General features: G+C 63.7%; 51 protein-coding genes and 1 tRNA gene (2 of these 52 only partly in view). 27 read left to right on the top strand and 25 right to left on the bottom strand.

The window, feature by feature from the left end; translation table 11 throughout:
* On the bottom strand, positions 1-131 hold the 5' end (the start) of the coding sequence (locus DY201_RS23275; RefSeq protein ID WP_115733274.1) for a sulfite exporter TauE/SafE family protein. It extends 721 nt beyond the left edge of the window; the window shows 131 of its 852 coding nt (coding positions 1-131); the start codon lies at positions 129-131; its stop codon lies beyond the left edge, outside the window.
* A 284-nt stretch (positions 132-415) separates the two neighbouring features.
* Here DY201_RS23275 and modA point away from each other — a divergent pair, with 284 nt between their 5' ends.
* From modA to DY201_RS23255, 4 genes are all read left to right on the top strand, one after another.
* On the top strand, positions 416-1,216 hold the full coding sequence (gene modA, locus DY201_RS23270; RefSeq protein ID WP_165915801.1) for a molybdate ABC transporter substrate-binding protein: 801 nt from the start codon (positions 416-418) through the stop codon (positions 1,214-1,216).
* A gap of 103 nt (positions 1,217-1,319) precedes the next feature.
* Positions 1,320-2,012, top strand: a complete 693-nt coding sequence (modB, locus tag DY201_RS23265; RefSeq protein WP_172582963.1) for a molybdate ABC transporter permease subunit — start codon at positions 1,320-1,322, stop codon at positions 2,010-2,012.
* Positions 2,009-3,124: a molybdenum ABC transporter ATP-binding protein gene (modC, locus tag DY201_RS23260; RefSeq protein WP_115733272.1), complete on the top strand. Its 1,116-nt coding sequence runs from the start codon at positions 2,009-2,011 to the stop codon at positions 3,122-3,124. The genes modB and modC overlap by 4 nt, the downstream gene beginning before the upstream one ends.
* Positions 3,125-3,137: 13 nt before the next feature.
* Positions 3,138-3,479, top strand: a complete 342-nt coding sequence (locus DY201_RS23255; RefSeq protein ID WP_067965287.1) for a winged helix-turn-helix domain-containing protein — start codon at positions 3,138-3,140, stop codon at positions 3,477-3,479.
* Here the strand turns inward: DY201_RS23255 and proC are convergent, their stop codons facing one another.
* The 4 genes from proC to DY201_RS23235 form a co-directional block, all read right to left on the bottom strand.
* A complete protein-coding gene (gene proC / locus DY201_RS23250) occupies positions 3,480-4,295 on the bottom strand; it encodes a pyrroline-5-carboxylate reductase (protein ID WP_115733271.1) in 816 nt (271 codons plus the stop codon). It abuts the gene before it with no gap.
* A gap of 65 nt (positions 4,296-4,360) precedes the next feature.
* On the bottom strand, positions 4,361-5,449 hold the full coding sequence (locus tag DY201_RS23245; RefSeq protein ID WP_245432075.1) for a metallophosphoesterase: 1,089 nt from the start codon (positions 5,447-5,449) through the stop codon (positions 4,361-4,363).
* Between the two features lie 72 nt (positions 5,450-5,521).
* Positions 5,522-6,835: an O-antigen ligase family protein gene (locus tag DY201_RS23240; RefSeq protein ID WP_115733269.1), complete on the bottom strand. Its 1,314-nt coding sequence runs from the start codon at positions 6,833-6,835 to the stop codon at positions 5,522-5,524.
* Positions 6,804-7,802 (bottom strand): glycosyltransferase family 2 protein, encoded by a 999-nt coding sequence (locus tag DY201_RS23235; protein WP_115733268.1) that lies wholly within the window; start codon positions 7,800-7,802, stop codon positions 6,804-6,806. The genes DY201_RS23240 and DY201_RS23235 overlap by 32 nt, the downstream gene beginning before the upstream one ends.
* Positions 7,803-7,970: 168 nt before the next feature.
* Here DY201_RS23235 and DY201_RS23230 point away from each other — a divergent pair, with 168 nt between their 5' ends.
* From DY201_RS23230 to DY201_RS23220, 3 genes are read left to right on the top strand one after another with little or no spacing between them, the layout of a single operon-like run.
* The gene (locus DY201_RS23230; RefSeq protein WP_115733267.1) at positions 7,971-9,146 is read left to right on the top strand and encodes a glycosyltransferase; all 1,176 of its coding nucleotides are present in this window, start codon (positions 7,971-7,973) and stop codon (positions 9,144-9,146) included.
* Between the two features lie 2 nt (positions 9,147-9,148).
* Complete coding sequence (locus DY201_RS23225) at positions 9,149-9,913, top strand: WecB/TagA/CpsF family glycosyltransferase (protein ID WP_115733266.1); 765 nt, start codon at positions 9,149-9,151, stop codon at positions 9,911-9,913.
* An 11-nt stretch (positions 9,914-9,924) separates the two neighbouring features.
* The gene (locus tag DY201_RS23220) at positions 9,925-10,800 is read left to right on the top strand and encodes a DUF6492 family protein (protein WP_165915817.1); all 876 of its coding nucleotides are present in this window, start codon (positions 9,925-9,927) and stop codon (positions 10,798-10,800) included.
* A gap of 3 nt (positions 10,801-10,803) precedes the next feature.
* On the opposite strand, the gene DY201_RS23215 is transcribed toward DY201_RS23220, so the two are convergent.
* Positions 10,804-12,099, bottom strand: coding sequence for a lipopolysaccharide biosynthesis protein (locus DY201_RS23215; RefSeq protein WP_115733265.1), 1,296 nt, complete (start codon positions 12,097-12,099; stop codon positions 10,804-10,806).
* Between the two features lie 163 nt (positions 12,100-12,262).
* Between DY201_RS23215 and DY201_RS23210 the strand changes: the two genes are divergently transcribed.
* The 6 genes from DY201_RS23210 (at position 12,263) to DY201_RS23185 (ending at position 20,870) form a co-directional block, all read left to right on the top strand.
* Positions 12,263-14,569 (top strand): GumC family protein, encoded by a 2,307-nt coding sequence (locus DY201_RS23210; protein ID WP_115733264.1) that lies wholly within the window; start codon positions 12,263-12,265, stop codon positions 14,567-14,569.
* A 111-nt stretch (positions 14,570-14,680) separates the two neighbouring features.
* Positions 14,681-15,577, top strand: a complete 897-nt coding sequence (folD, locus tag DY201_RS23205) for a bifunctional methylenetetrahydrofolate dehydrogenase/methenyltetrahydrofolate cyclohydrolase FolD (protein WP_115733263.1) — start codon at positions 14,681-14,683, stop codon at positions 15,575-15,577.
* Positions 15,578-15,648: 71 nt separating this feature from the next.
* Positions 15,649-16,611: a GlxA family transcriptional regulator gene (locus tag DY201_RS23200; RefSeq protein ID WP_115733262.1), complete on the top strand. Its 963-nt coding sequence runs from the start codon at positions 15,649-15,651 to the stop codon at positions 16,609-16,611.
* Positions 16,612-16,684: 73 nt separating this feature from the next.
* Positions 16,685-18,340: a vWA domain-containing protein gene (locus DY201_RS23195; RefSeq protein WP_115733261.1), complete on the top strand. Its 1,656-nt coding sequence runs from the start codon at positions 16,685-16,687 to the stop codon at positions 18,338-18,340.
* A gap of 455 nt (positions 18,341-18,795) precedes the next feature.
* A complete protein-coding gene (locus DY201_RS23190; protein WP_115733260.1) occupies positions 18,796-20,325 on the top strand; it encodes an ABC-F family ATP-binding cassette domain-containing protein in 1,530 nt (509 codons plus the stop codon).
* A gap of 194 nt (positions 20,326-20,519) precedes the next feature.
* The gene (locus DY201_RS23185) at positions 20,520-20,870 is read left to right on the top strand and encodes an MliC family protein (protein ID WP_115733259.1); all 351 of its coding nucleotides are present in this window, start codon (positions 20,520-20,522) and stop codon (positions 20,868-20,870) included.
* 41 nt (positions 20,871-20,911) lie between these two features.
* Here DY201_RS23185 and edd read toward each other — a convergent pair whose 3' ends face one another.
* From edd to DY201_RS23165, 4 genes are all read right to left on the bottom strand, one after another.
* On the bottom strand, positions 20,912-22,735 hold the full coding sequence (edd, locus tag DY201_RS23180) for a phosphogluconate dehydratase (RefSeq protein WP_115733258.1): 1,824 nt from the start codon (positions 22,733-22,735) through the stop codon (positions 20,912-20,914).
* 149 nt (positions 22,736-22,884) lie between these two features.
* The gene (gene pgl, locus DY201_RS23175; RefSeq protein WP_115733257.1) at positions 22,885-23,580 is read right to left on the bottom strand and encodes a 6-phosphogluconolactonase; all 696 of its coding nucleotides are present in this window, start codon (positions 23,578-23,580) and stop codon (positions 22,885-22,887) included.
* Positions 23,581-23,585: 5 nt separating this feature from the next.
* Positions 23,586-25,055, bottom strand: coding sequence for a glucose-6-phosphate dehydrogenase (gene zwf / locus DY201_RS23170; RefSeq protein WP_115733256.1), 1,470 nt, complete (start codon positions 25,053-25,055; stop codon positions 23,586-23,588).
* Between the two features lie 234 nt (positions 25,056-25,289).
* Positions 25,290-26,636 (bottom strand): hypothetical protein, encoded by a 1,347-nt coding sequence (locus DY201_RS23165; RefSeq protein ID WP_131922223.1) that lies wholly within the window; start codon positions 26,634-26,636, stop codon positions 25,290-25,292.
* Between the two features lie 158 nt (positions 26,637-26,794).
* On the opposite strand from DY201_RS23165, the gene DY201_RS23160 reads away from it, so the two are divergent.
* Both DY201_RS23160 and DY201_RS23155 read left to right on the top strand, forming a co-directional pair.
* Positions 26,795-27,547 carry an SDR family oxidoreductase gene (locus DY201_RS23160; RefSeq protein WP_115733952.1) on the top strand — a complete coding sequence of 251 codons (753 nt, stop codon included), beginning with the start codon at positions 26,795-26,797 and terminating at the stop codon, positions 27,545-27,547.
* 109 nt (positions 27,548-27,656) lie between these two features.
* Entirely contained in the window at positions 27,657-28,781 is a 1,125-nt protein-coding gene (locus tag DY201_RS23155; RefSeq protein ID WP_115733254.1) for a beta-ketoacyl-ACP synthase III, read from the top strand.
* A gap of 39 nt (positions 28,782-28,820) precedes the next feature.
* Here DY201_RS23155 and DY201_RS23150 read toward each other — a convergent pair whose 3' ends face one another.
* The 3 genes from DY201_RS23150 to DY201_RS23140 form a co-directional block, all read right to left on the bottom strand.
* Positions 28,821-31,493, bottom strand: a complete 2,673-nt coding sequence (locus DY201_RS23150; RefSeq protein WP_245432074.1) for a TonB-dependent receptor — start codon at positions 31,491-31,493, stop codon at positions 28,821-28,823.
* Between the two features lie 99 nt (positions 31,494-31,592).
* On the bottom strand, positions 31,593-32,570 hold the full coding sequence (locus DY201_RS23145) for a FecR family protein (protein ID WP_115733253.1): 978 nt from the start codon (positions 32,568-32,570) through the stop codon (positions 31,593-31,595).
* A gap of 70 nt (positions 32,571-32,640) precedes the next feature.
* Positions 32,641-33,144 (bottom strand): RNA polymerase sigma factor, encoded by a 504-nt coding sequence (locus DY201_RS23140; protein ID WP_115733252.1) that lies wholly within the window; start codon positions 33,142-33,144, stop codon positions 32,641-32,643.
* A 184-nt stretch (positions 33,145-33,328) separates the two neighbouring features.
* Between DY201_RS23140 and DY201_RS23135 the strand changes: the two genes are divergently transcribed.
* From DY201_RS23135 to DY201_RS23125, 3 genes are all read left to right on the top strand, one after another.
* Positions 33,329-33,712, top strand: coding sequence for a hypothetical protein (locus tag DY201_RS23135; protein ID WP_115733251.1), 384 nt, complete (start codon positions 33,329-33,331; stop codon positions 33,710-33,712).
* Between the two features lie 81 nt (positions 33,713-33,793).
* Positions 33,794-34,468: a response regulator gene (locus DY201_RS23130; RefSeq protein WP_115733250.1), complete on the top strand. Its 675-nt coding sequence runs from the start codon at positions 33,794-33,796 to the stop codon at positions 34,466-34,468.
* Positions 34,465-35,940, top strand: a complete 1,476-nt coding sequence (locus DY201_RS23125) for a sensor histidine kinase (RefSeq protein WP_115733249.1) — start codon at positions 34,465-34,467, stop codon at positions 35,938-35,940. Before DY201_RS23130 ends, DY201_RS23125 begins: the two co-directional genes overlap by 4 nt.
* Before the next feature lie 54 nt (positions 35,941-35,994).
* Here the strand turns inward: DY201_RS23125 and DY201_RS29170 are convergent, their stop codons facing one another.
* The 3 genes from DY201_RS29170 to DY201_RS23115 form a co-directional block, all read right to left on the bottom strand.
* Complete coding sequence (locus DY201_RS29170) at positions 35,995-36,153, bottom strand: hypothetical protein (RefSeq protein ID WP_165915800.1); 159 nt, start codon at positions 36,151-36,153, stop codon at positions 35,995-35,997.
* Positions 36,154-36,156: 3 nt separating this feature from the next.
* Complete coding sequence (locus DY201_RS23120) at positions 36,157-37,443, bottom strand: NAD(P)/FAD-dependent oxidoreductase (protein ID WP_115733248.1); 1,287 nt, start codon at positions 37,441-37,443, stop codon at positions 36,157-36,159.
* A gap of 117 nt (positions 37,444-37,560) precedes the next feature.
* Positions 37,561-38,997, bottom strand: coding sequence for a glutamine synthetase family protein (locus DY201_RS23115; RefSeq protein ID WP_165915799.1), 1,437 nt, complete (start codon positions 38,995-38,997; stop codon positions 37,561-37,563).
* A 137-nt stretch (positions 38,998-39,134) separates the two neighbouring features.
* Here DY201_RS23115 and DY201_RS23110 point away from each other — a divergent pair, with 137 nt between their 5' ends.
* Complete coding sequence (locus DY201_RS23110; RefSeq protein ID WP_115733247.1) at positions 39,135-39,845, top strand: HAD family hydrolase; 711 nt, start codon at positions 39,135-39,137, stop codon at positions 39,843-39,845.
* Between the two features lie 3 nt (positions 39,846-39,848).
* On the opposite strand, the gene DY201_RS23105 is transcribed toward DY201_RS23110, so the two are convergent.
* From DY201_RS23105 to aceA, 3 genes are all read right to left on the bottom strand, one after another.
* Complete coding sequence (locus tag DY201_RS23105) at positions 39,849-40,295, bottom strand: ANTAR domain-containing protein (protein ID WP_115733246.1); 447 nt, start codon at positions 40,293-40,295, stop codon at positions 39,849-39,851.
* Positions 40,296-40,528: 233 nt separating this feature from the next.
* Positions 40,529-40,771 carry an SMc00767 family acetate metabolism repressor gene (locus DY201_RS23100; RefSeq protein WP_067965227.1) on the bottom strand — a complete coding sequence of 81 codons (243 nt, stop codon included), beginning with the start codon at positions 40,769-40,771 and terminating at the stop codon, positions 40,529-40,531.
* 94 nt (positions 40,772-40,865) lie between these two features.
* Positions 40,866-42,155, bottom strand: coding sequence for an isocitrate lyase (gene aceA, locus DY201_RS23095; protein ID WP_067965225.1), 1,290 nt, complete (start codon positions 42,153-42,155; stop codon positions 40,866-40,868).
* Positions 42,156-42,399: 244 nt separating this feature from the next.
* Between aceA and DY201_RS23090 the strand changes: the two genes are divergently transcribed.
* Positions 42,400-43,842 (top strand): helix-turn-helix domain-containing protein, encoded by a 1,443-nt coding sequence (locus DY201_RS23090; protein ID WP_115733245.1) that lies wholly within the window; start codon positions 42,400-42,402, stop codon positions 43,840-43,842.
* Positions 43,843-43,850: 8 nt separating this feature from the next.
* Here DY201_RS23090 and DY201_RS23085 read toward each other — a convergent pair whose 3' ends face one another.
* Positions 43,851-45,908, bottom strand: a complete 2,058-nt coding sequence (locus DY201_RS23085) for a putative bifunctional diguanylate cyclase/phosphodiesterase (RefSeq protein WP_115733244.1) — start codon at positions 45,906-45,908, stop codon at positions 43,851-43,853.
* Positions 45,909-46,414: 506 nt separating this feature from the next.
* On the opposite strand from DY201_RS23085, the gene DY201_RS23080 reads away from it, so the two are divergent.
* A complete protein-coding gene (locus DY201_RS23080) occupies positions 46,415-46,864 on the top strand; it encodes a S41 family peptidase (protein ID WP_115733243.1) in 450 nt (149 codons plus the stop codon).
* A 165-nt stretch (positions 46,865-47,029) separates the two neighbouring features.
* Here DY201_RS23080 and DY201_RS23075 read toward each other — a convergent pair whose 3' ends face one another.
* A complete protein-coding gene (locus DY201_RS23075) occupies positions 47,030-48,271 on the bottom strand; it encodes an MFS transporter (protein WP_115733242.1) in 1,242 nt (413 codons plus the stop codon).
* The gene (locus DY201_RS23070) at positions 48,268-48,816 is read right to left on the bottom strand and encodes an NADPH-dependent FMN reductase (RefSeq protein ID WP_115733241.1); all 549 of its coding nucleotides are present in this window, start codon (positions 48,814-48,816) and stop codon (positions 48,268-48,270) included. The genes DY201_RS23075 and DY201_RS23070 overlap by 4 nt, the downstream gene beginning before the upstream one ends.
* A 260-nt stretch (positions 48,817-49,076) precedes the next feature.
* Here DY201_RS23070 and DY201_RS23065 point away from each other — a divergent pair, with 260 nt between their 5' ends.
* The 6 genes from DY201_RS23065 to DY201_RS23040 all read left to right on the top strand — a co-directional run bounded on the left by DY201_RS23065 (position 49,077) and on the right by DY201_RS23040 (position 54,796).
* Positions 49,077-50,033, top strand: a complete 957-nt coding sequence (locus DY201_RS23065; protein ID WP_115733240.1) for a DMT family transporter — start codon at positions 49,077-49,079, stop codon at positions 50,031-50,033.
* Between the two features lie 240 nt (positions 50,034-50,273).
* Positions 50,274-51,374, top strand: a complete 1,101-nt coding sequence (locus DY201_RS23060) for a polyamine ABC transporter substrate-binding protein (RefSeq protein ID WP_115733949.1) — start codon at positions 50,274-50,276, stop codon at positions 51,372-51,374.
* A gap of 65 nt (positions 51,375-51,439) precedes the next feature.
* The gene (locus tag DY201_RS23055) at positions 51,440-52,579 is read left to right on the top strand and encodes an ABC transporter ATP-binding protein (protein WP_115733239.1); all 1,140 of its coding nucleotides are present in this window, start codon (positions 51,440-51,442) and stop codon (positions 52,577-52,579) included.
* An 8-nt stretch (positions 52,580-52,587) separates the two neighbouring features.
* Positions 52,588-53,499, top strand: coding sequence for an ABC transporter permease subunit (locus tag DY201_RS23050; protein WP_115733238.1), 912 nt, complete (start codon positions 52,588-52,590; stop codon positions 53,497-53,499).
* A gap of 1 nt (position 53,500) precedes the next feature.
* Positions 53,501-54,319 carry an ABC transporter permease gene (locus DY201_RS23045; RefSeq protein ID WP_115733237.1) on the top strand — a complete coding sequence of 273 codons (819 nt, stop codon included), beginning with the start codon at positions 53,501-53,503 and terminating at the stop codon, positions 54,317-54,319.
* Between the two features lie 165 nt (positions 54,320-54,484).
* Positions 54,485-54,796 carry a hypothetical protein gene (locus DY201_RS23040; RefSeq protein WP_067965203.1) on the top strand — a complete coding sequence of 104 codons (312 nt, stop codon included), beginning with the start codon at positions 54,485-54,487 and terminating at the stop codon, positions 54,794-54,796.
* Positions 54,797-55,234: 438 nt separating this feature from the next.
* Here the strand turns inward: DY201_RS23040 and DY201_RS23035 are convergent, their stop codons facing one another.
* The 3 genes from DY201_RS23035 to DY201_RS23025 all read right to left on the bottom strand — a co-directional run.
* Positions 55,235-55,528 carry an I78 family peptidase inhibitor gene (locus DY201_RS23035; RefSeq protein ID WP_115733236.1) on the bottom strand — a complete coding sequence of 98 codons (294 nt, stop codon included), beginning with the start codon at positions 55,526-55,528 and terminating at the stop codon, positions 55,235-55,237.
* A gap of 115 nt (positions 55,529-55,643) precedes the next feature.
* Positions 55,644-55,720 (bottom strand) — tRNA-His (locus tag DY201_RS23030).
* Between the two features lie 362 nt (positions 55,721-56,082).
* Positions 56,083-56,328 carry the 3' portion of a phasin gene (locus tag DY201_RS23025; protein WP_115733235.1) on the bottom strand. The gene runs 213 nt beyond the window's last position, so the window shows 246 of its 459 coding nt (coding positions 214-459); its start codon lies off the right edge, out of view; its stop codon occupies positions 56,083-56,085.

Here is a 56,328-nt window from a genome sequence, read left to right as displayed (position 1 = left end):
TCGTAAAGCACCGGCACGATGACGGTGCCGCCGCCGACGCCGAAGACGCCCGCGAGCAGGCCGGTGATGGCGCCGGCGCCGAGCAGCGCAACAGCAAGCCAGATGATTTCAAACGTCGATATGCCGGCCATGTAGGGGATCTCTTGGCAAGTGCGGATGGAGCGAGGCGAACCAGGCGGGCATGGACGTGCCCTGAAGATCTCTCGCGATTGACGCGGGGACATATGACATGAAGAGCCGGCCCAGTCTTCCCCTGAAAACAGGGCAAGAGGCCGGGCCGATCTCAGGCGAAACGACGGAACTGTTTCGCGCAAAACCACCTGGATGGGTAGTTGCCTGCCAAGTGTTGTATCCGTATGAATATAACGAATCCGTGGCCCGCGACGGGCTGGACCAAATGGTGGAAGGAATTCTGATGGTCACGCGTAGGAGTTTTGGGGTGCGGCTTGCCGCGATGGCTGGTGGTCTTGCCGCTGTGCTGGCGCTCGGCCTGCCTGCCGCGCGGGCTGATGGCGACGTCGTGGTGTTTGCGGCAGCCAGCCTCAAGAACGCGCTCGATGCCGTCGATACGGCCTGGAAGGCCGAGGGCGGCAAGTCTGCCACTGCCTCCTATGCCGCGAGCTCGGCGCTGGCCAAGCAGATCGAAGAGGGCGCGCCGGCCGACGTGTTCATCTCGGCCGACCTCGACTGGATGAAGTATCTCGCCGACAAGAAGCTCATCAAGGACGGCTCCGAGGTGAAGCTGCTCGGCAACCGCATCGTGCTGGTGGCCCCGAAGGATTCGGCTGCCAAGGCCGATATCGCGGCGAATTTCGACCTCGCCGGACTGCTCGGCGAAGGTCGCCTCGCCATGGGCGACGTCAAGGCCGTGCCCGCCGGCAAATATGGCAAGGCCGCGCTCGAGAAGCTCGGCGTCTGGGCCTCGGTCGAAGGCAACATCGCCCAGGCAGAAAACGTGCGCGCCGCCCTCAAGCTGGTGTCGACGGGCGAAGCTCCGCTCGGCATCGTCTACCAGACCGACGCCACGGCCGAGCCGGGCGTCAAGATCGTCGGCATTTTCCCGGAAGAGACGCATCCTCCCATCGTCTATCCGGTTGGCGTGACGGCGGGCTCGAAGAACGCAGACGCGGAAGCGTATGTGAAATATCTTCAGTCCGCCAAGGCCAAGGAGCTTTTCGTGGCCCAGGGCTTCACCGTGCTGGCGCCGGTCCAATAGCGACTGGTTTACCCCTATCGGCTAGGCTCTGTTTTTGTGAATGTCGTCCCATCTCGCATCGCGGGGTGGGACGGACTTTTTGAGGGAATGCGAGCGGGGAATGATGGACCTCACTCCTGACGAATGGAATGCGGTCCACCTGTCGATCAAGGTCGGGCTGTGGGCGATGGCTGCCAGCCTGCCATTCGGCATTGCCATTGCCATGTTGCTGGCGCGTGGCAATTTCTGGGGCAAGTCGCTGCTCAACGGCGTCGTCCATCTGCCGCTGGTGCTGCCCCCTGTCGTCACGGGTTATTTGCTGTTGTTGAGCTTCGGACGCCGCGGACCGATCGGCTCTTTGCTCGATCAGTATTTCGGCATCGTCTTCTCGTTCCGCTGGACCGGTGCGGCCCTTGCCTGCGCGATCATGGGTTTTCCTTTGATGGTGCGGGCCATCCGCCTGTCGATCGAAGCCGTCGACCGGCGTCTCGAATCGGCGGCCGGCACGCTCGGCGCCGGCCCGCTCTGGGTGTTTGCGACGGTGACCCTGCCGCTGATACTGCCCGGGGTCGTTGCCGGCATGATCCTGTCGTTTGCCAAGGCGATGGGCGAATTCGGCGCCACCATCACCTTCGTCTCCAACATTCCCGGCGAGACCCAGACGTTGCCGTCCGCGATCTACACCTTCACCCAGGTGCCCGGCGGCGATGCGGGCGCCATGCGTCTGACGCTGATCTCGATCGCCATTTCGATGATCGCGCTGGTCGTCTCCGAAATCTTCGCCCGCCGCATCGGCCAGCGCCTGGATGCCGGATGATGCTGCTCGTCGACATCCACCATCGCCTCGGCGCGTTCGACCTCGAGGCTGGCTTTGAAAGTGCCGGCCGCCTGACCGCCTTGTTCGGTCCGTCGGGGTCGGGCAAGACCTCGCTCATCAACATCATCGCCGGACTGATACGGCCCGACAGCGGGCGCATCGTCATCGACGGGCGGACGCTGGTCGACACCGCACAGCGCAGCTTCGTGCCCGTCCATAGGCGCCGCGTCGGTTTTGTCTTCCAGGATGCACGGCTGTTTCCGCATCTCAGCGTGCGCTCGAACCTGCTCTACGGTCGCTGGTTCACGCCACAGGGGGAGCGTTATGCGGAGTTGGAGCGGGTCGTCGAGATGCTCGGTATAGGCCATTTGCTGGCGCGGCGTCCGGCGCTGCTGTCGGGCGGCGAAAAGCAGCGGGTTGCCATCGGCCGGGCACTGCTGGCCAGTCCGAAGCTGCTGCTCATGGACGAGCCGCTGGCCTCGCTCGACGACGCGCGCAAGTCTGAGATCATGCCCTATCTCGAACGTTTGCGTGACGAGACGAAGATCCCGATCGTCTATGTCAGCCATTCCATTGCAGAGGTGGCGCGGCTTGCCACCGACATCGTCGTGATGGCCAATGGCAAGTTGGCCGCCTCTGGCCCGACCGGCGAGATCATGCGCCGGCTCGACCTGTTGCCGCCGGAAGAGGTGGGCGAGGGCGGTGCCGTGCTCGACATGAAGGTGCTCGGCCATGACGCAGCCTTCGGCATGACAGTGCTTGGCGCTGGTGCGGGTGAAATGCGCGTTCCCCGCATCGACCGGCCGATTGGTGCCGCGGTGCGCGTCCGCATCCGCGCCCGCGACGTGATGATCGCGACCGAGCGGCCGAAGGGGCTGAGTGCACTCAACATCCTTGCCGGCCATATTGCCGATATCAGCCAGGTCGACGGTACCCAGGTCGATCTCAGGCTCGACTGCCATGGCGACATGCTGATGTCGCGCATCACCCGCCAGTCATTCGAGACGCTGCAGCTTGCTGTCGGGCGCGAGGTGTTCGCCGTCATCAAGACAGTTGCTTTCGACCGCGCCAATCTTTCTCCAGGGGTACCGCTTGTGATAACCAGCGACTGACTGGAGCGAGCCGATGCCATCTCTGACCTTGCGACTTTATCTCGACCCGACGGGACGTCTCGGTCCAGGCAAGGTCGAACTTCTCGAGCAGATCGCCGCCACAGGCTCGATCTCGGCTGCGGCCCGCGCGATGGAGATGTCCTACAAGCGCGCCTGGGACCTTGTCGAAGAGATGAAGGACATGTTCGGCAAGCCGCTGGTGGCCGCCAAGACCGGTGGCAAGCATGGCGGCGGCGCAGAGCTTACACCTGTCGGCGAAGATGTCGTGCGCCGGTTCCGCGACATGGAGCGCGCGGTCCACGCGGCGGCAGCGCCGTATGTCGAGGCGCTGCAGGCCGAGGCTGACGCGAAGTGATTATTTGCCGAGTTCGATCGAGCGCAGCCGGGCCGCTTCGACAGCTTCGGTGAGCAGGTTCTTGAGGCGATCCTCGCCCATCAGCACGCCCAGCGCCGCTGCCGTCGTGCCGTTCGGGCTGGTTACCTGGCGGCGCAGAACGGCCGGGTCTTCGCGGCTTTCGGCGGCGAGGCTCGCCGCGCCATAGACGGTCTGCATGGCAAGAAGGGCCGCCGTCTTCGGCGGCAGGCCGGCGTTCTCAGCCGCTGCCGTCAGGCATTCGATGAAATGGAAGATGTAGGCCGGGCCCGAACCGGACACCGCGGTGACGGCGTCCATCAAGCCTTCGTCGGCGATGGTGGCGACTTCGCCGCTGGCCGACAAAAGGTCGCCGACAACCTCCTTGGCCGCTTCGGTAACGTGCTCGTTGGAATAGACCACCATCATGCCTTTGCCGATCGCCGCCGGCGTATTGGGCATGCAGCGCGTGATCGGCGTGTGGCTACCGAGGATGTCGGCGAAGGTCGCGACGGGCGTGCCTGCGGCGACCGAGACGAAGGTCGCCTTGCCGTTGCCGAAGCGCCGATAGCCAGAGGTGACCTCGCGGATGACCTGCGGCTTGACGGCGATGACCACGATCCCGGGATCCGCATCGGCGGGAATGCCACCGACTTCCGAAGCGACGCGGCTGCCGAGATCGGCAGCGCGGGCGCGAAGCTCCGCATTGGGTTCGACAACTAATGTTTCCTCGGGCGCGAGCTTGCCCGAGTTGAGCCAGCCCGTGAGCATGGCGTAGCCCATGTTGCCGCAGCCGGCGAGGATCAGTCTGATGGTCATGCAAAGCCTCCGAACAGAACTGACATAGACCGTCTTTGAGCCAGGCGGAAGGGTGCAACGCCACTTCAGCGTGTGTGGTCCAGCACCTTGCTGAAGGCATTGGTGAAGGTGACGCCGCCATGCGGGCCGGCCTCGGCAAGCACCACGTCCATGAAGGCGTCGGTGACGCGTACAAGGGCGAAGCCACCCATGAAGGCCGCCTTCGGCTTGAACAGGTCGAGCCCGTCGCGGCTGTAGATCATCGTCGTCTCGTGCTGGTGGCCGTGGAAGACGCCGATCACGTTGTGGCCGGCGATGGCCGAAAGGAGCGCGCGCCGGTCGTCGTCGCTCCACCAGTGCGGCTTGCCGCTGCCGGCTTCGTCGAATGTGTGGGCGTCCGGGTCCCAGCGTTCGGTCGAAAACGCATCCCAGCCATAGTGCTGGAACAGGATCACCGGCCGTCCGTCGCCGGCATTGTCGTCGAGGTCCCGCTTCAGCCAGTCGAGCGCGCTCACCGCTCCCTTTGATGTGTCGCCTGCAAAGCGATGCGTCTGCACCAGGTGCAGCCCGCCCCAGTCCCAGGAATAGCAGTCGGACAGCGCATCGTAGATGGCCGCCGGCACCGGCGGTTTGAAGAACACGCTTGGGCGGTGGTTGACCTCGACATAGTCGCGCATCTCGCGCCGGTACCAGTCGACATGCGGTGGCGGGCCGTCCTGGTCGAGGTCATGGTTGCCGAGCCCGACATAGACAGGCACATGCACACGGTCCGGACCGGCACCTTCCTGGTAGCGCTGGCTGAACTGGAGGAGCTGGGTGCCTTCATGCGGCTGGGTCACCTGGCCGCCGCCATCGTCGGTCATGTCTCCGCCGACGACGAGGCCGAGCGGGCGGCCGATCCTCTGGCCGGCACTCGCCAGGCCGCTTGCTGCGCCGCCGATTTCGCGCGGCCATGCAAATTCACCGACCTCGTTCAGCGCCGCGATATGCCGACGCAGGTTCTGGTCGGTCTTGCCTTCGGCCTGGCAATTCGGGCTCAGACCGCTCGCCATGCGGCAGGCGTGGATATCGGCGGCAAACAGGAACGTCGCGTCGGTTTTCGGGCGATTGGCGCCGCGCGCCGCGGGAGTTGCAAGCAGCGAGGCGATGCCGAGGCCCAGCGTCTGGGCGAGCATCCGGCGTCGTGAAACCAGGGGGGCCATGGCATGAGAATGGCTTGGCCACCGGGGCGGATCAAGCGGGTTTTGTCAGCCGGTGCTCTTGCGGATGACCATGCGCGAGACCATCCGCAGCCCCAGGACACCGAAGACGAAGAACATCCAGACCGGGTCGATGCGGCGGAAGAAGAAGCTTTCGAGGAAGGCATTGAGCGCGGTGAACAGCACCACCATCATGAAGAAATCGCCGAGGAAGACGTTTTCCTTGTAGAGCGGGATACGCATGTAGTCGCGCAGCGGCGCGATCAGGAAGACATAGACGGCGACGGCAAGCGCGGGCAGACCCATGGTCACCGCGATGTCGATGTAGCCGTTATGGCCGTGCACGATGAAGCGGATGTCCCAGCCCTGGTCGTAGGCGTGGCCGATGCCAGTCACCAGCGGTGTGCGCCAGAAGCTTTCATAGCCGTATCCGAACCACGGCTTCTTGGCGATCATCTCGCCGGCAAAGGCCCAGACTGTGGTGCGCCCGGTATACGTGAGCTCGGGGAAATGGTGCGTGGCCAGCTGTTTCAGCGGCTCGATGAAAACGATGCCGAGCGTGGCCAGCGCTGTGCCGACGACGGTTAGCGCAAACAGCATCGGCGTGCCAAGCCGCATGCCGACCGTTCCGGGCAAAAGCACCAGCATGATCGACAGCGGGACCAGCCCGGCCGTGGTCTTCGAGCCGGTGTGGATCATGAAGAACATTGACATGGCAAGCAGGATGTAGCCCGACCAGCGCCAGTGTCGGCGGATCAGATAGATGCCTGCGAAGCTGAAGCAGGCCATGACGGGCGCGGCGATGTTCTTGTGGCTGAAGGCGCCGCGCCACAAGCCGGCATGCTCGGGCTCGAAGCCGTCGGCACCATGGATCGCTACACTGGGATAGAGGATGACGCCGGCGTAACTCAGCCCGACGACGACGAAGCCGGCGAAAACCAGCACAGTCGAAAAGGAGTCGCCATCGCGCGGCAAGGCGAGCACGGTCGCCATGGCGAGGATGCCGATGATGGTGAAACTTGCCGCCCGGAACGCTCCGGCTGGGTCGGCGGCTTCGCCGACCGATATCAGGAAGAAGCACAGCAAGACGAACCAGGGCAGTCCGGCAATGGCGCGAAGCCGGGCCGGGTTGGCCATGGTGGCGAGCGCGAAGATGGCGAAGGCGCCGACCGAGCCGAAGCCGAGCTGGTTGACGATGTCGCCGCCTTCGACGGCGCCGGCACCCGCCGGCTGGAACGGCCTGAACGAGACGATGACGATGGTCAGCACCAACGCCGCGACCGCGGTGGCGACGCCCGATGCCGTGAACGCCGCCGTCAGCGGCGCCGTGTCAGTTCTTCTCGGGCTGACGATACTGCTCATTGGCATAACCAAACTCGGCCATCACACGGCCAAGTGCCACATGGATCGGGTACAGGGCGACCGATGGCGAGCCGGTCTCGACAAGGCGCTTCATCGCACGCAATGGCGAGGCGCCAAGCAGCGCCAGGCTTTTCAGGAAGACGCGGGTGTTGGCAAACGGCGTGCCGGCATGTTTCTTCTTGGCGACGAGCGTCGAGATGACCCCGTTGCGCAGGCCGCGCGCCCGGATCCAGTCGGCCTCGGTGCGCCGTGCCGGAACGGTCTCGAACAGTTTCGCTTCCGCACACCAGCCGAGCTTGAAGCCTCTCTGTGCCGAGCGGCTCAGGAAATCCGAATCGCCGCCGCCCATGAAATTGAAACGCAGGTCGAGATGGGGCGGGCCCATGGCCAGGAGAACGTTGCGGCTGACCAGCAGGTTGCCCGAGGAATAGAGAGCGCCGACTTGGCCGGTAACGGCGTAGGGCGGAGCAAAGACCGGATGCGTCGCCCAGGCCTGATGCGCCGGATCGGCGAAGACAGGCACCTGTGGCCCGCCGACGATGTCGACGCCGAGGCGTTCGGCAGCCAGGCACATGGTTTCGAGCCACAAGGGATCGGCCAGTTCGTCGTCGTCGATGACCAGCAGCCGGGTGAAATTCGGAAAGCGCAGCAGGGCGGTGTGCCACCCGGCATTGTAGGCGCTGCAATTGCCGCGTTCATGCGCGACGATGACCAGCCCGGTCATCGCTCCACTTTCAAACAGCGGCAAGGCAGCGCGCATGCCTTCATTGCCTTCGTCGTCATTCTCCATGACGATGACGGCGAACCTGCGCGTGGTCTTTTGTTTGGCAAGCGAATCGAGCGTTGCCAGCACTTGCTGCGGCCGGCGAAAGGTTGGCAGCGTGACAACCACCTCGACGTCGTCCACAGCCAATGCAGGCGAAGTGCCGGCAATGGTCACGGACTTGAGCGGAGGTATAGCATTCATGAGAAGCCGCCGGTTATTGATGCCTCTTGGCTATCACGGGCGCCATAACGGTCAGTTAAACACGCCGGGAACGAACTGCGGATTGTCAGGCAGGTTCCACAAGCAGCTGAAATTGCTTAATGAAGACTTCACCGCGCTTTGTTAGGGCATAGGCAGGAACTTGTCGTGATGCATCTGCTGTTTGCCACATCCATCGTGCCTGACGGAGCACTCTCGTCGGGCTACGAGATCGCCAACCAGGCGATCATCGATGCGCTGCGCCGGGCCGGCGTGCGCGTGACGGTGCTTGGCTTCGGCTGGCCGGGCAAGCCGCCCTCCGACCCTGAAAACACCGTCCTGCTCGGTTCGCTCGACGTGCGCACCGATGCCGCGCCCTTGCCGCGCAAGCTTGGCTGGCTAGCGGGCGCGGTCGCGTCCGGGCTGACATTCGCCTCGGCCAAGCTGCGCGTCGTCTCCGATGAGACGGTGCGTCAAGCGATCGAAGCGGCGGGGCCGTTCGACGGCTACATCCTCAATTCGGTCCAGATGGCTGCTGCGTTCGAGCGCATGTTTCAGGACCGGCCCTCGATCTTCGTCGCGCATAATGTCGAGTTCCGCTCAGCAGCCGAGAATTCCCGCGCCGCAAACGGCGCCTTTCAGCGCCTGCTGTTTCGCCGCGAGGCAAGACTGCTCGAAGTCATTGAAAAGCGTCTGTGCCGCAATGCCCGTTTCGTCTTCACGCTCGCCGAAGAGGATCGCGCCGAACTCGGCGTTGCCTCCGACACGCGTTCGGTGGCGCTGCCTTTGGTCACCCGGTCACAGCCTCCGGCACGCCAGGGCAAGCGCGACATCGACTGCGATGCAGCACTCATCGGCACCTGGACCTGGGAGCCGAACCGCATCGGCCTCGACTGGTTCCTCGGCAAGGTCGTGCCGCATCTGCGCACCGATTTCCGCATCCACATCGCCGGCAGTGTTCCGGCTGGCGTGTCCTCGCCCCATCCGGGCGTCAAATTTGTCGGGCGCGTGCCCGATGCCCAGGACTTCGTGCGCAGTGCTGCCGTCATCCCGCTCGTCAGCACGTCGGGCAGCGGCGTCCAGCTCAAGACGATCGAGACGTTCGAGCTCGGCCTGCCGTCGGTGGCAACAGCGCATTCGCTGCGCGGCATCGCCTACAAGCCGGCCAATTGCACCATGACCGACGATCCCATAGCGTTCGCCAGGGCGCTTGAACGAACCGTCGAGCAGAAGATCGCGGATGTCGACGGTTCGGATTTCCATCGCCGGCAGATCGCCGCTCTCGACCTGGCCGTGGCAGGTGGCCTCGCCAGGCTCGGCGCAGGCGCACACGAGGTGGCGGCGTGAGCATGACGATTTCAGAAGTGGCCGCACCCTACCGCAGCATCCTCGGCATCCGGGTCGCCAGCTTGCGGCGCGACGAGGCGATCTCGTTGCTGGCGCAGATGATCAGGGACAGGATCTTCACCAAGGTCAGCTTCCTCAACGCCCACAACGCCAACATCGCTTGTTCCGACAAGGATTTTGCCGCGGTGCTGAACGATTTCCTGGTGCTCGCCGACGGCATCGGCGTCGACATTGCCGCGCGTTGGCTCTATGGCGCGCCGTTTCCCGACAATCTCAACGGCACGGATTTCGTGCCGGACCTTTTGAAGGCGAGTGACGAGCCGCTGACCGTGGCTCTGCTCGGCGCCAAGCGCGCCAATGCCGAACGGGCGGCCGCGCGCCTCAGCCAGATTGCCCCGCAGCACAAGATCGTCGTGGTTCACGACGGCTTCTTCACGGCTGAGCAAGAGCCCGGGATCGTCGCCGCCATCGGCAGCCTGCGCCCCGATATCCTGCTTGTCGCCATGGGCGTGCCGCGCCAGGAAATGTGGATCGCGCGGCATATGCGTCCTGAACATTGCACATTGCCGATCGCCGTCGGCGCGCTGCTCGACTTCCTTAGCGGCTCGGTCCCGCGCGCGCCGGCATGGATGCGCCGGCTTCGCCTCGAATGGCTGTTCCGCCTGCTTATCGAGCCGGGCCGGCTGTGGCGGCGCTATGTCGTCGGCAATCCGCTGTTCCTGTTTCGCGTGCTGCGCCAGAAGCTTGGCGGAGGAGAACGCTCTTGAACGCCAAGGCGATGTCTCCGGTCCCGGACGCGGCACTGATCACGGCGAGCTACGCCGCCGATTTCGAACGCTGCCGCCTGCTGTGCGAGACCGTCGACCGCCATGTCACCGGCGCCTCGCACCACTATTTGCTGGTCGAGCACCGCGACGTCGCCTTGTTCCGGCAGCTTGCAGGCAGGCGCCGTACGGTCATCGACGAGCGAGAACTTTTGCCGTCCTGGCTGCGCGACATTCCCGACCCGACGAGCCTGTTCAAGCGGCGTATCTGGCTGAGCCTCAAGGCGCCGCCGTTGCGCGGCTGGCATGTGCAGCAATTGCGGCGCATGGCGATCGCCGAAAGAATCGAGCAGGAAACGCTTGTCTATGTCGATTCCGACGTCGCCTTCCTCAGGTCGTTCGATTGCGCCCGGTTCTGGCGGGACGGCAAGCTCAGACTGTTCCGGCGCGACGGCGCCTTGCTGAAAACAGGCCACGACAACCAGCGCATCTGGTCGACCAACGCTGCTGTCGTGCTCGGTATCGCCGCGCCTGAGATTTCGCCGCACGATTACATCTCGACACTGATCGCCTGGCGCCGATCATCGGTGCGCGACATGATCGCCCGTATCGAGCAGGTCAGTCGTCGGCACTGGGTCGAGGCGGTGTGCGCCCGGCGCAAATTCTCCGAATGCATGATTTACGGTCGCTTCGTCGACGAGGTCGCTGGTGGCGCCGGACATTATGTCGGCTCGGAAGAGTTTTGCCGGGTCCACTGGACCGGCACGCCGCTGACCGACGCGCAGTTCGAGGCCTTTGTAGCCGACATGTCGCCTGAGCAGGTGGCGATTGGCATGCAGTCCTTCATCGGCACCGATCTCGGCCGCATCCGCAGGCTTGTCGCCGCCTGAGGTTTAGATTGCCTTGGCCGGCCGCCGCAACGCCGAGTAGGTGACGGTGGCCGACGCCAGATAGAGCAATGCGAACATGCCGTTCAGCATCCACACCAGCGTTTCGGTGTCGGCGAGACGCATCAGCAAAAGTGACAGCAAGGCTGCCTTGAGGCCCGCCAGCATGGCGAGGTTGGCGGCGCGGATCAGCGTCTGTCCGCGCGCAAACAAAAGCTCGGCGTGATACTCGACGAGATTGCGCAAAGCCGGCACGAACAGGGCCAGCCCGACCAGCGGGGCTGCCTCGGCAACATTGCGGCCGAGGAAGTTGGGGTAAAAATACAGCACCACGGCGAGAAACAGCAGTGCCGAGGTCGAGACGACAAGGATGCCGGCCTCGATGCCGATCTTGACCTTCAGCCTGGCGAGCATCTCGGGCATGCGCATCATGCGCTGGACCAGCATCATCGAGAAGGTGCGGATCGGGATGGCGGTCAGATCGACCAGCCGCATGACGATGGCATAGATGCCGGCGAGATGCGGACCGCCCATGGCCAGCACCAGCAGCTTGTCGAACTCCATCTGCAGATAGAACAGCACCTCGGCGCCGGCGACATAGATCGAGTCCGACAGCCGCCGCCAGTAGAGATCGGGCGTCAGCCTGAGCCTTTGGCGGGGGTAGAAGAAGCCAAAGGCCAGGACCAGCGATACGATGTTCGAGGCGATGTAGAACCCAGACCAGGCTTCGACCGTGTGACTTGGCCAGAAGACGAACAGGGTGGCGGCGGCGGCCTTGATCGCGGCTGTCAGGATCGCCAGCACCGCCGCGCGGCCGAAACGGCCGAGGCCATTGTTGACGATCATCGCCACTTCGACCGGACGCCACAACAGCGCCTCGGCAAAGATGACCGCGCCAAAGATGGCGGCCGGCATGGATGTCGAAAAGAACAGGAACCATGTCAGCGTCGAAGCGGCGACGAGCACGGGCAACGACAGCGCGGCGAGCATCAGGAAGCCCGCGGTATAGCTGCCGATCAGCCGCGGCCGGATCGTTGCCGTGCGGTAGAGCGCCGAGATGAAACCAAAGGCCAGCGTTCGCGACAGCATGACGCCGGCGGCCGACGCTGTAGCGAACAGGCCGAAATCGGCGATCGAGAGCGTGTTGGCGAGGGCGATGAAATATATCAGCGAAAAGACCAGCCGGCCCATCGAGCCGCTGACCGCCGAGAAGTAGTCGCGCAGGACTGCTTGCCGCTGCACGACGAAACTGCCGATCCGCTGGCGCAACGTCGTGCGCGATATGTCGTTCGCCTTGGTCATGATCCAGTTGAACGATAAGAGCCAAAGCTTAATGTGCGGTTCTGCGATGAACCTCTATATACTGCCGCAAAGCAGGAATTAACGTTTTGTTACCCATGTCTCTTTAGCGTGGGTTAACGACCGGACAGGTGATCCGGACTAGACCTTTGGAAGTTGCCGAACCATGGCCGAATCTGGAAACCGCGAGGACTGGAGGCGCAAGCGCTCGTTGCTTGCGCTGGACCGGGACGACGCCCTTCCGAAGCCGCGCGGCTCGTCTGTGCTGTCGATGTCTTCGGAAGACGACGGCCACAAGGAGGATTTCCAGGACCCCGCGACCCGCCACCGCATGGCGCGCTACAGGCGCGAGGCCGAACGCGCTGCCCGCGAGCAGTTGGCCGAAAAGCCGTCGGCACCAGAAGCGCAGCCGGTTGGCCAGCAGCCGGCGCCGGCCGCGCCCGAATTCCCAAGCGACACGCGGACACCGGCTCAGTTGTCGATGATTGGCAACTGGCGCGACAGGGCACTCGGCTCGTTCGCGCCGGAGCCGCTTGCGGCCATGCCGGAGGCGCTGGCCGCGGCATCCGACCAGCATGGTGGCCACGACGATGTCCGCTGGCAGCCGCTGATCGACCCGATGGCGGTCATCGGCGGCATCACCCGTTCGAAACTGCTGATCGCCTCGACGACACTCGCCGGCGCGCTGCTCGGTGTGGCGCTCGCTCTGTCGACGCCCAAGAAATACGAAGCGTGGACCGAGATGATCGTCGATCCGCGCAACCTCAGGCTTTCCGACAAGGAACTGACCGTCGGCGACCTGCCCTCGGATGCGACGCTGGCGGTGGTCGAAACCCAGGTGCGCAGACTGACCTCCGGTTCGGTGCTGACCAAGGTCGTCGACAAGCTCAATCTGGCCGAGGATCCGGAGTTCAACGGCAAGGCGGGTGGCGGTTTCAGCATTGGCGGCTTCGTGCGTTCGCTGATCTCCTCCAACCAGCCGACAGGCGACGATCCCGGGCGCCGGCATTCGCTTGCTGCGGAACACCTTTATGAGGCGTTGACCATCCAGCGGGACGTCAACACGTTCGTCATTTCGGTCGGGGCGAAGACGGAGGATCCCGAAAAATCGGCGCTCATCGCCAACACGATGACTCAGGTGTTCATCCAGACCTTCGGCGAGTTGCAGGCCGGCACTGCCGGGCGCGCGACCGACGAGCTGACCCGCCGCCTCGACGAGCTGCGCAAGTCGGTTGAGACGGCCGAGCGCAAGGTCGAGGCGTTCAAGGCCGAGAACGAGCTTATCAATCCGCAAGGGCGCCTGATCACCGACGACGAGATCCAGCGCGTCAACGACCAACTGACCGCGGCACGGGCGCGCACGCTCGAACTCAACGCGCGCGCTGCCTCGACCCGCGACCTTGGTGTCGATTCCGTGCTGGCGGGCGCCTTGCCCGAAGCGATCGGCTCGCCGGCGATCACCGAATTGCGCGCGCAATATGCGGCGCTGACCCAGGATGCCGACCGGGCCGCAGTCAGGCTTGGCCCGCGCCATCCGGAGCGTCTCGCCGTCGAGGCCCAGCTCAGCGGAGCACGCGAGCGGATCGCCAACGAACTGCGCCGGGTCGCCGGCTCCATTCAGGTCGAACTCAAGCGCGCGGTCCAGACGGAACAGGAACTCGCAGCGCGCCTTGCCCAGCTCAAGGTGCGCCAGAGCGATGTCGGCAGCGAGATGGTCACGCTGCGCGAGCTTGACCGCGACGTTGCCGCCAAGCGTGCCGTCTACGAAGCGACCCTGCTTCGGGCGCGTGAGACCGGCGAGCAGAGGGACATCAATTCGGGCAATGTGACCATCATTTCGGACGCATCGCCGCCGCTGCAGTCGACAGGACCGTCGCGCATGACGATCGCGTTGGGCGGCATGCTGCTCGGCTTCGCCTCGGGCGTCGGCTTGGGCGCCATGCGTGGGGCCCTGCAGAGCCTGCGCAACACGGCGAGGCGGCGCAGCCGCGTGAAACCCGATGCGCTTCGCGAACAGGCAACCGCGAACAACCAGCCGGACAATCGCGGTGAGCCACATGCTCCAGGAGCCGACACGGCGCCGGTCATGCCATCGGTGACGAGCCCTGTTTCCTCCACTGGCGCCGATCCGGTCATGAATGCCTCGCAGCTGCCGCTGTCATCGCAGACACAGCCCATGCAGCAGCAGCCTGGGTACCAGGCGCCGCAAGAAGGCTTCGCACCGTCCTATGCGCCACAACCGCAGCCCCGCTATGCCGAGCCGCCGCTGCAACAACCGGACTACGCAGCGCCGCCGCAGTTTCGTCCGTCCTATCGGCAGCGGCCGCCGGAATATTACTCCGCGCCACAGCCAACTCCCCAGGCCGAGGCGCCCGCTCCGCAGAGCCAGATCGACGAGATCAGCGCAAGCCTGCGCGAGGTTCGCAAGGAGTTGAACCTGCTCAGGGAGCGGCGCTCACGCCGATACTTCTGAAATTCTTCCCGGCGGTTTCGAGTTTACGGCACCGGACGCCGCAATGGCGAGGTTGCAGGTCGAAAATTTGATGACAATGCCGGCCGAAGCATGCTGCAGACGGAGTGAGCCATGGCTGAGATCATTGACGGAAAGAGTGTCGCAGCCGAGGTCGTCGAAGGCGTCAAGAAATCGGCAGCCAGGCTTGCCGAGCATGGCGTGACGCCGGGACTGGCGGTGGTCATCGTCGGCGAAGATCCGGCAAGCAAGGTCTATGTCGCCAACAAGTCGCGCACTGCCAAGGAATGCGGCTTCCATTCGCTCCAGCACACGCTTGCGGCTGATACCTCCGAAGCCGATCTTGTCGCGCTTGTGGAAACGCTCAACGTCGATCCGGCCATCCACGGCATTCTCGTCCAGCTGCCGCTACCCGGCCATATCGACGCCGGCAAGATCATCCAGACGATCGCGCCCGACAAGGATGTCGACGGCTTCCACTTCATCAATGTCGGCAAGCTTGCCACCGGCGAGCTCGACACGGCACTGGTGCCATGCACGCCGTTTGGCTCGATGCTGCTGATCGAACGCAAGCACGGAAAGGACCTGTCCGGCCTCAATGCCGTCGTCGTCGGTCGCTCCAACATCGTCGGCAAGCCGATGGCCAATCTGCTGCTCGCCGCCAATGCCACCGTAACCATCGCGCACAGCCGCACCAAGGACCTGCCGGCTCTGTGCCGCACCGCCGACATTCTGGTCGCAGCCGTCGGCCGGCCGGAGATGGTGAAGGGCGATTGGGTCAAGCCAGGCGCCACCGTCATCGACGTCGGCATCAATCGCATCCCGGCGCCCGACAAGGGCGAAGGCAAGTCCAGGCTGGTCGGCGATGTCGAATTCCCCTCGGCCGAAAAGAGCGCCGGTGCCATCACGCCGGTTCCCGGCGGCGTCGGGCCGATGACCATCGCCATGTTGATGGCCAACACGCTGGTGTCGGCTTACCGCCACGCCGGCCTCGAACAGCCGGGCTTTTGAATGATCGCGGCGTTGTTGAAACCGGCGCCGCTTCCTTGCTCAACTCGGTGCGTTCTGTAGATTTGGTCGCGATGTCAGAGCCCCACCCCGAAGGTCGCCAGTTCGCTTTCCTGCTGGTCGACAAGTTCTCAATGTTCTCGCTGGTCGCCGCTATCGACACCTGTCGGTCGGCCAACCGCCTGCTTGGCCGCGATGTCTATGGCTGGACCACGGTGTCGGCCGACGGCGAGGCGGTGATTGCCTCCAATGGCCTGCCGCTCAAGGTCGACTATTCGGTCACCGACGTGCCGGCGGTCGACATCATGTTCGTCTGTGTCGGCGTCGCCACCGAATTTGCCGGCAAGAGCAAGGTGCTCGGCGCGCTTCGCTCCTGGGGCCGGCGCGGTGCGGCCTTGGGCGCGCTTTCGGTCGGCTCCTACCTGCTGGCTGAAGCCGGCCAGCTCGACGGCTACCGCTGCACCATCCACTGGGAAAACCGTGCCGGCTTCATGGAGAAGTTCCCTGAGATCGAGTGCACCAACAACGTCTTCGAGATCGACCGCAAGCGCTACACCTGTGCCGGCGTCACCACCTCGATCGACCTGATGCTCGAGATCATCAAGCGCGACTTCGGCGCCAACCTCGCCAATGAGGTCGCCAACCAGTTCCAGCACGAGCGCATCCGTTCGGCCGGCGATCGCCAGCGGGTCGGCCCCGAACGCGACCTGACCGGCAAGTCGGACAAGCTGAAGCGTATCGTCGAATTGATGGCCGACCATCTCGACGAACCGCTGTCGGCGGTGCAACTGGCAAAGACGGCAGGCCTGTCGGTCCGCCAGGTCGAGCGCCTTTTCCTGCGCCATCTCAACGTGACGCCGGGCCGTTACTACATGCGGCTGAGACTCGAGCGCGCCCGCGAATTGCTGCGCCAGACCAATTTGCCGATCCTCGACGTTGCGATCGCCACCGGCTTCACCTCGCATTCTTATTTCGCTCAGAGCTACCGGCTGCAGTTCGGCCGTCCGCCGAGCGAAGAGCGCCGCACCACCTATTGATCGGCCTCAGGGTTGTCAGCCCAATGGCCCTTGTTTAGCTTCGCTGCATTCAAACAGAATCGGTGAGGGCAGCATGAAGGCGTTTACACGAGGCATCCTGGCGTCCGTCTTCATGCTGTCGGGATTGGCAACCGCTGACGCCGCCGACCGAACCATCATCGTGCTCGATGCCTCCGGCTCGATGTGGGGCCAGATCGACGGCAAGCCCAAGCTGGAAATCGCCCGCGAGGCACTGCGTTCGGTGCTGACCACAATTCCCGCCGACACCGAACTTGGGCTGATGGCCTATGGCCACCGCGAAAAGGGCAGCTGCTCCGACATCGAATTGATCGTGCCGCCGGCGTCGGGCTCGGCATCGGCCATCACCGCCGCTGCCGACAGCATGAAATTCCTCGGCAAGACGCCGTTGTCAGCCGCCGTCAAGCAGGCGGCCGAGGACCTGAAACATACCGAGGAAAAGGCAACCGTCATTCTCATCACCGACGGGCTGGAGACCTGCAACGCCGATCCTTGCGCGCTGGGCAAGGAGCTCGAGAAGTCGGGTGTCGATTTCACCGCCCATGTCGTCGGCTTCGGCCTGACGGCGGAGGAGGGCAGGCAGGTCGCTTGCCTCGCCGAAAACACCGGCGGCAAGTACATTCAGGCGACCGACGCCAAGGGGCTGGAAGACGCACTGGTGCAGACGGTTGCCGCGCCGGCACCCACACCGGCCCCGGAACCGGCGCCTGCGCCGGAGCCGGCCAAGCCGGAGTTCAACTTCATTCCTGAGCTGACGCTGGCCGAGGGCGGAGCGCCGCTGAAGGACGCCGGCAATGCCTGGGAGATCTACAAGGCCAATGCCGACGGCTCCAAGGGCGAACGCCTGACCACCGAATACAACAATTACAAGGGATCGCTTGAAGCCGGCGCCTATGTCATCCGCGCGACGCTCGGAGAAGCAGCCGTCGAGCAGCCGCTGAAGGTGGAGGCAGGCCAGGCCTACAAGCCGCTTTTCGTTCTCAATGCCGGTACGCTTGTTGTCCGGCCGCGCCCGAGCGAAGGCGCCGACATCGTCGATGGTGCCGCCGTCGTGCTCGACTTCCCCGGCGGCGACCACCCGGCGACCTATTACGGCCAGACCAAGGTGGTGCTGCCCGCCGGCGAAACCAAGCTGAAGGTCACCATCGGCCAGGGTGAGGCCAATGAGACGATCCAGCTCGCCGCCGGCCAGACCGTCGAAAAGGACATCATAGTCGGCGTCGGCCATGTCGTGGCCAATGCGCTCTACGCCGAGGGCGGCGACAAGGTCGATGCCGGGGGGCTCGACGTCCGGGTCTACAAGGCCAGGAAGAAGATCGACGGCACGCGCGATCAGGTCACCTATGGCTATGGGCCGGGCAACAAGTTCGATCTGCCTGCCGGCGACTATGTCCTGGTGGCGCGCATGGACCAGGCCGAGGCCGAGCAGCCTTTCAATGTCCGGGTCGGTGAGAGTGGTGAGGTGACCGCCGTGCTCGGTGCCGGCGTGCTAGCGATCGATGCGCCCGGCGCCAAGGAAATCCGCGTCTTCGCGGCCAAGAAGGACATCCAGGGCAATCGCCAGGGCTTCGGCTACGCCTATGACCAGAAGCACCAGACGACCTTGCCGGCAGGTGACTATGTCGTCGAGGTCGATCGCGGCGACGCAGGCAAGAAAGAAGGCTCGGCAACCGTCAAGGCCGGCGAGCGCAGCGAGCTGACGATCCAATAGGCCGGAGCGCAGCGAACTGACGATCCAATAGGCTGGAGCGCAGCGAACTGACGATGCAGTAGGCTGGAGCGCAGCGAACTGACGATGCAGTAGGCTTGCAACGGAACGAGGTCGCGGCTATCTAGAGCGCGCAACTCGAACAACAAAGGAGGGCTGCGTGTACACGTTTTTTCGTCACCACCGTCAGCGCGGCCCTGTCCACGCCCTGCAGATGCGTTTGCAGGGCTGACCCCGGACGACGCGCCAACCGCATCGACCCCAACGATCAGTTTTGATTTTTGGACTGTACGATGTGGTATCCAATGTTGCGTATCTCTCTCCCGGTCTGCCCTTCGTGGTGATGCGGCGTCGAGCTTCATGCTCTGCCGCATCTGGATAAACACCGGACCCGGTGCCCCAAATGCATCCCGCAAGATCGGATGCGGGCCAAGGTCCGGCCAGACCAGAGAACTGATATGGCTTTGATCAATCTGAGGTCGCTCGGCGTAACGCTCGGTGCTCCGCTCTTCTCCAATCTCAACCTTTCCATCGAGCCGGGCGACCGCCTCGGCATCGTCGCCGCCAATGGCCGCGGCAAGTCCACCTTGCTGCGCTCGATTACAGGCGCTTTCGAGCCGACGTCAGGCGACATCACCCGGGCACGCGGCCTGCGGGTCGGCCATGTCGAGCAAGACGTGCCGGCAAGCCTGATCGACATGGCATTCCATGACGCCGTCCTCAGAGCACTTCCCGCTGACCAGGCAGAAAGCGAGAGCTGGCGCGTCGACATCGTGCTCGACGATCTCGATGTGCCTGAGGAGATGCGGCAGCGGCCACTGTCGAAACTGAGCGGTGGCTGGCAGCGGCTGGCAATGCTCGCCCGTGTCTGGGTGACCGAGCCGGACATGCTGCTGCTCGACGAGCCGACCAACCATCTCGATCTCGTACGCATCGCCCAGCTTGAGAACTGGCTGAATGCGCTGCCGCGCGACGTGCCGGTGGTGATCTGCAGCCATGATCGCGCTTTCCTCGATGCGGTAACCAACCGGACGCTTTTCCTCAGGCCTGATAACTCGCAGGTCTTCTCGCTGCCCTATTCCAGGGCGCGGGAAGCGCTTGACGAGATCGATGCATCGGAAGCGCGCCGCTTCGAAAAGGACATGAAGACCGCGCAGCAATTGCGCCGCCAGGCGGCCAAGCTCAACAACATCGGCATCAACTCGGGCAGTGACCTGCTGGTGGTGAAGACCAAGCAGTTGAAGGAGAGGGCCGAGCGGCTGGAGGATGCGGCGAGGCCGGCCCATCTGGAGCGTTCGGCCGGCGCCATCAGGCTCGCCAACCGTGGCACGCACGCCAAGGTGCTGGTCACCTTCGACGATGCGCCGGTCACCACGCCTGATGGAACGCTGCTGTTTCGTACCGGCAAGCTATGGCTTCGCCAGGGCGATCGCGTCGTCCTGCTGGGCCGCAACGGCACCGGCAAGACGCGGCTGGTCAACATGGTCAGGCAAGCCATCGGCGCGCCGGAAAATGCCAGGGACGTGGTCAAGGCCACGCCCTCGCTGGTGCTGGGCTATGGCGACCAGGGGCTGTCCGATCTCAGGGACAGCGATGCGCCGCTGTCGATGCTGACGCGCAGATTCGAGCTTGGCGAGCAGCGGGCCCGCACCTTGCTCGCCGGCGCCGGCCTGACCGTCGAGATGCAGGCCAATCCGATCGGCCGCTTGTCCGGCGGCCAGAAGGCGCGGCTGGGAATGCTGGTTCTGCGGCTGACCAACCCGAACTTCTACCTGCTCGACGAGCCGACCAACCACCTCGACATTGACGGGCAGGAGGCCCTGGAGGACGAACTGCTGAAGCACGAGGCGAGCTGCCTGCTCGTCTCGCACGACCGCAGCTTCGTCCGCGCCGTTGGCAACCGCTTCTGGCTGATCGAAAAGAAGCGGCTGGTCGAAGTGGAGAGCCCGGAAGGCTTCTTTGCCGATGTGGCGCAGAACGGCGCTTAGAGCAATTCCAGGAAAAGTGTACAGCAGTTTTCCGTCCGGAATTGCGCAAAAACAAAAGATGGAGAGGTTCCGCAATTCGAAGAAAAGCGGAAGGCTCTAGCCTCTGATGCGCAAAAAGACCTGCCGAGGCCTCGGCTTCGGCAGGTCTGTCCGCCATGCTATCGTTCACAAGACGAGCGATTCAGGAGTCCATCATGCGCTTGAGCCTCACCGCGATCATCCTTGCTGCCGCGACCAGAGCGGCAATGGCTTCGACCGTGACGCTGGAACTGCCGGGCGATGCAAAGGTCGAGCACAACGCGGTCGATTACAAATGCGGCGACCAGACGGTGAAGGCCGAATACGTCAACGCCGGCGACAATTCGCTTGTTGTGCTCACGCTCGGCGATCAGACGGTCGTGGCCGTTACCGTTCTTAGCGCCAGCGGCGCCAGATATGCCGGTCAGCAGTTTATTTGGTGGACCAAGGGCGACAACGCCGATCTCTACGACCTGACCAAGGGCGAGGACGCGCCGGCGACGCTGTCATGCGAGGCGGTGAAGTAGCGAGAGGCTCGACCCGGGGTAGAGCCTCAGCTTCAAGCGGACTAGGCCGTGCCGAATGCGCTTGCCCCGTGGTCGGCGCGGCCGGCCATCTGGCGGAAGCCGGCGAACAGTTCGCGGCCCATGCCGTGCTCGTTGCCCGAGAGGTCGCAGACCGGCTCAGGACGCAGCGCCAGGTCGCCGGCAGGAACCACAACCTCCAGCGTGCCGGCCTCGGCGTCGAGCCTGACGATATCGCCGTCATGGACCCGGCCGATCGGCCCGCCTTCGAGCGCTTCCGGGGTGACATGGATCGCCGCCGGCACCTTGCCCGAGGCGCCCGACATGCGGCCGTCAGTGACAAGCGCCACCTTGTGGCCGCGGTCCTGCAGGATGCCGAGCACTGTGGTCAGCTTGTGCAGTTCCGGCATGCCGTTGGCCTTGGGGCCCTGGAAGCGGATAACCGCGATGAAATCGCGGTCGAGCAGGCCGGCCTTGAAGGCGTCGTTGAGGCCCTGCTGGCTGTCGAACACCAGCGCCGGCGCTTCGATGATGCGGCGCTCGGGCTTCACGGCCGAGGTCTTGATGATGGCGTGGCCGAGATTGCCTCCCAGCACCTTGAGACCGCCGCTCGGCTGGAATGCCTTGCTGGCGGGGGCCAGCACCTTCTCGTCGCCGCTGACCTTGGGCGCTGCCTCGCGTACCACCGAGCCGTCGGCGCCGAGCTTGGCTTCGACGGCGTAGGGGCGCAGGCCTTCGCCCCATACGGTCTGCACGTCTTCATGCAGCAGGCCGGCGTCGAGCAGTTCGCGGATCAGGAAGCCCATGCCGCCCGCGGCCTGGAAGTGGTTCACATCGGAAAGCCCGTTCGGATAGACGCGGGCGAGCAGCGGCACGGCGTCCGAGAGGTCGGAGATATCCTGCCAGGTCAGGCGGATGCCGGCAGCCGCCGCCATGGCGATCAGGTGGATCGTGTGGTTGGTCGACCCGCCTGTCGCGTGCAGGCCGACGACACCGTTGACCACCGAGCGCTCGTCTATCATGCGACCGACCGGCGTATAGGCGTTGCCGAGATGGGTGATCGCCAGCGCCCGCCTGGTCGCTTCCCGGGTCAGTGCGTCGCGCAGCGGCGTGCCTGGATTGACGAAGGAAGCGCCCGGCGTGTGCAGGCCCATGATCTCCATCAGCATCTGGTTGGAGTTGGCGGTGCCGTAGAATGTGCAGGTGCCCGGGCCATGGTAGGACTTGGACTCGGCCTCCAGCAGTTCGGCGCGACCGACCTTGCCCTCGGCATAGAGCTGGCGGATCTTTGCCTTCTCGTCATTGGGCAGGCCCGAGGTCATCGGCCCGGCCGGAACGAACACCGCCGGCAGATGGCCGAAGGTCAGCGCTGCGATCACCAGGCCAGGCACGATCTTGTCGCAGACGCCGAGATAGACGGCGGCGTCGAACATGTTGTGACTGAGGCCGATGGCGGCCGACATGGCGATCACGTCGCGCGAAAACAGCGACAGTTCCATGCCCGGTTGTCCTTGCGTGACGCCGTCGCACATCGCAGGCACGCCACCTGCAACCTGGGCGATACCGCCGGCCTCGCGCGCCGCATCCTTGATCAGCTGCGGGTAGGTCTCGAACGGCTGATGCGCCGACAGCATGTCGTTGTAGGAGGTGATGATGCCGAGATTGGCGACCTTGTCGCCGCCGAGCGCCACCTTTTCCGACGGACTGCACACGGCAAAGCCGTGCGCAAGGTTGCCGCAGGACAGCACGCCGCGGTTGGCGGTCTTGCCGGCTGCCGCATTGACGCGATTGAGATAAATCTCGCGGCTGACCTTGGAGCGTTCGCGGATGCGCTCGGTGATGGCTTGGATGTCGTTCCTGGCTGTCATGGCCTCAGTCCTTTCAACGCGGTGCCCGAACCGGGAGGAGCTTCGGGCTGGCATGGACCGGCAGACGGCGCTATTGCGCCGGACCATGCTCGATTTCGGCATTCGCGGCGCCGCGGCCCCTGGAGGAGCTCGGCGCGGCCGGGCGCCGATCAGGGTGCCCAGTAGATCTCGGTGGCGCGCGGCGCTCGGTCGATCACGGTGCGGATCGGCAAGGCCTTGTCGGAAGCCAGTGCCGCCTCGATGACGCGGCGCTTCTCAGCACCTTCGATATGGACGACGACCAGCGCGGCGCTTACCAATGCAGGCAGCGTCAATGTCAGCCGCGGTTCGCCGGCACTGTCGGCATGAACCGGCATCGCCAGCCGGGACGAAGCCGGGTCGAGCAGCGCGTCCAGCCCGGCTGCGTCGGGAAAGAACGAGGCCGTGTGGCCGTCGCCACCCATGCCGAGAATTGACACGTCCAGCGGCCAGGGCAGGGCCCTCAGCGCGGAGTCCGCGAGATCGGCGCCCTTCTCGACCGTCGCTGCCTCATGAAACAGCGGCGCGAAACGGGCGGCGGATGCCGCGTTCTGCAACAGGTTGGCCTTGGCCAGTGCGGCGTTCGAGCGTGGCGAACTCTCCGGCACGAAACGCTCGTCGACAAGCGTCACCGTGACCTTGCTCCAGTCGAGCGCTTCCTTCGACAGAGCGGCGAAGAAGCGGCCAGGCGTGGTGCCGCCTGAGACGGCGAGGAAAGCCACGCCGCGGCGGGCGATCGCCGCTTTCAGCGTATCAGCCACCCTGGCGGCGAGGGCTGACGCCAGTTCGTCCCGCGTCTCGAATGCGTTCCAGCGAGGTGCTGCCATGGCGCTCAATTGCTCTCGTGCCAGGTACGGCCGTCGCGCTCGATCAGCGCGATCGACGCGGACGGACCCCAGGTGCCGGCGGTATAACCCTGGGCTTCCTGGCGGCTGCCTTCCCAGGCATGCTGGATCGGATCGATCCACTTCCATGCCGCCTCGACCTCGTCGCGGCGCATAAACAGCGTCTGGTTGCCACGTACGACATCCATGATCAGCCGCTCATAGGCATCCGGGGCGCGTCCGTCGAAGGACTGGGCGAAGCTCATGTCGAGCGGGATCTGGCGCAGGCGCATGCCGCCGGGACCCGGATCCTTGATCATGATGAACTGCTTGACGCCCTCGTCAGGCTGCAGGCGGATGACCAGCTGGTTGTTGAAGATCGGTCCGGCGCTCTCGCCGAAGATCGAGTGCGGGATCGGCTTGAATTCGATGACGATCTCGGAGACACGCGAGGCCAGCCGCTTGCCGGTGCGCAGATAGAACGGCACGCCGGCCCAACGCCAGTTGGCGATCTCGGCCTTGATGGCGACGAAGGTCTCGGTGTTGCTCTCGGCGCCGAGTTCCTCGACGTAGCCTTTGACCGGACCACCGGCCGATGCGCCGGCGCGATACTGGCCGCGCACAGTCTGCTTGGGCGCCTCGTTGCCGTTGACACGCTTCAGCGCATTGAGAACCTTGAGCTTTTCGTCACGCACCGCATTGGCCTCCATAGAGGCCGGGGCCTCCATGGCAACCAGGCAGAGCAGCTGCAGCATGTGATTCTGCACCATGTCGCGCAGCGCGCCCGCCTTGTCGTAATAGGTGACGCGATCTTCCAGGCCGACTGTCTCGGCCACAGTGATCTGCACGTGGTCTATGTGCGCGGAGTTCCACAGCGGCTCGTAGAGCGCGTTGGCGAAGCGCAGCGCCATCAGGTTCTGCACCGTCTCCTTGCCGAGATAGTGGTCGATGCGGAAAATCTGGTGCTCGCCGAAGTCGTCGCCGATGATGTCGTTCAGCGCCTTGGCCGACTCGAGGTCGCGGCCGATCGGTTTTTCCACGACGATGCGCGAATCCGGGGTGACCAGCTTGTTCGCCTTGAGGTGGTCGGAGATGTCGCCGAACAGGCTGGGCGCTACCGCGAGATAGAAGACGCGGATGCGCTTACTGTCGGCAAGCGACTTCTTGAGTTCGGCAAAACCGTCGCCCGATTTGGCGTCGATGGTGACGTAGCTCAGCCTGTCGAGGAAGGTCGCGAGTTCCTTTTCCTCGATGTATTCAGGCTTCACATGATCCGAAATCGCCTTCCTGGCGAAGGCGCGGAATTCCTTGTCGTCCATCTTGGTGCGCGACGCGCCGATGATGCGGGTCGGCTCGGAAAACTGGTGGTCGCGCTGGCGATGATAGAGCGCCGGCAAGAGCTTGCGTTCCGACAGGTCGCCGGTGCCCCCGAAAATGATGAAGTCGAAAGGATCGACGGGGATGATCTGGCTGGTCATGTTCTATCCGTTTTCAAGACGGTCGTGATGTCGACGCCTGATATATGCTAATCGATTTAAAAGCACTAGCCCCAAAGCCACTGCCACGGTGTCACACGCGAAGATTTGATAGTGGTCCAGACGAGGCCGGAGCGCCAGCCGGATATCTGTCGTTTGATGGCGTGAGACGCGGACCGGCCGCCGGATGCTGATGCGCATTCTTGGCAATGGCTGGGAAGTGGCTCAGCTCTGGCTCTACCTGATCGGCTCCAGCAGCGCGTCGATCGTGTCGTCGCGGTCGGCAAGCGCCGGCCCGGCCGACATGCTTTCCGGGCCACCAGCCACGATAGCAGGGGGTGCGGGGCAAACCGGCGGGGTGGGGACCGTGTCGTCGTTGAACGGTGCTTCGCGCGCGGTAACTGTTGCGCACATGCGCTCGATGCCGGCCTGCAGCTGCAGCGAATAATCGAGCGGCCGTGCCAAGACAGCCGTCTGCGTGCCGAAGTAGCGCGCCTCGCCGTCGAACGCACCGCCGGCGAAGACGTCGCGAAAATACTCCAGCAGTCGGCGCTGGTAATCGATCGGCATTGCCGGTTGCCGTGGCAGGTTGCCGAAATCGTCGCTGCGCGGATATTGCGCCGAACCGTGGCAGGACACGCACGAGCTGATCTGGTTGTCGGCCGGCCCGTTGACGCGCCCGCCCCAGCCAAGCTCCTTGCGCGCGGCCCAGCCGTAGATCTTGCCTTCGAGCGTTTCGTTGAGCACGTTCTGGCGCAATTGCCCTGGCGGCGGCACGAAGCGGTCGTTGCCCCAGCTCAAGCCGACCGGCACCAGCTTTTTCCATGGGTCGGTGCCGGGTTCGCTGCCCTGATAGACGAAGGTGCCGAACACCCATCCGGTCTGCAGCGAGCGCGGATCGCGCACGGCAATGTCGATCTGGTAGAGGCGCAGCTTGCCGATGCGGTTGGGCGCACGGCCGATGTCGCCGTCCCATTCGGGCGCGCCGGCGAGATAGGGGATGTCCGCTGCCGTGGCGGTGGTGAACAGCAGTTTGAACGACGTCGTGCCGATGGGAAAGTAGATGTCGTCGATCCTGGGGCTGCACAAATCGCTCCACACTTTGGCGAAGGTCGTTGCCCCTAGCGCGTTGTAGAAGCCTACCGCCCAGGTGTCGAAAGACTTGGTCACACCTTCGGCCAGCTGTTCCGGATCGGTCGCGCGCTCCTTGGTCAGGCCGTGCAGGAACTCCCGTCCCGAATTGCCCGGATGCATCCACAGCGCATGGTACCAGTTGCGCACATTGTTGTTGGCGACGTCGAAGTCGACGGCGATATTGCCTTCGAGCGAATAGTCGAGCACCGCCTGGATGTAGGCGCGCCAATCCTGGGTGAAGTCGATCGACAGGAAGGTCGGCAGCGGTTCACTGGTGCTTGCGGGGAAGTCGAAACGGCCCTTGAAGCCTTGCGCTTCGGTGAAGCCAGGCGGTATGCCGCGCTTCTGGTTATAGCTCGGCACGACGCAGGCGGCATTTGCTGCTTGCTGGAAACCGATGAACAGACCTGCGCTTGCTGAAAACAATGCAAATAAGAAACGAAGTTTCATGTTTGCGTCCCCCACTCAGAGGCTGATCTTTACTTTAGAATTATTTGAACAGAGCCGCAAGCGGGGTGTCTGGCGGCAGTCGTTTGTCAGTTGCTGATGGCAGCGTTTTCGTTTTCGATGAGAGACTGGTGACGGTGTTCGATTCGAAGGGACGTAACGTGGCGGACAGGCTGAAGGACAAGGTCGCGATCATCACCGGCGGTGCTGCCGGTTTCGGCGAGGGCATGGCCAGGCGTTTTGCCGAAGAGGGCGCCAAGATCGTCGTCGCCGATCTGAATGCCAGGGAAGCCGAGCGGGTTGCATCCGAGATCGGCGACGGCGCAATCGCAGTCACCACCGACGTGTCGCAACGCGCCGAATTCGACGAACTGGTCTATGCCGCCAAGAGCGCTTTTGGCCGCATCGACATCATGGTCAACAATGCCGGCTACACCCATCGCAACGGCGACCTTGTCGATGTCGAGGAAGATGTCTTCGACCTGATCACCGCCGTCAACATGAAGGCGATCTACCACGCCGCCCGCGCCGTGGTGCCGATCATGGAGCGCCAGGGCGGCGGTTCGATCCTGACCACCGCTTCCACCGCTGGCCTCAGGCCGCGTCCTGGGCTGACCTGGTACAACGCCTCCAAGGGCTGGGCGATCACCGCCACCAAGTCGATGGCGGTGGAACTGGCGCCGAAGAACATCCGCGTCAACTGCCTGTGCCCGGTCGCCGGTGAGACCGGGATGCTGGAAAAGTTCATGGGCAAGGACACGCCGGAAATCCGCGAGAAGTTCAAGGCTTCGATCCCGCTCGGCCGCTTCTCAACACCCCTCGACATCGCCAACGCCGCTCTGTTCCTCGTCTCTGACGAAGCCTCGCTGATCACCGGCGTTGCCATGGAAGTCGACGGCGGGCGCTGCATTTGAGCGCTTCTGCCGCGAGGTAACCGCGCGTTCGACCTGAAATTGTGGTCGCAAAGCTTGACCGACGCTGCCTGAACCCTATTCCAATGGCTCAAAACCAACGGGAAACGCCATGCACAGGGTTGCGATCAGCGGTACCGGCATCTTCACGCCGGAGGAAGTCATCACCAACGCCGAGTTGGTGGCCTCCTACAACGAGTATGCCCACCGCCAGAACAAGCTGCACGCCGACGCCATCGAAGCCGGCGAGCGCGCGTCGATGGCGATGTCGTCGGAAGAGTTCATCGTCAAGGCATCCGGCATCGAGCGCCGCCATGTCGTCTCCAAGTTCGGCATTCTCGATCCAGGCATCATGCACCCTGTGCTGCCCGAGCGCACTGAGGACGAACTGTCGCTGATGGCAGAGATCTCGGTCAAGGCGGCCGATGAGGCGCTGAAGAAGGCAGGCCTGACTGCCGCCGACATCGACGCCGTCATCTGTGCTGCCTCCAACCACGAGCGCGCCTATCCGGCGGTTGCCATCGAGGTGCAGCAGGCGCTCGGCATCAAGGGTTTTGCCTTCGACATGAACGTCGCCTGTTCCTCGGCGACCTTCGGCATCCAGCTTGCCGCTGACATGATCCGCACCGGCTCGGCCCGCGCCATCCTGATGGTCAATCCCGAGATCACCTCCGGCCACCAGGAATGGCGCGACCGCGACTGCCACTTCATCTTTGGTGATGTCTGCACCGCCGTCGTGCTGCAGCGCGCCGACGAGGTGAAGGCGGACAACGCCTATGAGGTGCTGGCGACGCGTTGCCTGACCGAGTTCTCCAACAACATCCGCAACAACAACGGCTTCCTGCGCCGCACCCGCGAGGGCCACATGGCTGATCGGCGCGATATGCAGTTCCACCAGGAGGGTCGCAAGGTCTTCAAGCAGGTGGTGCCGATGGTCGCAGAACTGATGCTCTCCCATCTCGCCGAACAAGGCATCGCGCCTGCCGATCTGTCGCGGCTGTGGCTGCACCAGGCCAACAAGGGCATGAACGACCTGATCGGCTCGCGCGTGCTTGGCCGCGAGCCGACCCGCGAAGAGCAGCCCAACGTGCTGCAGGACTACGCCAACACCTCGTCGGCCGGCTCGATCATCGCGTTTTCGAAATTCTCCAACGACCTGCCATCAGGCAGCCTCGGCGTCATCTGCTCTTTCGGTGCCGGTTACTCCGCCGGCAGCGTCATCGTCAGGAAGGTGTAGCCCGCCTGCCTAGCCCCCGCTTGGCAAGCGGGCCCCCGCCTAGAAGCTGGCGGTCAGCGAGCCGTAGAACGTGCGGCCGGGTCCCGGCTGCACCACGAGGCTCAGCGGATCGACGTAATAGGTGTCGGTCAGGTTCTGGATGCGGACGGTGCCGGTCAGGTTTTCGTTGAACTTGTATTCGGCGAACACGTCGACCAGCGTGTAGGGCTTCCAGTTGACCAGCGCGATGAACTGCGACGCACCCTGGGCGGTGACGTCGCCGTGGCCGACGGCGCGCCGCCCGACATGCGAAACTCTGCCGCCAATGGTCAGCGCGTCATCCATCAGCTTCTGCGTCAGCGTCAGGTCGACCGAATAGCGCGGCGGCACCTGGTTGGTGGCGTAGTCTGCATAGAGCGACTTGTTCCCGCAGGTGGACGCCGTTCGGCAGAACTGCACGTCGGTGTAGTAGTTAGCAGCGAGCTCCGCCGTGAAGGCGCCGATCTCGTAGCGGCCAGAGAGTTCCAGGCCGGCGAAATGCGCGCTGTCGATGTTGTGGATGCGCATGCCGGACGAACCCGAGGTGGTGTGCCATTCTCGCGCGATGTAGTCCTTCACCGACCAGTCGAAGTATCCGAACTTGAGCATGGCACTATCGTCACCGGTAAACACATTGTCCCGGCGCAGGTTTGTGCCGATCTCCCAGTTGCTCGAACGCTCCGGCCTCACATTGGAGTTGATGTTCATGGTGAAGGCGGTCGTCGTCTCGATGATGCTCGGGGAACGCATCGCGTTGGAATAGTTGACGTAGAACTGGCTGCCCTCGATCGGCTCCAGCGTGACGCCGATGGACGGGCTGAAGCCGCCTTTGCTGCTGCTGCTGCCGTAGACAAAACCTATGCCTTGGTGTGGACCGGTGCTGCGGTCCTGCGCCCAATAATGCTGGTAGCGCAGGCCGCCATTGAGGGTCAGCCAGTCGGTCGCTTCCCACGATCCCTTGACGAAGACCGCAGCCTCCTGCCTACGTCCGTCGCGCAGGTTGAGCCAGCCCTTCAGGGAACGTGTGTAGTCGGTGGGTTGGGTATCCTCACCGAGATAGGACAGCCCATAAGTCAGGTCGACGGCACCGTATCCGGTGGAGAGTTTGGATGCATTGGTGGCGTCGGCCCCCCACAACAAAGAGTCAGAACCGACGCGGGGATCACCTGGACGCGGAGCAGGCCAACCATCGCGCCTGGAGTTGCGCAAGTCGAGGCGGGTCAGCCAGAGATTGGCCTTGAGGTCGACGAGCTCGTTCTCCTCCGGCTTCCATTTGTAGCGTACGGTTCCAGTGTCGAGTGTCGTGCCGGTGGTTTGCGCCGCTTGCGTCGGCTGACCGCGCTTGCTTGTCAGTCGCGAGGCCAGCAAGTCGCCGGCCTCGCTGCGGAAGCCGGTGTAGCCGAGTTCGACGCTCTGTCCGTCGCCAAAGCGAAAGGTCCCTTTGCCGATCCAGGATTTGGTTTCGAGCTGGGTGTTCAGCACCTCCTCGCCGGCGCGATAACCGGTAATGCCTTCATTGTCGTAGTAGTTTGTCCATGGGCTCGAGGGCAGGCAGATGCCGTTGTCGAAGCAGAATGGTGTTGGTCCCTTTGCCACCGGCTGCGCCGCAGGACCATTGGTCCCGGCATGGTAGTTGCCCTGCTTGCGATAGGCATAACCTGCTATCAGGTCGACGTCTCCCTCGCTGTACGCGACCACCGCGCTGCCGGAGCCGCTGGTCGGCTTGAGCAAGCTCGGGCGCTCCATGCCTGCAGTACTGGCGACAGGGATCTGGGGGGCTGCCCACGGTATGCTCGGCCATTCGTAACCGCCTATCGTATCCACCGGAGGCGGGTTCGACGTGTTGGTGCCGAAACCGCCCTTCAGGCGCACGCCGAAATTCTTGCCGTCCTTGATGATGTCGCGCGCTTCCAACGTCCGCATCGCCACCGATCCGGCGATGCCGTTGGAGGCTGCGTCCGATCCCTTGGCGATGCTGATGCCGCCGAGCAGGTCCGGGTCGACGAAGGTGCGGTTGGAGACGCCCTGGTAGCCCTGATAGATGGTTACTGCGTTGCTGGCGCCGTCGACGGTGACGGCGACGCGGCCCATGCCCTGCATGCCGCGAATGTTGACGTCGATGGCACCAGCACCGTTGCGGGCTTCGCCCGACATCACGCCCGGCGTCCCGCGCAGCATGTCGGCCGGGCTGCTGCCGCGGAAGCGATCGATGGTTTCCTGCGGGATGTAGGCGGTCGGGGCAGCCGTCTCGTATGGCTCGTAGACCGGGGCGCCGCCGCCGCCATCAACCCTTATGACATCGAGCACGAGCGAGCCGTTGGTGACGGGCAGCGCCGCCTCGTTGCCTGTCTTCGCACGGATGCTGACCGTCCTGGCATCGACGAACTGGAACTCCAGGCCGCTCGGGCCGAGCAGCCGCGCCAGCGCACTTGCCGGAGAGAGCCGGCCCACTACCGCGCCGGACCGCCCGGAGATCGGGGCACCGCTCGGCCTGACGACCTGAATGCCGGTGGCCGCCGTATAGTCGGCAAGCGCTGCGAGCAAGGATTTTGCCGGGATGTTGAAGTCATGGCTGCCGGCACGCGCCTCGGTTTGGGTTGTTTGCGCGATTGCCATGATCGGAAACGCGGAACTCGCCACAATCGCCAGCATCGATGCGCTGCCAAAGGCCAGCGCGGTCCTCATTCCAGACATTCTCGGATCGTCCCCGGTTATTCGTCGGAGCCGTCCGGCCCCACATCAAGGGAACGACTGACGGTCGGCGAAACCGTAAAAGAATCTCGAGGCTGGACTCTAGCGATAGATGACGGTGGCGATGCCAGGCACACGAAACGTCCGGAGGCCGAGCGTCGAGTGAAGGGCCGCGAGGATGGTCTCAGGCTCGTCCGCCTTGAAGACGCCAGACAGGCGCAGGTCGCGCAGGCTCTCGTCGCGAACGATGATGCGTCCGGCCGATATGCGGCCAAGTTCGTCGATGACCTTTGCCAGCGGCGTGTGGTTCATCACGATCAGGCCGCGTCGCCAGGCCAGCTCCGTATCGGCGTCGACCGTGATCCTCGACGCGCCTTGACCGGGGGCAACCGATAGTGCCTCTCCGGCAGTCAGCTGTTCGCCGGCGAGACCGGGCGCTGCAATCGCGACAAGCCCGCGTTCCACCGTGACCTTGACCTCGCTGGCCTCGTCCTCGACCGCGAAGGCGGTGCCGAGAACCCTGACTTCCACCTCGTTCACCGTGACGCGGAAAGGCTTGGATTCATCTCTTACGACGTCGAACCAGACGCGCCCGCGCAGGATGGCGACCGACCGATCCTGGCCCTTGAAGTCGGTGTCGAGGGCGCTGTCGCCGTCGAGATAGGCGGTCGAACCGTCCGGCAGCACCACTTGCATGTGCTCGCCAGGGGACGTCGCGTGTTCGGCAAAAGCCCGGTCGACCAAGCCGGCATCACGCCACAGGGCAACCGAGCCCAACATGAGGAAGGCGAACGAAAGTGCTGCCCCTGTCTTGACCGCGCGCTGCGCGAGCGTCGGGCGATAAAGCCCCCGGCGATGCCAGCTGTCCCGGCCGGCGATCCGCGCCGGCACGGCGAGTTCGTGCCACAGCTTCTTGGTCTTACTGAAGGCGTCGTGATTGGCGCGGTCCATGGCCAGCCAGGCCCGGAACGCCGACCGGTCCGCATCGGTGACCCCAGTGCTTTGCAGGCGAGCGAACCACTCCGCCGCTTCGCGGATGGCCTGGTCGCTGATCTCGGCTGACCTTGAGTTCTCGGACATACGAAGCTCGACGTTCCCTCGATGGGCAATCGTGCCCTTATACAGAGAACGATTCAGCTGCGCATATCCCTCACGAGATTTCGCGTTTGCGCTGCCACTGGTGACAGAAGGCCAGCGCGCTAGCCATCTCCTTTTCCACCGTGCTCAGGGAAATGTTAAGCGCCTTGGCGATCTGCGCGTAAGGCATGCCGTCGACCCGGGCGAGCAGGAAGATCTGCGCCCTGCGCTGCGGCAGCGTGTTGATGGCGCCGAGAAAATCGGCAAGGTCCTGTCGCGCCGCCACGATCTCTTCGGGCTGGGCTGCCTGTCGCGTCATCTGTTCTGGCAAGACGTTCTGGGTGAAGTTCGTACGGACCGCATGGCCGCGCTTGTGGTCGAGCGCGAGGTTCTTGGCGGCACTGACCACCAGGCCGCGGTCGGCAGGCGTAAGGTCGCGGTCGCCGAGCCTGAGATAGGTGTCCTGGATGACGTCTTCGGCGTCCTGGCGGCTGCCGACGATGCGCGCGATCAACCGCCGCAGACGTGAGCGCTCGGTCACGAAAAGCTGCTCGATCGCGCTTGTTGTCGATGCCATGGATTGACCGCCCAAGGGCGATGACAGGCCGTCACCGCTAAAAGTTGCATCTTTTAATCAGGTTTAAATTCCGAGGACAAGAGAGATTCCCGATGCCGGCTGCGATCACCCGGGCTGCTGCAATGTAGATGCAATCTTGGCGGCGTAGCTGCCCGGAAACATCATCCACAACCTGGGATCACACATGTCTCTCAGCACTGCACGCCGCGCTGTCGGCACACTTGCCATCGCCGCCGCCGTCTTCCTGGCCGGCTGCCAGTCGGACGTCATGAAGGGCTATATCGGCCAGCCGCTCGAGTCGGTCATCATCGACTACGGTCCGCCTACGTCGGTGATCGAACTCGGCCGCGGACAGCGCGCCTATCAGTGGAGCAAGATATCGACAAACGCAGTTGCCGGCTCGACCAGTGGCGAGTATCGCGACACCAGGCGCGGCACGCGCTATGAGGAGACGACCACTCCCGGCTATGTCGAGGAGCAGGAGTGCTTCTACACATTCTACGCCACCAGGTCCGAAGGTCGCTGGTACATCACCAACTTCCGCAAGCCGAAGCTGGAATGCGAATAGTCGCTTGAGGCCGTGCCGGTGGCAGCCAATGCCGTCACCGGTTTCGGCACGGGCCCGAGGACTGATCGAGGGAATACGTGCATGCGCATTTTGCTGCTCGAGGACGAGCCGGAGATGGCTTCGGTGCTGAAGTCGGCGCTGGCACGTCGCAACGTCATCGTCGATCACGTCGCCACGCTTGCGGACGCCGAGGCGGCGGCCGAGTTCGGGCCTTACGACGCCATCGTGCTCGATCGCCGCGTGCCGGATGGCGAAGGTCTCGACCTGATCCCCAAGCTGCGCGCGCTACGTGTCGATGCGCCGATTCTGATGCTGACCGCGCTCAGCGGCCTCAATGATCGTGTCGCCGGTCTCGACGCCGGCGCAGACGACTATCTGGTCAAGCCCTTTGCCATGGAAGAGCTGATGGCGCGGTTGCGTGCGCTGCACCGTCGCCCAGTCGCGTTGCGATCCGAGCAGACGGTGATCGGCCGGCTCACCTATGATTTCCACCACCGTGAGGCGAGTGTCGGCGACAAGCCTCTGGAGCTTTTGCGGCGTGAGCAGCTGGCACTGGAAGCGCTGCTGCGCCGGCCCGGCCGCACCGTCCTGCGCGCGACGCTTGAAGAATCGGTCTACGCCATGGACGACGAGATCGGTTCCAACGCGCTCGATTCTCACGTCTCGCGCTTGCGCCGCAAGCTCGACGATGTCTCTGCCGGGGTCGAGATCAGGGCGATCCGCAATCTCGGCTACCTCCTGCGCGCCGTGGCATGAAGAAGCTGCGTCCTGTTTCGCTGCAGTGGCTGCTCGTGCGCAGGCTGATCCTGCTGCAGGCCGCGACCTTGTTCACCTTCGTCGGTCTCATCTGGCTGGTGCTGTTCCTGCTCGAGCCGCGCCTGCTCAGTGACAACGAAACCGCCGTGGAGGCTGTATCCGGAGCCGTTGCCAGGGATGCGAGTGGTAACCTCTTCTTGCGCGACACCAAGGAGATGCTCGAGGCGCGGAAGAATTACCCCAATCTCTGGCTGGTCGTTCGTGACGAGGCGGGCAAGACCATGCGACTGGGTAAGGTCCCGGACGCCTATGCCGGGGAAGACCTTAGAATTCCGTGGGGCATCGAGTACGCATTCCTGCATTTCCCGGTTTATGACGTTCGGCCCGATTCTATTCTGGCCAATCGGCAAACCGCCGCCGGAGCGGTACAAATCCTTACGTCGACAGTTCTGTCCCGCACCGAGACGAACGGCGTCGATGTCACATTCCAGCTCAGTCTCGACGGAACCCGCAACGCTGACGGACAGATCGAGTGGATGAAGATCGGTCCCACGGTTGCGCTGATCATCGTGTCGTTTCTCGCGCCCTTCTTCATCGTCATGGGCGGGACGACCCTTGTCGTCACGCCGACGGTGGTCCGCCGGGCGCTCGCCGGCCTTGTCGCGACGGCCAGGCAGGCCGGCCGTATCGACATCGACAACCGCGGCGTGCAACTGCCGACCGCCAATGTGCCGACCGAAATCGAGCCGATGGTGCAGGCATTCAACCATGCGCTGTCGCGCCTCGGCCAGGGTTACGACCAGCGCAATCGGTTCCTCACCGATGCGGCGCACGAACTGCGCACGCCGATCGCCATCCTGCGCACCCGCGCCGAACTGTTGCGCGAAGATCCCGAAAGCGCGCGCCTGCTGAAGGACATCGAGCGCCTGTCGCATCTGGCGCAGCAACTGCTCGACCGTCAGGTGCTCGACCAATCGGCCGGCGCCCGCGAGGTCGTCGACCTCGTCGAATTCGCACGCCATCTCGCCGCCGATTTTGCGCCGCTGGCGCTTTCCGCCGGTTACGACTTTTCCTTCGAGCCGGCGGCGTCGAGCGTGCTGGTCAACATCCAGCCGTCGCAAATCCAGCAGGCTGTGACCAATCTTCTGCGCAACGCCATCGACCATGGCGGCGGCGAGGGCATCATTTCGGTAGTGGTTGACGCCAAGGGCGGGCTGGAAATTCACGACGAGGGCCCCGGCATTCCCGACGACGAGCATGAGCGCGTCTTCCAGCCGTTCTATCGCCTGCGCCCGCGCAACAGCGGCGCCGGCCTCGGGCTCAACCTTGCCCGCGAGATCGCCCGACTGCATGGCGGCGGCGTCGAAATCCTGGTTGGTCCTTGGCGCGGCGCCCGCATCAGGTTGCAGTTGCCGCTGTGGCAGTCGACGGCATCAGGCGTGAATCCGGATGACGCAAGGCCGGTCAGCTAAGCTGCACGGCAGTCGCCCTGTGACGCCGACGAGACTCATGATTTGGACTTGACCTCAACGGTTGGCGGCGTTGTGACGGCGGTTCGCGCCGTCGGACACCAGCATGCCGCCGGAAGCCGGGCCGGTGGCGGCGATCATCGCCTCAAGCGCCGACGACCAGAGTTCCGGGACGAAGGCCGCTTCGTAGATGCGATCGACCAGTTCGTCCGCCATGCGCTATATCCTGTCCCTCAGTGCGAACCAGTTGAGGGCGAGGAACAGAAGCGGCGTGCGGAAACGCCGGCCGCCGGGGAAGGGCGGTATCTTCAACTCCTCGATCAGCTTTAGCCTGTCGCGATTGCCGGCCACCGTTTCGGCATAGAGCTTGCCGAAGAAATTCGACAGCATGACGCCGTGGCCGGAATAACCGCCCATCGAGATGACATTCGGCAGCACCTCGCGCACGAACGGCTTGCGCGGCACGGTGATGCCGACGTAGCCGCCCCAGCCATGGGTGATCTCGACATCCTTCAGCTCGGGATAGATCTCGGTGATCTGCTTGCGGATGTGGATGTGGATGTCCTTGGGGTCGTTGACGCCGTAGATCTCGCGCCCGCCGAACAGCAGCCGCCCATCCCGCGACTTGCGGAAGTAGCGCACGACGAAGCGGGAATCGTCGACAGACTCGCCGCCGGGAATCACCTTCGAATCCGCGCCCAGCGGCACCGTGGCGCCGATGAAAGAGCCGATCGGCATGATATGGGCGGCACTCACCGGCTCCAGCTTGCCGCCATAGGCGTTGACCGCGATCAGGCATTTCTGCGCCGTGATTGTGCCGCGCGGCGTTTTCACCTGCACTTTGCCACCCTGCGACGTGATGCCGGTCGATGGCGTATTCTCGAAGATGTGGGCGCCGGCAGAGGCCGCCACGCGCGCGGTGCCGATCACCAGCTTGAGCGGATGGATGTGGCCGGTGCCGATGTCGCGGGTGCCGCCGTAGTAATGCGTCGAGCCGAGCCGCTCGGCGGTTTCGCTCGCGTCCATGAAGCTGACATGCGGATAGTCGAAGCGGCTGGCCATGATCTCGGCATGAGCCTTGTAGTCGTCGACGTAGCGCGGCTTGTGCGCCACCGACATCTGGCCGGGCATGTAGTCGATGTCGATACCGTTGGCAGCAGTGAAATCGAGCAGGTGCGCCTTGGCTTCCTCGGCCAGGTCGAACAATGCCTTGGCGCGGGTGAAGCCAAGCTCGCCTTCAAGCTCTTCGGCCCAGGCGCGCTGGCCGGTGCCGAGTTGGCCGCCATTGCGCCCCGAAGCACCGTCGCCGAAGCGATGCGCCTCGATCAAAATGACATTGGTGCCGGCCTTGGCCAGATGCGTCGCCGCCGAAAGCCCGGTGAAGCCGCCGCCGATGATGACGACATCTGCCAGCCTGTTACCGTCGAGGGCAGGGTATTCAGGTCGCGGCCCGGCGGTATCTTCGTACCAGGACAGGCCGGGAGAGATGGGGGAGTTGTAGGTCATGATGCGGAGAGGGCTCCGGAAATTTCAGGGAGCGAATAACGAGGAGCGATAGCGAGTAGTGAGTAGTGAAAGGGGCGGAGCCCCTTTCTGTTCGCTAAGCTCTATTCGTTTGCTTCTTCAGACGTTCAGCAACAGATATTCCCGCTCCCACGGGCTGATCACTTCCATGAAGGTTTCGAACTCGGCGCGCTTGATCGCTGCGTAGGTCGAGGCGAAGGACTTGCCCAGCATGGTTGCCAGTTCGTCATCGCTTTCGAACAGGTCGACGGCCTCGAGCAGACCGCGCGGCAGATCGATCTCATCCTCGTTGGCTGTGGTCAGGACCGGGGGCTCGGCCGGCAGCTTGTTGTTCATGCCGATCAGCCCGCAAGCGAGCGACGCCGCCAGTGCCAGATAGGGGTTGGCATCCGATGACGGTATGCGGTTTTCGACACGCCGCCCAGCGGGATCCGACCGCGGCACGCGGAAGGCCGTTGTACGGTTGTCGTAGCCCCACTTGTTGTTGACCGGCGCCGATGCCGCCTGCGTCAGCCGTCGGTAGGAGTTCACATAGGGCGCCAGCATCACCAGCGCATTCGGCACATGCTTCTGCATGCCACCGATGAAATGGAAGAACGCGTCGGTCTCCGTGCCATCCTCGCCGGTGAAGATGTTCTTGCCGGACTTCTTGTCGATGATCGACTGGTGGATGTGCATCGCCGAGCCCGGCTGGCCCTGGATCGGCTTGGCCATGAAGGTGGCGTAGGTATCGTGCTTCAGCGCCGCCTCGCGGATCGTGCGTTTGAAAAGGAACACCTGGTCGGCGAGCTCGATCGGGTCGCCGTGGCGCAGGTTGATCTCTAGTTGGCCGGCGCCTTCCTCGTGGATCAGCGTGTCGATCTCCAGGCCCTGCGCCTCGGAGAAATGGTAGATGTCGTCGATGAGTTCGTCGAATTCGTTGACGCCGGCGATCGAATAGCCAGCACCGCCGCCGATCGGGCGGCCTGAGCGCCCGACGGGCGGGGTCAGCGGATAATCCGGATCGGGGTTCTTGCGGACGAGGTAGAATTCGATTTCGGGCGCGACAACGGGTCTGAGACCGATCTTGTCATAAGCCGCAGCCACGCGCTTCAGCACGTTGCGCGGCGTGAACTCGACAGGACGGCCGTCCTGGTGGACGAGATCGCAGATCACCTGGGCGGTCGGATCGTCCTCCCACGGCACGACCGACAGCGTCGACAGGTCAGGCACCAGCTTGAGGTCGCCGTCGTCCTCGGGATATTCGAAGCCGTTGCCGTCCTCGGGGTAGACACCTGAGATCGTCATCATGAACGGCGCCGAAGGCAAGGCCAGCGAGGTGTTGGAGGTGAACTTGCTCGACGGCATCATCTTGCCGCGGGCAACGCCGGCCTGGTCAGGCGTGATGCACTCTATGTCCTCGATACCGCGCCATTCGAGCCATTCGGAGGCTTCCTTCCAGTTCTTCACACCACGCTTGTTTTTCACAAATGCGGGCGTGCGGGCGCGAGCCCCCCGAGTGGTCGGACGGACTTCCTTCTTTGCAGGCGGCATCATTCACCAGATTGTCGTTGCAGATTGCCGAGTATAGCCGGGCGCCATGAAATAAGAAAAGGGGGGCTGTCAGGCGATTCTGCTTTGGTTCGAGCTGAAATCAGCTGGTTTCAGTGCGATTTTCGGCCTAGAGATCCGCGATGACATCTGCTTTGCCCGCCCTCACCACCATCGGATTCGATGCCGACGACACGCTCTGGCAGAACGAACAGTTCTTCCGCATGACGGAAAGGCATTTTGCCGAATTGCTCGCCGAGCATGGCGAGGCAGAGCAGTTGAAGTCGCGCCTGCTGGAGGCGGAAAAGCGCAACCTCGGTACCTATGGCTTCGGCATCAAGGGTTTTACCCTTTCGATGATCGAGACCGCGATCGAGGTGACGGAGGGCCGGGTTCCAGCCTCGGTGATCGAGAAGATCCTGGCGGCCGGCCGCGAGATGCTGAGCCATCCGATCGAGACACTGCCGCATGTCCATGACACGCTGGAGGCCCTGGCCGGTCGTTATCGCCTGGTGTTGATCACCAAGGGCGATCTGTTCGATCAGGAGCGCAAGCTGGCGCAATCGGGCCTCGGCGACTTTTTCAATGCCGTCGAGATCGTCAGCGACAAGTCGCGCCCGACCTATGAGCGCATCTTCGCCCGCCATGGCGATGGGGCCGCGCGCAGCATGATGATCGGCAATTCGCTCAAATCCGATGTCGTGCCGGCGATCGAAGCTGGAAGCTGGGGAGTCTACATTCCCCACGACCTGACCTGGACCTATGAGCATGTCGACGAGCCGACGGCGGCAGAACGCTTCCGCAAGCTCCAGCATCTCGGCGAGCTGTCGGAGCTGCTGAAAAGTCTCGGCTGACGCCTAGCAGCGGCCCAGCAGCTTTTCGACGACCGGCTGCAGCCGCTCAGGCGTGATCGGCTTGGCCACCACGATGTCGACGGCGCTCGACAGCGACAGGCTTTCCGGCGTGCCGGGGCGGTTGGACAGCAGGATCACCGACGGCAGGTTGTTGCCCGAGGCCAGCCTCAGCGACAGGATCGACTGCATCAGCCCGTCGCAATCCTTGTTGTCGCTGCCGCCGTCGAGGATGATCGTGCCTGGCGCCATGGTGCGCAGCATCGCCATCGCCGTATCAGGTGCTTCCGAAATCGTCTTCAACCCCGAGCGTTCGACGATTTTGGCAACGACGACGCGGTTGATCGGAGAACGGCCAACGACAAGCACTTTGGTAAGGTCTGCTTCGCCGCCATCAAGGGTGCGCGCACGCTCATCCGGACTGCCGCCCGAATCTGGGTCATTCCATTTCATTGGCTTAGCCGACAGCTGAGGGCGTCTGTTCAATAGGGGTTGCGTTCGGTCCCTTACGTTCGCGTCAACTGGGGGGAGTGTCAAGTAATACGCTGGAAGAAGCATTGGACTTTAGTCTTAGGCGATAGAAATTCGACAGATGGGCCGTAGTCCAGCGAGCAATAGCTCAAAAGACAAATCCCGCCCGCAGCAGGGGCTGCGGACGGGATCCGTGGGGGCAGAGGGAATGCTTGTCAGCCGTGCGGCTGCTGGGTCACGATGACAGGGATCAACAGGTCGCCCCAGTTGCCGTCGCCGCCATGGTGACGGGCCGAGCGGACCAATTCCACCGACACGCCGGCCTCGACTGCCTTCATGACCGACTGGTTGAGGCGGTGCAGGTCGTTGGCGACGATGCGGATCACGGCCTGCTGGTCGGCGCTCATGGTGGTGGCCTGTTCTTCGGCTCGTTCCTTGACACGGGTACGCGGTGCCATTGTGGTTCTCCTCGGTGGGTTGCCTTTGCCCTATCGGGCGTTGCCTCTGGCGGTGCCCGGAGGCCTTGTGCCTCCGGGTTAACTTGAGCCAGGCCTATTCGGCGGCCGGGCGGAACTGTTCGTGTTCGGTCGATTCGTGCATCGCGGTCGTCGACGACTTGCCGCCGGTGATCGCCATCGACACGGCGTCGAAGTAGCCGGTGCCGACTTCGCGCTGATGCTTGGTCGCGGTGTAGCCGTTCACTTCGGCGGCGAATTCCGCTTCCTGCAGCTCCGAATAAGCTGCCATCTGGCGATCCTTGTAGCCGCGGGCCAGCTCGAACATGCCGAAGTTGAGCTGGTGGAAACCAGCCAGCGTGATGAACTGGAACTTGTAGCCCATCGCGCCCAGCTCGCGCTGGAACTTGGCGATCGTCGCGTCGTCGAGGTTCTTTTTCCAGTTGAACGACGGCGAGCAGTTGTAAGCCAGCTTCTTGCCCGGATGCGCCTTGTGCACGGCCTCGGCGAATTTCCTGGCCTGCTCCAGATCCGGCTTGCCGGTTTCCATCCAGATCAGATCGCAGAACGGAGCATAGGCGATGGCGCGGGCGATGCAGGGCTCAATGCCGTTGCGCACCTGGTAGAAGCCTTCCACGGTCCGGCCGGCGTCATAGTCGACGAAGGGCTGGTCGCGCTCGTCGATGTCTGACGTCAAAAGCTTGGCGGCTTCGGCGTCGGTGCGGGCGACGATCAGCGTCGATGTACCCATCACGTCGGCCGCGAGACGCGCAGCGTTCAGGTTGCGGATGTGCGCTGCGGTCGGGATCAGGACCTTGCCGCCGAGGTGGCCGCACTTCTTCTCCGAAGCCAGCTGGTCCTCGAAGTGGACGCCGGCAGCACCCGCCTCGATGAAGGCCTTCATGATCTCGAAGGCGTTGAGCGGGCCGCCGAAGCCGGCTTCCGCGTCAGCGACGATCGGGGCGAACCAGGTGTCGACCGACAGGCCCTTGCCTTCCGAGGTCTCGATCTGGTCGGCGCGCTGCAGTGTGCGGTTGATGCGCTTGACCAGCTCAGGTGCGGCGTTGGCCGGATACAGCGACTGGTCAGGATACATCGCGGATGCCGTATTGGCGTCGGCGGCAACCTGCCAGCCAGAGAGATAGATCGCCTTCAGGCCGGCGCGGACCTGCTGCATCGCCTGGTTGCCCGACATCGCGCCGAGCGCGTTGACGAAGTTCTCCTCGTGGATCAGCTTCCACAGGCGGTTGGCGCCCATCTCGGCCAGGGTCTGCTTGATTTGGACGGAGCCGCGCAGTCGCTTCACGTCCTCCGGCGAGTAGGGGCGCTCGATGCCGTCGAAACGGCCTTCCGGGGCTGAAGGCACGAGGTTGTAAAAATCAGTCATTGTCGACTCCGTCTGGTCACTTTGGTCTGGGGGCGGCCACCGCGTCTTGGGTTCGTTGCGGCGATTTCTATGTGACTTGTTTGACATTGCAGCGCCGAAGCAGCCAGAAAATTCAACGAAATACGGCAGATAATAGGGAAAACCTGTGTTGCGTTTGACAGGACGTCGCTGTAAATTTGTAAAGAATGTAAAAGGAAGGGTAGGGTAATTCCCCTCCTTTCGTTGTAAATTCGGTGTAAAAGACATGGCCGAGCAGAAAATCTTCGCCGGACCGCGTATCAGGCGCATCCGCAACCAGAAGGGCCTGACCCAGACGGCGATGGCCGAGGGACTCGGCATCTCGCCGTCCTATCTCAACCTCATCGAGCGCAACCAGCGCCCACTGACGGTACAGCTGATCCTCAAGCTGGCCTCGGTCTACAAGGTCGATCCCGACGAGTTGCAGGGCGAAGCAAGGGGCTCGATCGCAGCCCTGCGTGAGGTCTTCGCCGATCCGCTGCTGTCAGGCGAACTCCCCGGTGATCAGGAACTGGTCGAGATCGCCGAGGCGGCACCGAATGCGGCGGCTGCGGTGATCAAACTGTTCCGCGCCTATCGCGAGCAGGCCGAGCGCCTGTCCGACCTCACTGAACTGTTGGCGCGCGAGGGCCATACGACGGCCCTGTCGGGCGCCCGCCTGCCAATTGACGAAGTCCACGAGGTGTTCGAGCGCCGGCCCAACCACTTCACCTCGCTGGAAGAAGAAGCCGAAGCCTTCACCTCGCTGCTCGATCCCGGCGACGATTTGTTCGGCGCGTTGAAGGGTTGGCTCAGGCGCGAACATGGCATCGTCGTCAAGGTGCTGCCTGTCGCGACCATGCCCAACTGGCGGCGCCGCTATGACCGCCATTCGCAGCGTCTGTTCCTGTCCGAGCGGCTGTCACCCTTCGACCAACTGCGCGAAGTGGCGATGGAGGCGAGCCTGATCCGCATGCAGGTGGCGGTCGCCGCCGAAATCCAGGCGCTGAAACTCTCCTCCGATGAAGCCAAGCGCCTCGCCCGCTTCGAGCTTGGCCGCTACGCCGCGCATGCGCTGATGATGCCTTACCAGGCGTTCCATTCGGCTGCCCAGCGCGCCCGCTATGATGTCGATGTGCTGCGTTCGCGCTTCGGCGTGTCGTTCGAGCAGGCGGCCAACCGGCTGACCATGCTGCAGCGCTCAGGCAGCGCCGCGGTGCCGTTCTTCATGCTCGAGGTCGACAATGCCGGCAACCGCTTCCGCAAGGCCGGCGCGCAAGGTTTTCCGCAGAGCCGTTTCGGTGGCGGCTGTCCGAAGCTGCCGGTCCATGCCGCCTTCACCCAGCCGGGCCAGATCTTCGTCGAGGCGGTGGAAATGCCCGACGGCGCCGAGTTTCTGTGCGTAGCGCGCACGCTCGAAGGGCCGCAGGGCGCCTTCAGCGAGCGCCCCAGGCGCACCGCGATCCTGCTCGGCTGCGACATCGCCTTCCGTGACGAGATCGTCTATGGCGCTGCCCTTCCGGCGCTTGCCGTTGGCGCCAAGCCGGGTGTGGTGCCGGCGACCCCCGTCGGCCCCGCCTGCCGGCTGTGCGAGCGCTCGGGCTGCCTGTCTCGGGCCGAACCGCCGATCACCAGGCCGCTAGGCCTCGACGAGATGGTGACTGGCCTGTCCGCCTTCGATTTCCAGTAAGCGCCGGATCAGGCGCTCAGCTTGCCGAGCGCTGCGTTGTCGTCCTGCCAGGTGCCCGACTGAGCGAGTGCATGTGCGGTGGTGGAGTCCACGGGCCTGCCATAGAGAAAACCCTGTGCTTCGTCGCAGCGTCGGTCCTTGAGGAACGCCGCCTGGAAATCCGTCTCGACGCCCTCGGCCAGAACCGGGATCGACAGCTTGTGGCCGAGTTCGATGACCGTTTCGATGACGCTGGTGGCCTGCGCCTGACGGCCAAGTGCGTTGAGGAAGCTGCGATCGACCTTGATCTTGTCGAAGGGGAAGGAAAACAGCGTCGACAGGGACGAGTAGCCGGTGCCGAAATCGTCCATGGCGACGCGGACCCCGAGCGCCTTGATCTTGCGCAGCACGAGCAGGGCCTGGCCCGGATTGTCGATCAGCATGGTTTCGGTGATCTCGATCTCGAGCCGCGTTGGCTCCAGTCCCGTCTCATCAAGGATTTCGGTCAGCCGTTCGGCGAAATTGGGACGCATCAGCTGGACCGGCGAAACATTGACCGCAACGCCTGTGGGCGCCGGCCACTGCGTCGCCTCATGGCATGCCTGCATCAGCACCCAGTCGCCGATCTCGACGATGATGCCGGTCTGCTCGGCGACCGGAATGAAGTCGGCAGGCGAGACCTCGCCGAGCTGCGGGCTGGACCAGCGCAGCAGCGCTTCGAAGCCGAGCAACTGGCGCTTCTTCATCGAGATTTGCGGCTGGTAGACCAGGCGCAGCGCACCATCGGCGATGGCGCTACGCAGGCCGATGGCGATCTGGCCGCGGCGTCGACCGTCCTCGTCGGCGTCGGCGTCATACCAGCACCAGGTGCCGTCCTGCAGCTTCTTGGAACGGTACATGGCGAGGTCGGCGCGTGTCGTCAGTTCGTCGACGCTGTCGCCGTCCTTGGGATAGACCGAAATGCCGATGCTGGCGCTGGTCGAGAAGCGGCCCTTGCCCAGTTCGTTGGGGCGCGAGAAGGCATCGCTGATGCGCGCCGCGAATTCCTCGACCTCGTTTGCACGGGTGAACGGCTTTACCGCGATGAACTCGTCGCCGCCGATACGGGCGAAGAACTCGCCGTCGATCAGCGCTGCGCGCATCCTCGCCGTGGTCTGGACCAGCACTGCGTCGCCGGCTGCATGGCCGTAGACGTCGTTGATTTCCTTGAAGCGATTGAGATCGATCGCAATGAGTGCCAGCGAGGTGCCGCCCGCCTGCTTCAGGCGCATCGGCAGTTCGTCACGAACGGCGGCGCGGTTGGGCAAGCCGGTCAGCGGATCATGCATGGCCAGGTGCCGGAAGTGGGCGACGGCGTCCTGCTGGCCCTGCTCCTCGGCGAGATGGGTCACCGCGCCGAGCATCACCACGAGTACTGTCACCAGGACAACCAGGATCGCCAGCACGCTGTCGGTCATCATCTGGCTGGGGACCACCACACGCGGGTCGGGCGTGATCTGCACCGCACCCATGGCGGTGAAGTGCATCATGCCGATGCCCAGGATCAGCGCGGCCATGCCGGCATACTGGCTGTCGCGGCTGGTTCCGCGCGCCACGCGGTTGGTTGCCAGCATGCCGAGTGCTGCACCCGCTGCGATGGAAAAGGCTACGAAGGACGGATCGTAGCTGATCGTTCCGGCGACCACGAAACCGCGCATGCCGGTGAAATGCATCAACGCGATGCCGGCGCCGATGACTGCGCCGCCGGCCTCGATCATCCAGTCGCGTTCCCGGCTGGCGGCGATGAGGAAGCCGGCCATCGAGGTGGCGATGGCGAAGGCCAGCGACAGCACGGTGAAGTTGGGTTCGAAGCCGTGCTCGACATCGGGGATGAAGCCCAGCATCGCCAGGAAATGTGTCGTCCAGATCGTCATGCCGCCGGCGAGGCCAGCCATGACGACGAAAGCCGCGTGCTTGGCACGCCTGACGTTACGGGCGCGGGCGAACAGGCGCATCGACACCACGCAGCCGAGCGCGCAGATGGCCAGGGCGGCGGCGACAAAACGGTAGTCGTGGGCGGTGACGAGGCAGTTGAGTACGGTCAGCATGAAGGGTTCCTTGCGCGTCGGCCGAAACTCGGGTCGTTTTCGGAAGGCGCGACGCGCAGATCCAGAGTTTGCCCGGCTTTATCCGGGACAAACCTTGCCGATCCGTTTCACCCCGTTGGGCCACGACGCGTGGTTGACTTGGCATGTAATTGAAGGTCGCGTGCGCCGCCCCATGTGCTCACCGAGACCGGGCGCCCCAGTGTTTGGAGGTTCACATGAGTAGTTCTGATGCCCGGCCCGCCGAATTTCATGATTTCGCCCGAACTGCTCCACGCGTCCAAGCTCGCCGCCAAGGCGGACGAGAGCGCGTTTCGCTTCCGCAAGGCCGACGGCACCGAGATCGAGCGCACGCTTGCAGTCGAACTGGATAAAGGTGAGCCATCGACGAGAACCGTGTGGCCGAAGCGCGATCTCAGCCCGGTTGCCACTGACAATAGTGACGCCCATTGGGTCCATGTTTTGGAAGGCGTCACGCCGCCCTACCTCTCGCGTCCTGATCAGAACGCGTGGCACAGCTACCTCGAGGCGACGATATCCTCTACCTCCAGCTCAACCGGTTCCGCGATGCGGACGGGGCGCCGATGGCCGACTATTTGGCCAACGTGCTTGCCGAGGCCGGCAAGCGCAAGATCAGGCATGCCGTCGTTGACCTGAGGTTCAGCCCGGGCGGCAACTACATGCTTGCCACCGATTTTTCGCGCCTGCTGCCGGAGGTCGTAGCCAATGGCCGCATCTTCATCCTGACCAGCGGCAATACCTTCTCGGCGGCGATCAGCATCGCATCACGGCTGAAGTACTACGCCGGCGCGCGCGCCGTGCTGGTCGGCGAGGAAATGGGAGATGCCGGCCAGATGTGGGGCGAGGGCGGCACGACGGTCATGCCCAACTCCAGGTCGCGTTCCGAGACACCACCGCCTACCACGACTGGGAAAACGGCTGCCGGCTGTCGCAGCTGACCATCTGTTTCCTGCCGAACTATTTCTACGGCACCGCCGCAGGTTCCCTGCTGCCCACGGTTCCAGTCGCCCAGACTTTCGCCAGCTATGTTTCAGGCGACGATGCCGTTCTGTCGGAAGTGCTGAAGCTGGCAAAACAGGCCAAGTAGGAGGCAGGGTGGGCCTCTAGCCTTTGAGGCCCGCCCTGTTTGACCTGTCGGTGCTTGCGCGGAGGATTGCGGATGCTCCGCCGAGCACAGCGATGCTGCCGACAGCGAGCCCGGCATAGAGATAAGTGTTGGCAAAGCCGAATGCCGCGATCATCGGCTGGCTGGCGAAGGGCGAGATGAAATGCCCGGCGAAGATGCTGGCGGTCATGCCGCCTGCAACACGTCCGCGCACTTCGGGCGCCGCGGCCGCCATTGCCGCAGCCGCGATGTTGGGCATCATGATGCCGAGGCCCAGGCCGACCACCGCGGCGGCCAGCAGGACCATGACCAGCGCGTTCGCCAGTCCCAGCAGGATGTAGCCTGTCGCCATCAAACCAAAGGCGAGGCCGAACACGCCGATTACGCCAAGGCTGGCGCGAAGGCGCGCATAGGCCAGTGCGGCAACCGCGCCGATCAGGCTGCTGAGCCCGATCGCAAGGCCAGCCAGCGTCGGCGAACCGATGCCCATGGCATTGAGATGGAACGGCAATTGGGTCGGCAGCAGGTAAAATGCGACGCTGTTGAGCATGGCCGCGATGTAAACGGTGAAGACTGCAAGCCATGCCGTGCCCGCCGAGGCTCGGGTGGAAATGGTCGACGACGGCAAGCGGCTGCGGACCGGCTCGTCGATGAAGGCGATGACTGCCGGGATCAGCAGCAGCGACAGGCCGTAGACGGCGAAGGGCGCACGCCAGTGCAGTTCTGCGAGCATGCCGCCTCCGGTCAGGAAGATCAGCCCGCCGAAGCCGACGAATGCCGACTGATACCCCATGAAGCGATCACGCGCCGGTCCGCTGAAATAGTCGCCGACAAGCGCTGTTGCCGTCGTCATGATGCCGGCAACAGCAATGCCGAGCAGCGCGCGTCCGACGAGAAGTGTGGGCAGGCTCTCCGCCAAAAGCCCCGACATACCGCCCAGCCCATAGAGCAGCGCTGCAACGATCAACAGCGGCCGGCGGCCGAAGCGGTCGGCCAGCCCGCCGGCGAATGAGGCGCAGATGACAATGGACAGCGCTGGCAGCGTCAGCACGAGCCTTGTCAGAATTTCGACGTCTGGACTGCCGGCGAAATGGCTTTCGATCGCCGGCAGCGACGGCGAAATCGTTGCGCCCGACATGATCGTCAGCGTGCTGATCAGAAGCAATGTTACGTTGCGGCCGGCAAGCCGGTCGGGTGCAGCAGCCGCTTCCGCGACACGAACCTGTTGCAGCGCGTTCATGCGGCCACCTCCAGATATGGCGTGTTGGCGCGTGCCTCGCGCAGATTGATCGCCCACCATTGCAGGCGAGCAAGCAGCGCCGACATCGCCTTGCGCGAGGCGTGCGGGTCCATCAGCGTGCCGTTGCGATCGAACTTGCTCCAGGCGCTGGCGAAACTGACCGTGTCGCGGATTGCCACGACATGCAGTTCGGCAAACACCAGGCGCAACTGTTCGATCGCCCGCAACCCGCCCGAAATGCCGCCATAGGAGACGAATGCCAGCGGCTTGGCCTGCCACTGGATGCTGTGCGCGTCGATAAGCGCCTTGAGGTCGGCGGTGTAGCCGTGATTGTACTCCGGCGTCACCACCATGAAGGCGTCGGCGTCGCCGAGGCGGCGGGCCACCTCAGCGCGATTTCTGCCGAGGTCGCGCGGATCGACAAGCTCGATCGTGAATTGCTGGTGACCCGCAACCTCGGCAGTGACCCAGTTGACGACGGTATCGCAGAATCGGCCCTCGCGGGCGCTGCCATAGATGATGGCGAGCTTGATTTTCGGGGGCATGTTCGGGTAGCTCCATATTGTTTTTCGTGTCGGAGCCGCTTCTGTAAAACCTCAACTAATATTTAGGTCAAGCGGAAATTCGCACGCAGTGAAATTGTCCGTCGACACTGCCGCCGGTGATCGTTTGCAGGGGCTTAGGTTGCCACAACCATCGCCATGGGCTGGACCTCGCTTCGTCTGAGTTGATGCGGTAGCGAATTGGACCGCTTCAAGTCGTTTTGAGCATATCCAGTCGCCCCGACGTCATCGATACTGAGGCCATGACAGACCCGGCAGTCCCGCTTTCCAACGCCAATGCGCTGCAGGTTTCGCGGCGGGACGAGCGTTTGGGCATAGCCCTGGTGTTCCTGTCGGCGTTGATGTGGAGCCTCGGCGGCGCCATCGGGCGCTTCATCGAGATCGACGACATCTGGACCGTGGTGTTCTGGCGCTCGTTCTGGGCCGCCGCTTTCCTTCTGGCCTTCATGGCCTGGCGCGACGGCCTGCGCGGAACGCTGCAGCTGTTCGGTGGCATGGGCTTGCCCGGGCTGCTGGTTGCCATCTGCTTTGCCACCGCCTCGACGTCATTCGTTATTGCCCTTGCCTACACCACCGTTGCCAACGTGCTGCTGATGCAGGCCGGCGTGCCTCTGCTGGCGGCGCTCTTTGCTTGGGTGCTTTTTCGCGAGCGGGTGGCGCTGGCGACATGGGTGGCGATCCTGGCGGTGATACTGGGGGTGGCGATCATGGTCTCCGAGTCGCTCACCGGCCAGGTTTCGCCTGTCGGCGACGGCCTCGCCTTGCTGATTGCGGTGGTGTTTTCGATCGCCACCGTCATCACCCGCCGGTTCTCGCATGTGCGCATGACGCCGGCCACATGCCTGGGCACCATGATCGCAGCAGCCTTTGCCGCCTCGCAGGCCTCTGCCTTTGCCGTCACGCCACGCGAAATGGGGTTCCTGTTTGCCTTCGGCGTCGTCAATCTCGGGCTGGGCCTCGCCTTCTTTGCGACCGGGGCAAGATTGATCCCGGCCGCCGTTGCCGCCCTGATCGGCACGTTCGAGCCGATGCTGGGGCCGATCTGGGTCTGGCTCGTTCATTCCGAAGTGCCGTCGCTTCGCACCATTGCCGGAGGTGCTGTTATTTTCGTTGCTTTGCTTGTGCATCTGGGGCTCGAATTCAGGCGCCAGGCGCAACCGCAAAGACCCGGCGTCACCGGCATGCCGATGCCGGATTGAGCAATCCACTGTTTACCATTGACAATACTACCGTCCGGCGGGCAGGCTGACCCCGAGGGTAACAAAAATACAGGCGTATCTTGCCAGGTTCCACTGCCGGGGCTTCGGTGTCCGCAGATGTAAATCGCCGTAACGTTTGCGCCGAGCCGCGAGCTGGCGGGAGCGCGCTACCTTCAACACTCGATTTTTGTACAGGACCAGGATGCGCCGGGACGGGTGCGTCCGCAAAAGGAGACTGCCATGAACCGTAGAGCGCTTTGGCTGACCGCCGCGTCAGCCCTTATCGCCGTGTTTACAATCCCCGCCGGCGCCCAGGAGCGGGTCGTCAACGTCTATAACTGGTCCGATTACATCGACTCGACGATCATCGAAGACTTCACCAAGGAGACCGGCATCAAGGTCGTCTATGACGTCTACGATTCGAATGAGATTCTTGAAACCAAGCTGCTCGCCGGTGGCAGCGGCTACGACGTCGTGGTGCCGACGGCCAGCCCCTTCCTGGCGCGCCAGATCCAGGCCGGTGTCTACCAGAAGCTCGACAAGTCCAAGCTGCCCAACCTGGTGAACGTCTGGGACGTGGTCAGCTCGCGTACCGCCGCCTACGATCCGGGCAACGAATACTCGGTCAACTACATGTGGGGCACGGTGGGCATCGGCTATAACCAGAAGAAGATCAAGGAAGCGCTCGGCATCGACAAGATCGACAGCTGGGACGTGGTCTTCAAGCCGGAACAACTGGCCAAGCTGGCCGATTGCGGCGTGTACGTGCTGGATTCGCCAACCGACATCTTCCCGACCACGCTGAATTATCTCGGGCTCAAGCCGCAGTCGACCGAACTCGGCGACCTGTCCAAGGCGGAAGAGACCTTGCTCGCGGTGCGGCCGTCGATCCGCAAGTTCCATTCGTCGGAATACATCAACGCGCTCGCCAATGGCGACATCTGCCTGGCCGTCGGCTGGTCGGGTGACGTCTTCCAGGCGCGCGACCGCGCCGCGGAGGCGGATCAGGGCGTCGTCGTCGACTACGTCATCCCCAAGGAAGGTGCCGAGATGTGGTTCGACCAGATGGCGATCCCGGCCGATGCCCAGCATGTCGCCGAGGCGCACGAGTTCATCAACTACATGCTGAAGCCGGAAGTCGCGGCCAAGGCCTCGAACTACATCTTCTACGCCAACGGCAACAAGGCATCGCAGCAGTTCATCGACAAGGAGATCACCAGCGATACGGCGATCTATCCTGACGAAGCGACGCTCGCCAAGCTCTTCACCGTGCCGCCTTACGATCCCAAGACCCAGCGCGCGGTGACCCGCAGCTGGACCAAGATCGTCACCGGACAATAATTCAGCCATACGAGCCCGGCGCCATCGGCGCCGGGTTTCGCATCAGGGGCAGGTGGGAGAGGGAAATGAAATCGCTCGGCAATATCCGCAGGGAGTTTGCTCCCTGGAACAAGCCAGACGCCAAGCCCTACATTCAATTCAAGGACGTCACCAAGAGGTTCGGCGACTTCACCGCCGTCAACAACCTGTCTCTGTCGATCTACGAGCGCGAGTTCTTCGCGCTGCTTGGCGCCTCGGGCTGCGGAAAGTCGACGCTGCTGCGCATGCTGGCCGGCTTCGAAGAACCGACCTCCGGCCAGATCATGCTCGATGGTCAGGACCTGCGCGGCATCCCGCCCTACCGGCGGCCGGTCAATATGATGTTCCAGTCCTACGCGCTGTTCCCGCACATGACGGTCGAGCAGAACATCGCCTTCGGCCTCAAGCAGGACGGCATGCCCAAAGCCGATATCGACACCCGCGTTGCCGAGATGCTCAAGCTGGTCAAGCTCAGCCAGTTCGCCAAACGCAAGCCGCACCAGCTTTCGGGTGGCCAGCGCCAGCGCGTCGCACTGGCCCGCGCAGTGGCCAAGCGGCCCAAGGTGCTTTTGCTCGATGAACCGCTCGGCGCGCTCGACAAGAAGCTGCGTGAGGAAACCCAGTTCGAACTGATGGACCTGCAGCAGACGCTGGGCCTGACCTTCGTCGTCGTCACCCACGACCAGGAAGAGGCCATGACGATGGCCGACCGCATCGCCATTCTCGACAAGGGCGAAGTGATGCAGGTGGCGACACCGGCCGAGGTCTATGAAGCGCCGGGCTCGCGCTTCGTCGCCGACTTCGTCGGCAACATCAACATGTTCGAAGGCAAGGTCGCCGACCGCGACGGCGCGGGCGCGACAATCGCCAGCGCCAATGGTGTCACCATCCGCACGGCCAATGCCGGTGACGCTGCCGCCGGCAGCGAGGTCGCCTTCGCCATCCGGCCCGAAAAGATCAAGGTCTCGTCGAAGAAGCCGGAAACCGGCGACAATGTCATGGAAGGCGAAATCTATGACATCGCCTATCTTGGCGACATGACCATCTTCCACGTCCAACTCGGCAACGGCCAGGTGGTCAAGGCGAGCTCGCTCAACGCGACGCGCGCCACCGAGGACCCGCTGAGCTGGGACGACAAGGCCTGGATCTCATTCCGAAACGACGCCGGCGTCGTTCTGACGCGATAGGTGGGGAGATGAAACACCCGCTCTCCGCCATCACCGACCGCCTCGTCATCCTCATCCCCTATCTCTGGCTGCTGTTCTTCTTCCTCATTCCGTTCTTCATCGTCTTCAAGATCTCGCTGTCGACGACGGCAATCGCCATGCCGCCCTATACGCCCGTGCTCGGGCTTTCGGACGGCATGTCCGGCCTGATGTCGCAGATTGGCGAGTTCAGCTTCGACAACTACCTCTGGCTGACGCAGGACGCGCTCTACTTCAACGCCTATGTCTCAAGCGTCATCATCGCCGGGATTTCGACGTTTCTCGCGCTGCTTGTCGGCTATCCCATCGCTTATGGCATGGCGCGCGCGCCGGCGACCATCCGTCCGACCTTGCTGATGCTGGTGATCCTGCCGTTCTGGACCAGCTTCCTGATCCGGGTCTACGCCTGGATCGGCATCCTCAAGCCCGAGGGCCTGCTCAACCAGCTGCTGCTTGCCACCGGCGTCATCGACCAGCCGCTGGTGATACTCAACACGCACACGGCGATCTTCATCGGCATCGTCTATTCCTACCTGCCGTTCATGATCCTGCCGCTCTATTCGGCGCTGGAGAAGATGGACTATTCGCTGATCGAGGCGGCGCAGGACCTCGGCTGCCCGCCAGCTACCGCTTTCTGGAAGATCACCTTCCCGCTGTCGCTGCCTGGCGTCATCGCCGGTTGCCTGCTGGTGTTCATCCCGGCTGTCGGCGAGTTCGTCATCCCCGACCTTCTCGGCGGTTCGCAGACGCTGATGATCGGCAAGACGCTGTGGAACGAGTTCTTCGCCAACCGCGACTGGCCGGTTTCCTCTGCGGTGGCGGTGATCCTGCTTCTGCTGCTGGTCGTACCCATCATGTTCTTCCAGCAGGCGCAGGCACGCGCCCAGGAACAGGGGCGCTGAGATGAACTCGAGCTGGAGCCGCTTCAACATCACGGCCATCGTGCTGGGCTTTGCCTTCCTCTATCTGCCCATCGTGCTGCTGGTCGTCTTTTCCTTCAACGAATCGAAGCTCGTCACCGTCTGGGGCGGCTTCTCGACCAAATGGTATGTCTCGCTCTTCCACAATCAGGGTCTGATGGACGCGGCCTGGGTGACCATCCGCGTCGGCCTGATCTCGGCAACGATGGCGACCATTCTCGGCACGCTCGCCGCATTGGCGCTGACCCGCTATACGCGCTTCAGGGGCAGGGTGCTGTTTTCGGGCATGGTGTTCGCGCCGCTGGTCATGCCGGAGGTCATCACCGGCCTGTCGCTGCTACTATTGTTCGTCGCCGTGGGCCTGGATCGCGGCTTCTTCACGCTCACGCTTGCCCACATCACCTTCTCGATGTGCTTCGTCGCTGTCGTGGTGCAGTCGCGGCTTGTCACCTTCGATCGCTCGCTCGAGGAAGCGGCGATGGATCTCGGCGCGCCGCCTGTCAAAACCTTCTTCCAGATCACCTTGCCGGTCATCCTGCCGGCGATCATTTCCGGCTGGATGCTGGCCTTCACGCTGTCGATCGACGACCTGGTGATTTCGAGCTTCACCTCGGGGCCGGGCGCTACCACCTTGCCGATGAAGATCTACAGCCAGGTGCGCCTCGGCGTGACGCCCGAGATCAACGCCGCCTGTACAATCCTGATCGCCATCGTCGCCTGCGGTGTCATTGCCGCCTCGCTGGTCAACAAGCGGCGCGAGGTCCAGCGCCTGCGTGACGAACAGGCAGCGCAGCGAGGGTGAACTGGCGTTCTGGTCCGTTGCCGGCAACGGCGGCGATCAGCTATGCCGAGCATAAGGAAAGGACCCTGGATCGGCCGAAAAGGCCAGAGTTTCCAAGGGTATGCCACTGGATAAGCAAAAGTCGCCATGATAGCGTCGTGGCGATAGTTTCAAGGAGTAGGGTTGATGACGCGTTTTCTAGCCACAGCTGCAGCTTTGTCTTTCGTCGCATTGGCCGCTACGGCCTGTAACACCCCGCAGGAACGCGCCGTTGGCGGCGGTGCCGTAGGTGCCGTGGGCGGTGCCCTCGTTGGCCAGGCCATCGGCGGCAACACCGGCGCCACGGTTGCGGGCGCTGTCATCGGCGGCCTCGCCGGCGCGATGATCGGCGCCGGAACGGCGCCCGGCGAATGCCGCTACCACCAGTACGACAATCGTGGCCGGCCGATGTACGACCGCTACGGCAAGCCGGTGACCTATCTGGCGCCCTGCCAGTAAGTACCTCAAGTTTCGTCCCGTCAGGGTCAACAAAGACGGCGCGCTTCATCCGAAGCGCGCCGTCTTGCGGTTTCTACTTATGCCGTGGGTTCTGTTCGCACCGCTAGCTACGGTCCAGGTTGCGCAGGTAGTTGGCAACAGCCTTGGCTGTTGCGTCCGCCGCGACCCTGGAAACCTGTGATAGACCCATGTGGTCGCTGGCACTCGACAGCAGATAGTCCTCACCCCCAACCTTCCCCACGGACCAGTCGTTCCTAAGCCCGGGCGCTGCCTCGATCAGGTAGCTGTCTCGTCGGCGAAGGGTTCGTCGCCGGCCAGTCTGCGCCGGGTGCCAGCAGGCCTACGGGGTCCCCAGGCCGACCAGCCGATGTCGCGCAGTTTGAAAGATCCAGGAATTTCGTATCAAGCGTGGCCGGTTGCCAGCGTTCGGGTTCGAGGTCAGCCGCAAAACGCGCGGACGATCTTGCCGGTCACCGGATCGGTTTCGACGGTGACGCGCTCCTGGCGGAAATCCATCGTCGCCGGGTCGCCGGGCTTGTGCTGGCGAACGATCGTCGCACCGGTGAGACGCTTCACCTCGTCGTCGGCGAGCCGGTCCTTGCCGGCAAGTGATTCTGCAGCAGTGCGATTGCAGGTTCCCGATGTCGGCTGTCCCGCCGCAGGCCCTTTCTGGCATCCGGCGAGGATGATGATCGTCGTGGCAATGCCGGCTGCAACGCGCAGGTCGATCATGGGCAAGGTCCTTTGATTCGCGATTTCAGCAGACGATCGGGCCGGAATTCGGCTGCACCATCCGCAAGGCCGTGCAGTCTGTGATCGATACTTGATGCTGTTTTAGGGGAGAAGTTGGTACGGTTGGGTGGGCTCGAACCACCGACCTCCGGATCCACAATCCGGCGCTCTAACCAACTGAGCTACAACCGCGTACCTGTTGGTGCGGCGTCAATACGGACTCTTCGGACGCATTTCAAGAGCTTTGCGCATATTCCACTGCGGCGATTTGCGCTGGCTGTGGGAAGTCCTTGAATTCAGGCCATCCGTGGCCGTCGAAAAAAGAAAAAGGCCGGCGGGAGGAGGTGCCGGCCTTTTCCTTTATGTGACCAGCGGGAGGAGGTGCTGGCCGCTTCGCCCGGCAGGCAGAGGGAGGAGGAACCGCCCGCCGGGTATCTTGTTCAGGCGCTGTTACAGCGCCGCGCGTACTCTTCGACGCGCAAAGGACGCTGTAACACTTTTGAATTGGTGCATGATCCTTTCCGAAAATCGAAGTCGATTTTCGGGGTCATGCACTAAGCAGCCTTGAGGTCTTTCAGCGCCTTTTCGAAGGCGGTCTTGACCGGCTTCGAAACGTCTTCGGCGGCCTTCGAGGCAACGGCCTGGAATTCCTTGGCCTGCTCTACGGTCTGCTCGACGCGGCTGCGCAGGTAGGAGGTCTGCAGCTCGACGATCTCGGAGAGCGTCTTGGCGCCGGCGAGAGCTTCGAGGTGCGAGAAACCGGCCTCGGCATTGGTGCGGAGCGCGGCGATCGCCTTGAG

It is taken from the genome of Aminobacter aminovorans (genome assembly GCF_900445235.1).
In the GTDB taxonomy this organism is placed as follows: domain Bacteria; phylum Pseudomonadota; class Alphaproteobacteria; order Rhizobiales; family Rhizobiaceae; genus Aminobacter; species Aminobacter aminovorans.
The sequence above is the reverse complement of the archived record's forward strand: the minus strand, read 5'-3'. Positions and strand labels throughout refer to the sequence as shown.

What these genes read in the sequence shown, in the direction of transcription:
- modA (WP_165915801.1), top strand. Translation starts at nt 416, where the DNA reads ATGGTCACGCGTAGGAGTTTTGGGGTGCGGCTTGCCGCGATGGCTGGT.
- modB (WP_172582963.1), top strand. Translation starts at nt 1,320, where the DNA reads ATGGACCTCACTCCTGACGAATGGAATGCGGTCCACCTGTCGATCAAG.
- modC (WP_115733272.1), top strand. Translation starts at nt 2,009, where the DNA reads ATGATGCTGCTCGTCGACATCCACCATCGCCTCGGCGCGTTCGACCTC.
- DY201_RS23255 (WP_067965287.1), top strand. Translation starts at nt 3,138, where the DNA reads ATGCCATCTCTGACCTTGCGACTTTATCTCGACCCGACGGGACGTCTC.
- proC (WP_115733271.1), bottom strand. Translation starts at nt 4,295, where the DNA reads ATGACCATCAGACTGATCCTCGCCGGCTGCGGCAACATGGGCTACGCC.
- DY201_RS23245 (WP_245432075.1), bottom strand. Translation starts at nt 5,449, where the DNA reads ATGCTCGCCCAGACGCTGGGCCTCGGCATCGCCTCGCTGCTTGCAACT.
- DY201_RS23240 (WP_115733269.1), bottom strand. Translation starts at nt 6,835, where the DNA reads ATGAGCAGTATCGTCAGCCCGAGAAGAACTGACACGGCGCCGCTGACG.
- DY201_RS23235 (WP_115733268.1), bottom strand. Translation starts at nt 7,802, where the DNA reads ATGAATGCTATACCTCCGCTCAAGTCCGTGACCATTGCCGGCACTTCG.
- DY201_RS23230 (WP_115733267.1), top strand. Translation starts at nt 7,971, where the DNA reads ATGCATCTGCTGTTTGCCACATCCATCGTGCCTGACGGAGCACTCTCG.
- DY201_RS23225 (WP_115733266.1), top strand. Translation starts at nt 9,149, where the DNA reads ATGACGATTTCAGAAGTGGCCGCACCCTACCGCAGCATCCTCGGCATC.
- DY201_RS23220 (WP_165915817.1), top strand. Translation starts at nt 9,925, where the DNA reads ATGTCTCCGGTCCCGGACGCGGCACTGATCACGGCGAGCTACGCCGCC.
- DY201_RS23215 (WP_115733265.1), bottom strand. Translation starts at nt 12,099, where the DNA reads ATGACCAAGGCGAACGACATATCGCGCACGACGTTGCGCCAGCGGATC.
- DY201_RS23210 (WP_115733264.1), top strand. Translation starts at nt 12,263, where the DNA reads ATGGCCGAATCTGGAAACCGCGAGGACTGGAGGCGCAAGCGCTCGTTG.
- folD (WP_115733263.1), top strand. Translation starts at nt 14,681, where the DNA reads ATGGCTGAGATCATTGACGGAAAGAGTGTCGCAGCCGAGGTCGTCGAA.
- DY201_RS23200 (WP_115733262.1), top strand. Translation starts at nt 15,649, where the DNA reads ATGTCAGAGCCCCACCCCGAAGGTCGCCAGTTCGCTTTCCTGCTGGTC.
- DY201_RS23195 (WP_115733261.1), top strand. Translation starts at nt 16,685, where the DNA reads ATGAAGGCGTTTACACGAGGCATCCTGGCGTCCGTCTTCATGCTGTCG.
- DY201_RS23190 (WP_115733260.1), top strand. Translation starts at nt 18,796, where the DNA reads ATGGCTTTGATCAATCTGAGGTCGCTCGGCGTAACGCTCGGTGCTCCG.
- DY201_RS23185 (WP_115733259.1), top strand. Translation starts at nt 20,520, where the DNA reads ATGCGCTTGAGCCTCACCGCGATCATCCTTGCTGCCGCGACCAGAGCG.
- edd (WP_115733258.1), bottom strand. Translation starts at nt 22,735, where the DNA reads ATGACAGCCAGGAACGACATCCAAGCCATCACCGAGCGCATCCGCGAA.
- pgl (WP_115733257.1), bottom strand. Translation starts at nt 23,580, where the DNA reads ATGGCAGCACCTCGCTGGAACGCATTCGAGACGCGGGACGAACTGGCG.
- zwf (WP_115733256.1), bottom strand. Translation starts at nt 25,055, where the DNA reads ATGACCAGCCAGATCATCCCCGTCGATCCTTTCGACTTCATCATTTTC.
- DY201_RS23165 (WP_131922223.1), bottom strand. Translation starts at nt 26,636, where the DNA reads ATGAAACTTCGTTTCTTATTTGCATTGTTTTCAGCAAGCGCAGGTCTG.
- DY201_RS23155 (WP_115733254.1), top strand. Translation starts at nt 27,657, where the DNA reads ATGCACAGGGTTGCGATCAGCGGTACCGGCATCTTCACGCCGGAGGAA.
- DY201_RS23150 (WP_245432074.1), bottom strand. Translation starts at nt 31,493, where the DNA reads ATGTCTGGAATGAGGACCGCGCTGGCCTTTGGCAGCGCATCGATGCTG.
- DY201_RS23145 (WP_115733253.1), bottom strand. Translation starts at nt 32,570, where the DNA reads ATGTCCGAGAACTCAAGGTCAGCCGAGATCAGCGACCAGGCCATCCGC.
- DY201_RS23140 (WP_115733252.1), bottom strand. Translation starts at nt 33,144, where the DNA reads ATGGCATCGACAACAAGCGCGATCGAGCAGCTTTTCGTGACCGAGCGC.
- DY201_RS23135 (WP_115733251.1), top strand. Translation starts at nt 33,329, where the DNA reads ATGTCTCTCAGCACTGCACGCCGCGCTGTCGGCACACTTGCCATCGCC.
- DY201_RS23130 (WP_115733250.1), top strand. Translation starts at nt 33,794, where the DNA reads ATGCGCATTTTGCTGCTCGAGGACGAGCCGGAGATGGCTTCGGTGCTG.
- DY201_RS23125 (WP_115733249.1), top strand. Translation starts at nt 34,465, where the DNA reads ATGAAGAAGCTGCGTCCTGTTTCGCTGCAGTGGCTGCTCGTGCGCAGG.
- DY201_RS29170 (WP_165915800.1), bottom strand. Translation starts at nt 36,153, where the DNA reads ATGGCGGACGAACTGGTCGATCGCATCTACGAAGCGGCCTTCGTCCCG.
- DY201_RS23120 (WP_115733248.1), bottom strand. Translation starts at nt 37,443, where the DNA reads ATGACCTACAACTCCCCCATCTCTCCCGGCCTGTCCTGGTACGAAGAT.
- DY201_RS23115 (WP_165915799.1), bottom strand. Translation starts at nt 38,997, where the DNA reads ATGATGCCGCCTGCAAAGAAGGAAGTCCGTCCGACCACTCGGGGGGCT.
- DY201_RS23110 (WP_115733247.1), top strand. Translation starts at nt 39,135, where the DNA reads ATGACATCTGCTTTGCCCGCCCTCACCACCATCGGATTCGATGCCGAC.
- DY201_RS23105 (WP_115733246.1), bottom strand. Translation starts at nt 40,295, where the DNA reads ATGAAATGGAATGACCCAGATTCGGGCGGCAGTCCGGATGAGCGTGCG.
- DY201_RS23100 (WP_067965227.1), bottom strand. Translation starts at nt 40,771, where the DNA reads ATGGCACCGCGTACCCGTGTCAAGGAACGAGCCGAAGAACAGGCCACC.
- aceA (WP_067965225.1), bottom strand. Translation starts at nt 42,155, where the DNA reads ATGACTGATTTTTACAACCTCGTGCCTTCAGCCCCGGAAGGCCGTTTC.
- DY201_RS23090 (WP_115733245.1), top strand. Translation starts at nt 42,400, where the DNA reads ATGGCCGAGCAGAAAATCTTCGCCGGACCGCGTATCAGGCGCATCCGC.
- DY201_RS23085 (WP_115733244.1), bottom strand. Translation starts at nt 45,908, where the DNA reads ATGCTGACCGTACTCAACTGCCTCGTCACCGCCCACGACTACCGTTTT.
- DY201_RS23075 (WP_115733242.1), bottom strand. Translation starts at nt 48,271, where the DNA reads ATGAACGCGCTGCAACAGGTTCGTGTCGCGGAAGCGGCTGCTGCACCC.
- DY201_RS23070 (WP_115733241.1), bottom strand. Translation starts at nt 48,816, where the DNA reads ATGCCCCCGAAAATCAAGCTCGCCATCATCTATGGCAGCGCCCGCGAG.
- DY201_RS23065 (WP_115733240.1), top strand. Translation starts at nt 49,077, where the DNA reads ATGACAGACCCGGCAGTCCCGCTTTCCAACGCCAATGCGCTGCAGGTT.
- DY201_RS23060 (WP_115733949.1), top strand. Translation starts at nt 50,274, where the DNA reads ATGAACCGTAGAGCGCTTTGGCTGACCGCCGCGTCAGCCCTTATCGCC.
- DY201_RS23055 (WP_115733239.1), top strand. Translation starts at nt 51,440, where the DNA reads ATGAAATCGCTCGGCAATATCCGCAGGGAGTTTGCTCCCTGGAACAAG.
- DY201_RS23050 (WP_115733238.1), top strand. Translation starts at nt 52,588, where the DNA reads ATGAAACACCCGCTCTCCGCCATCACCGACCGCCTCGTCATCCTCATC.
- DY201_RS23045 (WP_115733237.1), top strand. Translation starts at nt 53,501, where the DNA reads ATGAACTCGAGCTGGAGCCGCTTCAACATCACGGCCATCGTGCTGGGC.
- DY201_RS23040 (WP_067965203.1), top strand. Translation starts at nt 54,485, where the DNA reads ATGACGCGTTTTCTAGCCACAGCTGCAGCTTTGTCTTTCGTCGCATTG.
- DY201_RS23035 (WP_115733236.1), bottom strand. Translation starts at nt 55,528, where the DNA reads ATGATCGACCTGCGCGTTGCAGCCGGCATTGCCACGACGATCATCATC.